Annotated in this window: 50 protein-coding genes and 2 tRNA genes (1 of these 52 only partly in view); 19 read left to right on the top strand and 33 right to left on the bottom strand. The window is 67.9% G+C overall.

All coding sequences use genetic code 11. From position 1 onward, the window contains the following. From urtB to PKE75_RS02720, 8 genes are all read right to left on the bottom strand, one after another. Positions 1–714 carry the 5' portion of an urea ABC transporter permease subunit UrtB gene (gene urtB / locus PKE75_RS02755; RefSeq protein WP_271167161.1) on the bottom strand. 162 nt of this gene lie to the left of the window's left edge, so only the first 714 of its 876 coding nucleotides appear in the window; its start codon is at positions 712–714; its stop codon lies beyond the left edge, outside the window. 142 nt (positions 715–856) lie between these two features. Continuing rightward, positions 857–2,158: a transporter substrate-binding domain-containing protein gene (locus PKE75_RS02750; protein WP_271167160.1), complete on the bottom strand. Its 1,302-nt coding sequence runs from the start codon at positions 2,156–2,158 to the stop codon at positions 857–859. 339 nt (positions 2,159–2,497) lie between these two features. Continuing rightward, entirely contained in the window at positions 2,498–4,819 is a 2,322-nt protein-coding gene (locus PKE75_RS02745; RefSeq protein WP_271167159.1) for a N,N-dimethylformamidase beta subunit family domain-containing protein, read from the bottom strand. Positions 4,820–4,861: 42 nt separating this feature from the next. Beyond that, positions 4,862–6,502: a branched-chain amino acid ABC transporter permease gene (locus PKE75_RS02740; protein ID WP_271167158.1), complete on the bottom strand. Its 1,641-nt coding sequence runs from the start codon at positions 6,500–6,502 to the stop codon at positions 4,862–4,864. A 3-nt stretch (positions 6,503–6,505) separates the two neighbouring features. Beyond that, a complete protein-coding gene (locus PKE75_RS02735) occupies positions 6,506–7,390 on the bottom strand; it encodes a branched-chain amino acid ABC transporter permease (protein WP_271167157.1) in 885 nt (294 codons plus the stop codon). Position 7,391: 1 nt separating this feature from the next. Beyond that, a complete protein-coding gene (locus PKE75_RS02730; RefSeq protein WP_271167156.1) occupies positions 7,392–8,141 on the bottom strand; it encodes an ABC transporter ATP-binding protein in 750 nt (249 codons plus the stop codon). Next, complete coding sequence (locus tag PKE75_RS02725) at positions 8,138–8,899, bottom strand: ABC transporter ATP-binding protein (protein WP_271167155.1); 762 nt, start codon at positions 8,897–8,899, stop codon at positions 8,138–8,140. The genes PKE75_RS02730 and PKE75_RS02725 overlap by 4 nt, the downstream gene beginning before the upstream one ends. Continuing rightward, a complete protein-coding gene (locus tag PKE75_RS02720) occupies positions 8,899–10,185 on the bottom strand; it encodes an ABC transporter substrate-binding protein (protein WP_271167154.1) in 1,287 nt (428 codons plus the stop codon). The genes PKE75_RS02725 and PKE75_RS02720 overlap by 1 nt, the downstream gene beginning before the upstream one ends. A gap of 416 nt (positions 10,186–10,601) precedes the next feature. Between PKE75_RS02720 and PKE75_RS02715 the strand changes: the two genes are divergently transcribed. The 5 genes from PKE75_RS02715 (at position 10,602) to PKE75_RS02695 (ending at position 17,390) form a co-directional block, all read left to right on the top strand. Continuing rightward, the gene (locus PKE75_RS02715) at positions 10,602–11,273 is read left to right on the top strand and encodes a response regulator (protein WP_271167153.1); all 672 of its coding nucleotides are present in this window, start codon (positions 10,602–10,604) and stop codon (positions 11,271–11,273) included. Continuing rightward, on the top strand, positions 11,266–12,810 hold the full coding sequence (locus PKE75_RS02710) for a hybrid sensor histidine kinase/response regulator (protein WP_271167152.1): 1,545 nt from the start codon (positions 11,266–11,268) through the stop codon (positions 12,808–12,810). The genes PKE75_RS02715 and PKE75_RS02710 overlap by 8 nt, the downstream gene beginning before the upstream one ends. Positions 12,811–12,833: 23 nt before the next feature. Further along, positions 12,834–14,090, top strand: coding sequence for an ABC transporter substrate-binding protein (locus tag PKE75_RS02705; RefSeq protein ID WP_271167151.1), 1,257 nt, complete (start codon positions 12,834–12,836; stop codon positions 14,088–14,090). A gap of 178 nt (positions 14,091–14,268) precedes the next feature. Beyond that, a complete protein-coding gene (locus PKE75_RS02700) occupies positions 14,269–15,108 on the top strand; it encodes a CbbQ/NirQ/NorQ/GpvN family protein (RefSeq protein WP_271167150.1) in 840 nt (279 codons plus the stop codon). Beyond that, positions 15,105–17,390 (top strand): nitric oxide reductase activation protein NorD, encoded by a 2,286-nt coding sequence (locus PKE75_RS02695; protein ID WP_271167149.1) that lies wholly within the window; start codon positions 15,105–15,107, stop codon positions 17,388–17,390. The genes PKE75_RS02700 and PKE75_RS02695 overlap by 4 nt, the downstream gene beginning before the upstream one ends. 10 nt (positions 17,391–17,400) lie before the next feature. Here the strand turns inward: PKE75_RS02695 and PKE75_RS02690 are convergent, their stop codons facing one another. The 9 genes from PKE75_RS02690 to PKE75_RS02650 form a co-directional block, all read right to left on the bottom strand. Continuing rightward, the gene (locus PKE75_RS02690) at positions 17,401–18,258 is read right to left on the bottom strand and encodes an urease accessory protein UreD (RefSeq protein WP_271167148.1); all 858 of its coding nucleotides are present in this window, start codon (positions 18,256–18,258) and stop codon (positions 17,401–17,403) included. Continuing rightward, positions 18,255–18,905: an urease accessory protein UreG gene (gene ureG / locus PKE75_RS02685; protein WP_271167147.1), complete on the bottom strand. Its 651-nt coding sequence runs from the start codon at positions 18,903–18,905 to the stop codon at positions 18,255–18,257. Before ureG ends, PKE75_RS02690 begins: the two co-directional genes overlap by 4 nt. Before the next feature lie 6 nt (positions 18,906–18,911). Continuing rightward, on the bottom strand, positions 18,912–20,624 hold the full coding sequence (ureC, locus tag PKE75_RS02680) for an urease subunit alpha (RefSeq protein ID WP_271167146.1): 1,713 nt from the start codon (positions 20,622–20,624) through the stop codon (positions 18,912–18,914). Between the two features lie 7 nt (positions 20,625–20,631). Next, positions 20,632–21,327, bottom strand: coding sequence for an urease subunit gamma (locus PKE75_RS02675; RefSeq protein ID WP_271167145.1), 696 nt, complete (start codon positions 21,325–21,327; stop codon positions 20,632–20,634). A 15-nt stretch (positions 21,328–21,342) separates the two neighbouring features. Next, positions 21,343–22,008, bottom strand: coding sequence for an urease accessory protein UreF (locus tag PKE75_RS02670; RefSeq protein WP_271167144.1), 666 nt, complete (start codon positions 22,006–22,008; stop codon positions 21,343–21,345). After that, positions 22,005–22,469, bottom strand: a complete 465-nt coding sequence (ureE, locus tag PKE75_RS02665) for an urease accessory protein UreE (protein ID WP_271167143.1) — start codon at positions 22,467–22,469, stop codon at positions 22,005–22,007. The genes PKE75_RS02670 and ureE overlap by 4 nt, the downstream gene beginning before the upstream one ends. 80 nt (positions 22,470–22,549) lie before the next feature. Next, a complete protein-coding gene (locus tag PKE75_RS02660; RefSeq protein WP_271167142.1) occupies positions 22,550–23,587 on the bottom strand; it encodes an aliphatic amidase in 1,038 nt (345 codons plus the stop codon). Positions 23,588–23,911: 324 nt separating this feature from the next. Continuing rightward, positions 23,912–24,520: an ANTAR domain-containing response regulator gene (locus PKE75_RS02655; protein ID WP_271167141.1), complete on the bottom strand. Its 609-nt coding sequence runs from the start codon at positions 24,518–24,520 to the stop codon at positions 23,912–23,914. A 6-nt stretch (positions 24,521–24,526) separates the two neighbouring features. Continuing rightward, the gene (locus PKE75_RS02650; protein WP_271167140.1) at positions 24,527–25,693 is read right to left on the bottom strand and encodes a transporter substrate-binding domain-containing protein; all 1,167 of its coding nucleotides are present in this window, start codon (positions 25,691–25,693) and stop codon (positions 24,527–24,529) included. 226 nt (positions 25,694–25,919) lie between these two features. Between PKE75_RS02650 and PKE75_RS02645 the strand changes: the two genes are divergently transcribed. From PKE75_RS02645 to PKE75_RS02625, 5 genes are all read left to right on the top strand, one after another. Next, positions 25,920–25,996 (top strand) — tRNA-Pro (locus PKE75_RS02645). A gap of 27 nt (positions 25,997–26,023) precedes the next feature. Beyond that, entirely contained in the window at positions 26,024–26,329 is a 306-nt protein-coding gene (locus PKE75_RS02640; RefSeq protein ID WP_271167139.1) for an ETC complex I subunit, read from the top strand. Between the two features lie 11 nt (positions 26,330–26,340). Beyond that, positions 26,341–26,417 (top strand) — tRNA-Arg (locus PKE75_RS02635). Between the two features lie 114 nt (positions 26,418–26,531). Next, complete coding sequence (locus PKE75_RS02630) at positions 26,532–26,831, top strand: BrnA antitoxin family protein (RefSeq protein WP_271167138.1); 300 nt, start codon at positions 26,532–26,534, stop codon at positions 26,829–26,831. Between the two features lie 21 nt (positions 26,832–26,852). Continuing rightward, positions 26,853–27,095: a hypothetical protein gene (locus tag PKE75_RS02625; RefSeq protein WP_271167137.1), complete on the top strand. Its 243-nt coding sequence runs from the start codon at positions 26,853–26,855 to the stop codon at positions 27,093–27,095. Positions 27,096–27,098: 3 nt separating this feature from the next. Here PKE75_RS02625 and PKE75_RS02620 read toward each other — a convergent pair whose 3' ends face one another. The 4 genes from PKE75_RS02620 to PKE75_RS02605 form a co-directional block, all read right to left on the bottom strand. Further along, positions 27,099–27,506 carry a DUF2177 family protein gene (locus PKE75_RS02620; RefSeq protein ID WP_271167136.1) on the bottom strand — a complete coding sequence of 136 codons (408 nt, stop codon included), beginning with the start codon at positions 27,504–27,506 and terminating at the stop codon, positions 27,099–27,101. Positions 27,507–27,514: 8 nt separating this feature from the next. Beyond that, positions 27,515–27,967 (bottom strand): DUF192 domain-containing protein, encoded by a 453-nt coding sequence (locus tag PKE75_RS02615; protein ID WP_271167135.1) that lies wholly within the window; start codon positions 27,965–27,967, stop codon positions 27,515–27,517. Between the two features lie 32 nt (positions 27,968–27,999). Further along, complete coding sequence (locus tag PKE75_RS02610; RefSeq protein WP_271167134.1) at positions 28,000–28,593, bottom strand: cold-shock protein; 594 nt, start codon at positions 28,591–28,593, stop codon at positions 28,000–28,002. Positions 28,594–28,744: 151 nt separating this feature from the next. Then, a complete protein-coding gene (locus PKE75_RS02605) occupies positions 28,745–29,497 on the bottom strand; it encodes an SIR2 family NAD-dependent protein deacylase (RefSeq protein WP_271167133.1) in 753 nt (250 codons plus the stop codon). A gap of 35 nt (positions 29,498–29,532) precedes the next feature. Here PKE75_RS02605 and PKE75_RS02600 point away from each other — a divergent pair, with 35 nt between their 5' ends. Next, positions 29,533–29,952: a VOC family protein gene (locus PKE75_RS02600; RefSeq protein WP_271167132.1), complete on the top strand. Its 420-nt coding sequence runs from the start codon at positions 29,533–29,535 to the stop codon at positions 29,950–29,952. A 138-nt stretch (positions 29,953–30,090) separates the two neighbouring features. Here the strand turns inward: PKE75_RS02600 and PKE75_RS02595 are convergent, their stop codons facing one another. Continuing rightward, a complete protein-coding gene (locus PKE75_RS02595) occupies positions 30,091–31,128 on the bottom strand; it encodes a phytanoyl-CoA dioxygenase family protein (RefSeq protein ID WP_271167131.1) in 1,038 nt (345 codons plus the stop codon). Between the two features lie 614 nt (positions 31,129–31,742). Between PKE75_RS02595 and PKE75_RS02590 the strand changes: the two genes are divergently transcribed. Then, positions 31,743–32,603: a crotonase/enoyl-CoA hydratase family protein gene (locus PKE75_RS02590; protein WP_428979097.1), complete on the top strand. Its 861-nt coding sequence runs from the start codon at positions 31,743–31,745 to the stop codon at positions 32,601–32,603. Here PKE75_RS02590 and PKE75_RS02585 read toward each other — a convergent pair. After that, positions 32,600–35,161, bottom strand: coding sequence for a hybrid sensor histidine kinase/response regulator (locus PKE75_RS02585; protein ID WP_271167129.1), 2,562 nt, complete (start codon positions 35,159–35,161; stop codon positions 32,600–32,602). The two genes, PKE75_RS02590 and PKE75_RS02585, sit on opposite strands and share 4 nt — an antisense overlap. Further along, positions 35,158–37,305 (bottom strand): EAL domain-containing protein, encoded by a 2,148-nt coding sequence (locus PKE75_RS02580; RefSeq protein WP_271167128.1) that lies wholly within the window; start codon positions 37,303–37,305, stop codon positions 35,158–35,160. Before PKE75_RS02580 ends, PKE75_RS02585 begins: the two co-directional genes overlap by 4 nt. A gap of 190 nt (positions 37,306–37,495) precedes the next feature. On the opposite strand from PKE75_RS02580, the gene PKE75_RS02575 reads away from it, so the two are divergent. After that, positions 37,496–38,755 (top strand): TIGR03862 family flavoprotein, encoded by a 1,260-nt coding sequence (locus PKE75_RS02575; RefSeq protein WP_271167127.1) that lies wholly within the window; start codon positions 37,496–37,498, stop codon positions 38,753–38,755. Between the two features lie 6 nt (positions 38,756–38,761). Here PKE75_RS02575 and glmU read toward each other — a convergent pair whose 3' ends face one another. Continuing rightward, on the bottom strand, positions 38,762–40,120 hold the full coding sequence (gene glmU / locus PKE75_RS02570) for a bifunctional UDP-N-acetylglucosamine diphosphorylase/glucosamine-1-phosphate N-acetyltransferase GlmU (protein WP_271167126.1): 1,359 nt from the start codon (positions 40,118–40,120) through the stop codon (positions 38,762–38,764). A gap of 168 nt (positions 40,121–40,288) precedes the next feature. On the opposite strand from glmU, the gene PKE75_RS02565 reads away from it, so the two are divergent. The 3 genes from PKE75_RS02565 to mdoH all read left to right on the top strand — a co-directional run bounded on the left by PKE75_RS02565 (position 40,289) and on the right by mdoH (position 44,749). Further along, on the top strand, positions 40,289–40,891 hold the full coding sequence (locus PKE75_RS02565; protein ID WP_271167125.1) for an SPOR domain-containing protein: 603 nt from the start codon (positions 40,289–40,291) through the stop codon (positions 40,889–40,891). 139 nt (positions 40,892–41,030) lie between these two features. After that, entirely contained in the window at positions 41,031–42,587 is a 1,557-nt protein-coding gene (locus PKE75_RS02560) for an OpgD/OpgG family glucan biosynthesis protein (protein ID WP_271167124.1), read from the top strand. Next, a complete protein-coding gene (gene mdoH, locus PKE75_RS02555) occupies positions 42,575–44,749 on the top strand; it encodes a glucans biosynthesis glucosyltransferase MdoH (protein ID WP_271167123.1) in 2,175 nt (724 codons plus the stop codon). The genes PKE75_RS02560 and mdoH overlap by 13 nt, the downstream gene beginning before the upstream one ends. Positions 44,750–44,921: 172 nt before the next feature. On the opposite strand, the gene PKE75_RS02550 is transcribed toward mdoH, so the two are convergent. Beyond that, positions 44,922–46,193, bottom strand: a complete 1,272-nt coding sequence (locus tag PKE75_RS02550; RefSeq protein WP_271167122.1) for a molybdopterin molybdotransferase MoeA — start codon at positions 46,191–46,193, stop codon at positions 44,922–44,924. After that, positions 46,190–47,026, bottom strand: coding sequence for a tetratricopeptide repeat protein (locus PKE75_RS02545; protein WP_271167121.1), 837 nt, complete (start codon positions 47,024–47,026; stop codon positions 46,190–46,192). Before PKE75_RS02545 ends, PKE75_RS02550 begins: the two co-directional genes overlap by 4 nt. A 145-nt stretch (positions 47,027–47,171) precedes the next feature. Between PKE75_RS02545 and PKE75_RS02540 the strand changes: the two genes are divergently transcribed. Both PKE75_RS02540 and PKE75_RS02535 read left to right on the top strand, forming a co-directional pair. Then, on the top strand, positions 47,172–47,489 hold the full coding sequence (locus PKE75_RS02540) for a sulfurtransferase TusA family protein (RefSeq protein WP_309298795.1): 318 nt from the start codon (positions 47,172–47,174) through the stop codon (positions 47,487–47,489). A 127-nt stretch (positions 47,490–47,616) separates the two neighbouring features. After that, a complete protein-coding gene (locus tag PKE75_RS02535; RefSeq protein ID WP_271167120.1) occupies positions 47,617–47,859 on the top strand; it encodes a hypothetical protein in 243 nt (80 codons plus the stop codon). Positions 47,860–47,863: 4 nt separating this feature from the next. Here PKE75_RS02535 and PKE75_RS02530 read toward each other — a convergent pair whose 3' ends face one another. Continuing rightward, positions 47,864–48,217 carry a gamma-butyrobetaine hydroxylase family protein gene (locus tag PKE75_RS02530; protein WP_271167119.1) on the bottom strand — a complete coding sequence of 118 codons (354 nt, stop codon included), beginning with the start codon at positions 48,215–48,217 and terminating at the stop codon, positions 47,864–47,866. Between the two features lie 146 nt (positions 48,218–48,363). Here PKE75_RS02530 and moaA point away from each other — a divergent pair, with 146 nt between their 5' ends. Further along, positions 48,364–49,386: a GTP 3',8-cyclase MoaA gene (moaA, locus tag PKE75_RS02525; RefSeq protein ID WP_271167118.1), complete on the top strand. Its 1,023-nt coding sequence runs from the start codon at positions 48,364–48,366 to the stop codon at positions 49,384–49,386. Between the two features lie 19 nt (positions 49,387–49,405). Here the strand turns inward: moaA and otsA are convergent, their stop codons facing one another. The 5 genes from otsA to PKE75_RS02500 all read right to left on the bottom strand — a co-directional run bounded on the left by otsA (position 49,406) and on the right by PKE75_RS02500 (position 56,346). Continuing rightward, complete coding sequence (gene otsA, locus PKE75_RS02520) at positions 49,406–50,827, bottom strand: alpha,alpha-trehalose-phosphate synthase (UDP-forming) (protein WP_271167117.1); 1,422 nt, start codon at positions 50,825–50,827, stop codon at positions 49,406–49,408. Positions 50,828–51,013: 186 nt separating this feature from the next. Continuing rightward, on the bottom strand, positions 51,014–53,131 hold the full coding sequence (gene ligA / locus PKE75_RS02515; RefSeq protein ID WP_271167116.1) for an NAD-dependent DNA ligase LigA: 2,118 nt from the start codon (positions 53,129–53,131) through the stop codon (positions 51,014–51,016). Next, positions 53,128–54,798 carry a DNA repair protein RecN gene (recN, locus tag PKE75_RS02510; RefSeq protein WP_271167115.1) on the bottom strand — a complete coding sequence of 557 codons (1,671 nt, stop codon included), beginning with the start codon at positions 54,796–54,798 and terminating at the stop codon, positions 53,128–53,130. Before recN ends, ligA begins: the two co-directional genes overlap by 4 nt. 155 nt (positions 54,799–54,953) lie before the next feature. Continuing rightward, positions 54,954–55,814 (bottom strand): outer membrane protein assembly factor BamD, encoded by an 861-nt coding sequence (locus PKE75_RS02505; RefSeq protein ID WP_271167114.1) that lies wholly within the window; start codon positions 55,812–55,814, stop codon positions 54,954–54,956. A gap of 205 nt (positions 55,815–56,019) precedes the next feature. Beyond that, positions 56,020–56,346 (bottom strand): DUF6968 family protein, encoded by a 327-nt coding sequence (locus PKE75_RS02500; RefSeq protein ID WP_428979093.1) that lies wholly within the window; start codon positions 56,344–56,346, stop codon positions 56,020–56,022. Between the last annotated feature and the right edge of the window lie 92 nt (positions 56,347–56,438).

The following is a 56,438-nucleotide window of genomic DNA, read 5'->3' as shown; positions in this document are numbered from 1 at the left end:
GAGCGATCCGCCGCCGACCACGACCATCAGGAACGCCTGGACGACATAGCTTGCTCCCATGGTGGGGAGCACGATCGCGAGCACCCCGAACAGCGAGCCCGCGACGCCGGCGAGGCCCGCGCCGAGCGCGAAGGTCAGCATGTAGATCCGGCCCGAATTGATGCCGAAGGAGGCCGCCATCTCCTTGTTCTGCATCACGGCGCGAACCTGGACGCCGAAGCGGGTCTTGTAGAACAGCAGCCACAATCCGAAGACGAGCAGCGCCGTAACGCCCAGGATGACGACGCGGAACGTCGAGATCGAGGCGAAGCCAAGCGAGATGTTGCTCGAAAACGCCGCGGGCGCCGCAATGTATTTCGGGTCGCTGCCGAATATCAGCCGAACGCCCTGCATCAGGACCAACGAGACGCCATAGGTCGCGAGCAGCGTGTCCAGCGGTCTGTTGTAGAGATAACGGATCAGCCCCCTTTCCAGCACCAACCCGACAAACGCCACGATGAAGAACGAGGCCGGGATGCACAGCAGGTAAGGCAGGCCGAGATAAAACTGCAGCATGTAGGAGCTGTAGGCGCCAAGCATGATCAGCTCGCCATGCGCCATGTTGATCACGCCGGCCGTGCCGTAGATGATCGTGAGGCCGAGGGCTGCGATCAGCCAGATGCTGGCGATGCTGACGCCAAGAATAAGCGCGTTGAGTAGCGAGCCGAGATCCATCGTTTTTCGTCCATCGCCGCTTGTTCGCGGGGTACGCCATATCTGCGGAACCGTGGCCGGCCGACCTGATCCGGCCGGACGGCGACGATTCCGCATTGCAATAAACGGGCCTGCGGCGCCGAAGCGCCGCAGGGAGGCGGCGTCAGATGACGTTCTTGCGGACCTTGCCGTCGGGGCCTTTCAGGCCGTCCTTGGTGCAGGTGCCGGCGTCCGGATAGATCGAGTACGGGTCCGGAGCGACCTGCTTGTCGGCGGCCTTGACGATCTTGAAGGTGCCGTCCGCCTGGCACTGGCCGATCTTCGGCTTCAGCCAGGTGTTGAAGTTGTTCTCGTCGATCCAGATCAGACCTTCCGGCGAGACGGCGTCCTCGATGCGGATGCCGCCGGAGTTGTCGCGGATCGAGCGCGGCGTGACGTTCTCGACGCCGACCGCCGCTGCGGCCTTCTCGAGTCCGGCCTTGAACACATAGGCGGAGAGATAGGTCTCCTCCATGTTGTAGTGGGTCGTGCCGTTCTTGCCATACTTGCTCTTGAGGAAGCCCTCGACGAACTTCTGGTTCGTCGGGTTATCGAGCGTCTGGAAATACGGCGCGGACAGGAAGTGGCCGGCGCCGAAGTCGGCGCCCATGGCGCGGGTCTCGATCTCGCCCGTGGTGAGCGAGGCGATCGGCATCGAGTCGACCTTGAAGCCTTCCTGCTTGAACTGCTTGTGGAAGGCGATGTCGGACGCGCCGACCACCGTCGAGAAGATGAAGTCCGGCTTGGCGTCACGGATCTTGCCGAGAACCGGTCCGAACTCCGAGCTGCCGAGCGGGATGTACTCTTCGCCGAGCAGCTCGCCGCCGGCCTTCTCGAGCCAGACCTTGGCGTTCTTGTTCGACTCCTTCGGCCACACGTAGTTCGAGCCGACGAAGAAGACCTTCTTGCCGAACTTCTCCACCATGAAGGGGATCAGGTCCTGCGAATGCTGGTTGGCGAGCGGGCCGGTGCAGATCGTGTTCTGCGTGCACTCCGCGCCTTCGTAACAGGTCGGATAGTACAGCAGATGGTCGCGCTGCATGACGGTCGGCAGGATCGCCTTGCGGCTCGCCGAAGTATAGCAGCCGAACAGCGCGATGACCTTCTCGCGAAGGATGAGCTCCTTGGTCTTCTCGGAATAGACGTTGAAGTCCGACTTCGCGTCGACAATCACGGGCTCGACGGGGACGCCGTTGACGCCGCCGTTCTTGTTGATCTCGTCGAAAGCATACTGCAGGACGAGGGTCGAATCTTCCTCCGGCACGGCGAGGGCGCCGGTCAGCGAGAACAGCAGGCCGACCTTGATCGGCTCGCCCTTCTTAAGGGTCGCGGCATGCGCCTCGCTGGGAAGCCAAAGGTGCGGCGCAGCGATAGCGACGGAGGCCGCCGCCGTGGTCTTGAGCAAGTTCCGGCGTGTAAACTGCATGCTGACGGCTCCTGAAAGACAAAACCATGGGGCTCGCCTAGATTATAAATCTAGTCGATAAAACTTGGGCGCCATTGCCGGTGTAGCTAGATGCTATGTTGCGACGCCAAAGGACGTCAAGAATTTTCGTGGCAGGCAGAAAACTTTCTCCCCGATGGGAGAGAATTGCCGCTTCGCCACGCAAATGCCGACTAATTACTCATCTTTGTGCCGCCGAATTGAGCGGCTCGCTGGATTCCAGCGCTTGCGATCAGCGTCGCGGCGCGCGGCGCGATAGGCGGTTCGGCGCAGGCGGCCGATGGCCGTCGGGGAGGCGCGCAGCCGTCGGGACGGACGGCCTCACTTCCACTGCTTCTCTTCGTTGACCCAGTAGGAGCCGGGCAGCGCGCCGGGCTTTATGAAGGCGTCGACGAGATTGCCGAGCAGTCTGGAGATGTTGTTGTCGAAGCCGTTCGCCGGCAGCGCCTGGCCGAAGGCGATCGAGCCCGTGCTGAACACCGCGCCGTCGTTCGGAGCGGTGAAATAGACGAGGTCGGCGCGCAGCCGGTAGTCCTGCGAACCCGCGAGGCCGGGATAGGGATAGAGAATCTCCTCGATCGACAGCATGTAGTTGTCGCTGTGGCCGCCGGACGAGGCGATGATCCGCGCGTGGGGGGGCGTGCCGTAGCGCAGGTCGTAGCGATCGAGCTCGAGTCCGGCCGCGCCGCCATAGGCCAGCCCGAAGTCGCCGATGATCTCTCCCTCGATGCCGTTCATCATCCACGACACGGTGCGGTGGTAGCTGTCGGGCATGCGCCGGTAGGGCCGGCTGGTCTCGAAGCCCTCGCCGATGAAGCCGACGCCGACGGTCTTCTGCGGCGGCCGGCCGAGGTTCTTCCAGAGGCCGCTTTTCTGGCCGGTGGTCGCGAGATAGTGCTCGCCCGGCCGCGCGGCCCAGGCCCGCATCCCGGAGTCGAGCTTGCGGACTTCCATCGTCCAGGGCTCGTCGTCGCGGAACGCCACGTTCCAGTAAAGTCCGTTGCCGCCCATGTAGATGAAACGGCCGCCGCCCGCGATGTAGTCCTCGGTCGCGTCCAGCATCCGCTCGGAGAAGTATTCGGGGTGGGTTCCCGTCAGGACGCAGGCGTAAGGCTTGACCGCGTCGACGCCTTCGAGGTGCAGGTCTTCGTCCGTCAGCACGTCGTAGTCGTAGTTCTTGTGCTCGAGCCAGGCGAGGATCGAGAGATCCGCCGGAAACGCCCATGTCACGCCCATGCTGGACATGCGATGCTTCGGACGCATGTTCAGGATCGGCCGGCGGTAGGAGCTGTAGCAAACGCCGGCGCCGTCCGCCCAGCAGTCGTAGGTCGAGAGGCCGAACTCCCAGTTCTTGTACATCTCGATGTCGACTTCGGAGACGATCGGCGGCTGGCCGGTCATCGGCTGGATGATCTCGGCGTCGAAGCTCAGATGCTCGTTGGCGTAGGCGAGATAGCTCGCCGTCGGAAACAGGAGGGCGACCTTGCCCTTCGGCGTCTTCGGCCGGACGAAGAACACGACATATTCCTCGGCGAGCCCGACCCCGGGCCCCGCCCGAAGGCGGATCGCGTAGCAGCCGCTGCGCAGCGTGTCCGGAAGCCGCACGCTGCGGGTCTTCCGCCAGTGCGATTCGATCACCGCGTCGTAGTGGAACTCGACGCCGCCATACTCCTCGGGGGCGAGACGGAAGCAGTCGTTACGGCCGCTCCAGTTCCATCCGGTCTGGGCGCGCACCGGCCTGTTGAAGCCGCGCGCGTTCAGCCGGTAGGGCCCGACGTCGATCACGTCGTCCCCGATCCCGCGATCGGTGTAGCCGGCGGCGGTGTCCCAATAGGCCACGAGGCCGTCCGGAGCGGGGGGCTTGCCGCTCTTGATCTCCGCAAGCTCATCCCACGACAGCGCGCGGCCATAGACGCCCGGCCGGTCGATCTTCCCGCAGAAGGTTTCGGAGACGAAGTGGCCGCGGGTTTCATGGAAGTCGCGCGAGCCCGCCATCAGGAACGGCGTGTCCGGCAGATGCCTTGGCGTGAACCGGAAGGTCTCGGCGACATGCGAGCGATAGTCGATAGGGCAGACCCGGCCGAGCAGGCTGTTGTAGCGGTTCGCGACGCTCTCCTGGTGGATCGTCCCTCGCTTCGTCACGGGGTCGTAGGTCGCGGCGACGAAATACCAGTGCTGCGCGAGGATCGGCGGTTCGGCCTGAACGTAGTCGACTTCGTCGCCCTGCCCCGTCCAGAACTCGAAATGCCCGCGCTGGTTGATCCCGAGCGCGTAGCCGAGGTCCCGGACATTGTCCCAACGCGACAGGATGCACTGGCGCAGGCCGGCTTCGGGCAAGCCGACGTAAACGAAGGCGAACAACGTGATCGCGCCTTCAAGGGCGAGCCGCCCCTCGGGATCGGCGACCTCCAGGAACGACCCGACCTGGGTGTACTGCTTCCGGACCGCCCATGGCCCGTCCGCCTCGCAAGGCACCTCCTCCTCGATGAAGCCCGGCCCGTCCGGATGAGCGTCGCCGTGGATCAGGCGGACGAGCTTCGCGTCGGCCTCGGCGACGCCGTCGGCGGAGACGTGGATGTCGATCGTTTCGCCGGGTTTGATCGAGATCTTGTCGGCGTATCCGAAGATTTTTATCTGGGCCATGCCACGCTCCGACGAATGCCGCGCTCCCGCTCAGGCGTCCGTTTACGATTCAAGAAGGTCCTGGATCCGCCGCATGAAGACGCCGTGATACGCTTCGTTCTGCGAGGCGTAGATCTTGTCTTCGACGATGCGCGGGGCCACGCCGCGCTGCCCCGACATCGCGACGATGCGGTAGGCCTTGAACGGCTCGACCACCGTGATGGCGTACTTGTCGCCCTGCGGCGCACGGCGGAAATACAGCAGGAGACGCTCCAGCGGCTCGCTATGCTGGCCGAGCGGTTGCTTGCGATGCTCCTCGATGATCTCCTGCGTGACCAGCGTCTTCAGGAAGTCGCGCTGCATCTTGTCGTAGCGCCGCCAGTACAGCAGATCTTTGTTCTTCGTCTCGGTGGCTTCTTCGGGCAGCATCTCGCCCCCTTTCTCCGATCGCATGGACCGACGCTCGCTCTTCTTCTTGTCCCGCCAGCTGCGGAACTGCGCTTTCACGCCGAACAGGCCGCCTTTCAGGAACAGCACGACGCCCAGCATGATCGCGCCGATCAGCACGAGCCTCAGCGGGCCCGTGGAGATCATGACCTTGTCCAGGAAGATGACGATCGCGGTGCCGACGACCGCGCCCTCGGCGCGGCCGATGCCGCCGATGACCAGCATGGCGAGACCGAGCAGCACCGTGTCGAAGCCGAAGATCGAGAACGACACGCCGCGGTAGTGGGCGGCGTAGAAGCCGCCGATGAACCCGAGGCCGACCGAGGAGATCACGAACACCCAGACGCGGGCGCGGCGATAGTCGACGCCGGTCGCCTCGGCGAAGGCCTCGCGCTTCTCCGGCGCCATCTTCAGGATCCGCCCGAGCCTGCGCCCGTCGACGATGCGGTACAGCGCGAGCGCGAGCAGCAGCACGACGAAGCAGGCGTAATAGGCGAGCAGCGACTGGTCGAACGAACTCCAGTCCTGCGGGATGTAGGTGTCGGCGCCGTAGAGGCCGCCGGTCGAGGAGCCGAACTGCTTGGATTGCAGGGTGTAGACGCGGCAGAGCTCGTTCAGCCCGATCGTCAGCAGGGCGTAATAGAATCCATCGAGCCTGATCGCGGGGATCGCGATGATCACGCCGAACACCAGCCCGATCACGGCGCCGGCGAAGGGCAGCAGCCACCATGGCAACCCGAGATTGATGGAAAGCCAGGAGACCCCGAAGGCCGCCGCGCCGACCACGGCGTAGCTCGCCAGCGAATAGATCCCGGCCGTGCCGAGGATCAGCATCCAGCACAGATTGATCGCGGCGTAGATCGAGAAGGTCGCGCCGGCCGCGAGCAGCGTGTTCTGGTACGCCCCCGGCATCACCAGGGGCCCGAGCATGAAGGCGAACAGCCCGAGCGCCCACCAGATCGGGCGCTTGTCGACGATCGTCTTCTCGCGCCGAAGCGTCTTGGGATTGTATTCGCCGCGGATCTCGAGCACGCGGCGGCGTGTCGGCCAGTAGCGCAGGCGGCTCCAGAGCGCGCCGCCATGGCCCGGCCATTTGTAGTAATAGCGCAGCCGGCCGACCGGCAGCATCGGCGTCTTGGACTGGCGCGTCTTCGTCCAGACCTCTTGCGGGTCGCGGTGCGGATTGGCGGGGATCGCCTCCTCGGCGCCTTCGACGTCCCAGAGATAGAGCGGGTTGCGCCACGTGCTGTCCGACATGGCTCAGGCCTCCCGCGCGCGGTCGAGGATGCCGGCGATGCCGCGGGGGCGGATGAGCAGGATGACGATGATCAGCGCGAACTGGGTGATCAGCACGTACTGGCCGCCCAGCAGACGGCTCGTCAGCGCCTCGTTGAGGCCGAGCACCATCGCCGCGATGACGGCGCCGCGCACGCTGCCGAGGCCGCCGCAGAGCGCGATGCTGACGCCCTTGATCATCGGCGCGAGACCGCCGAAGGGCGAGATGTAATAGGTCTGCGACAGCAGCACAGCGGCGAGGCCCGCGAGCCCTCCGGTGATCGACATCACGTAGAAGCCGGTCTTGCGCACGCCGATGCCGACGATCGCGGCCGCGTGCGGGTTCATCATCATGGCCCGGATCTCCAGGCCGCGCCGGCTCGACCGCATCCAGAGCAGCACCGCGGTCACCACCATGATCGAGACCGCGACGTTGCCGATCTTGTCGGACGTCAGCACCACGCCGCCGAGGTTGATCTTCCAGAAGCCGAAGATCTCCGGGAGGTTCTTCGAGCGCGGTCCGAACGCCCAGAGCAGCGTCTGCGTCCCGATCAGGCTGATCGCGAGCGTCGCGATCAGCCCCCGCACGGTGAAGTTCGGCTTGTCATGGATCGGGATGAAGGCGAGCGCGCAGACCAGGACGCCGCCGACCGCGCCGGTGAGCACGCCGGCGCAGAGCACCAGCACCCCGTTGGTCGAGACGTACTGCGCGGCGAGCCACGCGCCGTATCCCGACAGCGCGAAGATGAAACCGTAGGCGAGGTTGATCAGGCCGACGCTCGACCAGGTTATGGAGAGCCCGATCGCCAGTGTGCCGTAGATGCAGGCCAGCACGATGGCGTTGGTCGCGATGAAGCCGATGTCCGTCATGTCAGATCTCCCGGCGCGTCTGGAAGCCCATCGCGACCGACGCCTCGCCCTTGAGCTTGCCGACATGCATGCCGATGATCCGCTCGACGCGGCCTTCGAGCAGGGCGACGTTCTGCTCGGCGATCACCATCGCGGAGTCGCCGAGCTCGACGCTCATCAGCGCCTCCATCACGCTCTTGCCGATCTTCGGAGCGAGACCGAGCGACGGCTCGTCGACGAGGAACAGGGAGGCGTCGGCCATCAGACCGCGTCCGATCGAGACCATGCGGCGCTCGCCGCCGGACAGGCGGCCGACAGGCGTCTTCAGCAGCTTGACGAGCGGCGGAAAGATCGCGAGCACGCGGTCCTTGCGCGGCTTGCGCTCCTTCCAGGCGCGCGGCGTGAAGGCGCCGGAGTCGAGATGCTCCTCCACCGTCAGGCCATGGAAGATCTCGTCGCCTTGCGGGATCAGCGCGAGCCCGCGCCGCACGACGAGGTGGGTGTAGCGTCCCGGCCCCTGGCTTCGCGTGCCGCCCACCTCCGCGCCGTTCAGCCGGATCGAACCGCGCTGCCAGCCGGTGAGGCCGGCGATCGCATAGAACAGCGTCGACTTGCCATGACCGTTCAGCCCGACCAGACCGACGCGCTCGCCGGAATAGACGGTGAGGTCGAGGTCGTGGATGACGCGCATCGGGCCATAGCCGGCGGAGAGCCCCTGCACCTTGAGGATCTCGCGCTTCTCGGGGCGCGGCGCGGCGGAGGCCGCGGTCATGCCGCGGCCTCATCGTCCATGGTCTCGAAATAGGCGGCGTGGACCTTGGGATCCCGCAGAATATCGGTCAGAGACCCGCTGGCGATGACCTCGCCGGCGTCCATCACCATCACCCGGTCCGCGATCGTCTCCAGCAGTTCGATCCGGTGCTCGACGATGACGACCGCGACGTTCATCTCCTTGGAGAGCATGCGGATCAGGTGGTCGATCTCGTCGACCTCCGAGTTGATGAGGCCGGCCGCAGGCTCGTCCATCAGCAGGATCGGCGGCCGGCGCATCAGCAAACAGGCGAGCAGGAGCTTGCGCCGGTTCATCGTTTCGAGCCGCGAGGTCGGCTCGTCATGGTCGACGTTGAGGTGAACGAGCTCGGCGCCGTACTCGGCGTCGAAACGCGTGAGATAGGGACGATACGCCTGCCGGGCCGCCTTGAAGGTCTGACCGACCGTGAGTTCGTCCGGCACCACCGGCGTCTGGTAAGTGCGGCCCACCCCCATGCGTGCGCGGACGTGCAACGGCAGACGGGTGACGTCCTCGCCCCTGAACAGAACGCGGCCGCTCTTCGGCTGAATGCGTCCGGACAGAACCTCGAACAGGCTGGTCTTTCCGGCGCCGTTCGGCCCGATGATCCCGAGGACCTCGCCGGGCCGGACCTCGAGGCTGATGCCGTGAAGGATCGAGCGGCCGCCGAGCTCAAGTCGGATGTCTTCGCAGGCGAACAGCGGCGGGTCGTCTGACCGCGCCGCCCCTCCGCCCGCCATCAGCTCCACCAGGGCGCGGGCTTGAGGGCGGACTCCTTGATCTCGTATGGGTAGATGATCTTGTGCTCGACGTCCTGGACCTGGACGTAAAGCTGGCTCACGCCCTTCTCGAGTTCGGTGGCCGTGATCTCGTAGCCGTTGTCAGGGAAGTGAGCCGATTCCTGATATTCGTTGTTCATGTTCATGTAGCCGCAGACGCCCCTGTAGGGGTTGGCGCGGATCCAGTCGCACACCGCCTTGAAGTTCTGCGGGTCGCCGGTCGCCTCCCAGGCCGCCTTCAGGTAGTGGGCGATGTCATAGCCATTGCCCGTGTAGACGAGCCCCATGACGCCGGGGAAGCGCTGCTTGTACTTGGCGCGGAAGGCGTTGCCTTTTTCATCCGCATAGACGCCGAGCACCGTCGACCAGCAGAAGCCGTTGGCGGCCTCGCCCGCGAGCGTCAGAAACTCCGGCTGCGATGGGCCGTACTGTAGATAGACCAGCGAGTCCGGCACGGGATCGGCCTGAAACTGCTTGCAGAAGGCTGCGTATTCGGCGGCCACCCAGTGGTCGATCATGATCGCGCCGGCGTCGACCTCCTTGAGCTCCTGGATGACCGGACCCCAGTCCTGAACCGGGAACTGGATGTCGGTGACCTTCGCAACCTCGAACGAACTCTTCTTGAGGGCCTCCTGAGCGGCGCGCGAGATCGTCTGGCAGTAGGCGACCTGCTCCTGGACGATGTGAACCTTGCGGTTCTTCGGCTTCCAGGTTCCGGTCTTCTCCATCGCGTCGAGCCAGATCGGATAGGTGTAGCCGTAGTGAACTTCCGAGGGATCAGTCTGGAAGACGTGGCTGTACTTGACCGGATCCTTCTTGAACGCCTCGGTCGCGGCGCGCTGGGTGTTGCCCTGCAGATAGGGACACTTGTACTTGGCGGAGACGTCCATCGCCGGGATCGGCACGAACACGAAGGCGTTCGAGATCGCATGCACCTTGGCGTCGATGCAGGCCGCGATCGCCTGCTGGCAGCTTTCGGGCGACAGCTTGTCGACGTCGGTGACGAACAGCTTCAAGGGCCGGCCGAGGATGCCGCCCGCGGCGTTGATCTCCTCCATCGCCAGCGTGGTGCCGTTGAGATGATCGAGATCGTCCGCGACGCCCGCCGCGGCGGTCTGCGAGGTCGGCACGCCGAGCACGATCGGCTCGGCGGCCCATGCGCGCGACACGAAGGGGCTGGGAAAGGCGGCGGCGACGCCGCCAGCGGCGGCGGCCTGCACGAGCGTGCGGCGTGTGAGCTTGGTCATGCAGCCGTCCCCCTGTCGTTCGCGCCGCCCCCGGTCGCCACTGTCTGGCGGGGCGTCGGGCCTACTGCCCGCCCGATGTGTCTAGATGATTCATCTAGTACGTATGAAAGGCTAAGGGGCCGCCTGACGGCCGGTCAAGAGGCAGGACGCTTGCCGAGAAACTTTATTTCTCGCTGATAACCTCGACCTCTCCCCCGCCGGCTAAGCCTGGGACGGCGCGCTTCCCCGAGCGCTATGACGTTATCGCTAGACAATTTAGCCATTCGTCTAAAGAGCGGTTGGTCCGCAGAGCAAGCGGCTTGGAAACCGGCGAGGGGCATGAGACAACTTCGTCAATCCCCAGGCGGATCGCCGCGGCCTGAGGCGAGCTAAACGAGAAAAAGCGGCGATCGGGCGAAACGTCGGGTTCAGCTCAGATGAAAGTATTGATCGCCGACGACCATTGGGTGGTTCGGGAGTCGCTCAAGCAGGTGATGCGACGACTTCGACAGACGCTCGAGGCCTATGAAGCGGAAACCTTCGAGGAAGCGGCGACGATCCTGACACAGCACGACGACTTCGATCTCATGCTCGTGGACCTCGTGATGCCGGGCTTCGAGGAGTTCGCGGGCCTCCGGCGGCTTCGCGCGCAGTTTCCTGATGTTCCGGTCGTCGTGGTGTCCGTCCACGAGGACGTCGAGCACGTGCTCCGGTCGGTCGAGCAGGGCGTTATCGGCTACATCCCCAAATCGGCCGGCGGCCTGGAGATCGAACGCGCGTTGGAGCGGGTGCTGGCGGGCGAGGTCTCGTTCCCGCGCCGGATCATCGAGCGGTCGGCCTCGAGCGGCGAACCGAGGCCGGCGCCCTCCCCGCCGATCCAGATGGAGCGCGACGTCGACGCCCTGACCGTCCGCGAGCGGGACGTGCTGTCCCTGCTCGGCCGCGGCTATTCGATAAAACGGATCGCTGAGGAGCTCGAGCTCAGCACCCAGACGATCCGGGTCCATCTCGGCAACATCATGAAGAAGCTGAACCTGAGGGATCGCTCGGCGGCGATCCACTACGCCATCAGTTCGTTCGGCGGCGTCGCGACTGTCGGGCGTGGCTGACGACGCATTCGCCGCCGACGAGCGGGAGACGCTCGAAGCCATCCGCGCGGGGCTCGACGCCGTCACGACGGGGATCGTGCTCTGGGCGAAGGACCGCACCCTCTCCTACTTCAATCTCCGCTTCCGGCGGACGTTCGAGTTTCCGATCAGAATCGGAATGCCGTTCGAGGAGTTCGTATCGGTTCTGGCGAATTCGCGCGAATGCCTGCAGCCCTGCGCCATCGGCGAATGGGAGCGGACCGAAGCCGAGCAGTTCGGTCTCGAGAAGGACTGCGACTACGTCTTCGCCGACGGACACGTCGTCAACATGTCCCAGCGTCCGGTCGAAGGCGGCGGCATGGTCGTGACCTTGACCGACGTCACGACCATCAAGCGCAACGAGCGCGCGCTGCGCGAGGCGAAGGAGGCGGCGGAGGCGACCGACGAGGCCAAGTCGCGTTTCCTGCGCGCGGCCAACCACGACCTGCGTCAGCCTCTCGCATCGCTCAAGATACTGATCTACAACTGCATTCACGAAGAGGATCCCGAACACCGCGGCGACATGCTGCACGCGATGGATATCGCGGCGGCGGTCATGGAAGATCTTCTCGGCGCCCTCCTGCAGATCGGACAGCTCGACGCCGGCCGCATCCAGCCGCGGATCTCCACGTTCCAGTTGCGGCAGCTCTTCGAGCGCCTCGACATCCAGTTCCGGCATCAGGCGGAGGAAAAGGGTCTACGGCTCAGATTCGTGGAGACGCGAAGCACGATCACCACCGACAGAGCGCTTCTGGAGCGGATACTGAGCAATTTCGTCGCAAACGCGGTCCGGTTCACGGAAGTCGGCGGCATCGTCGTCGGTTGCAGGAGAGACGGAAGGTCGCTTCGCATCGAAGTCGCCGACACCGGAAAGGGCGTGAGAGAGCCTGAGCGCGCCGTCATCTTCGACGAATTCTACCGATCGCCCGACTCGCGGCGCGGGGCCGGCGGCGGGCTCGGACTCGGGCTCAACATCGTGAAGCGTCTCGCCCAGCTCCTGGAGCATCCGATCGGTCTGACGTCGCGCGAAGACCGCGGCTCGATCTTCTCGATCTCCGTTCCGTTCGGGAACGTCTGGCACAGCGACGTCGGGGAGGCCGAGATCACCGAAACGGTCGCGGGCGAATTCGTCGGCACCCCGGTCCTTCTCGTCGAAGACGACGACATCCTGCGGCGGACGATGCGGAGCCTGCTCGAACGCTGGGGCATCGAGGTGTTCGACGCGGCGAACGAGGCCGAAGCTCTGCGCCTCATCGAAGGCGGCGCCGCGCCGCGCCTCATCATCGCCGACTACAATCTCAAGGCTCGCACCGGCGTCGACGTCGTGTCCGCCGTCCGCGAACGCGCCGGCCGTAAGATTCCTGCGATGATCGTCACCGCCGACGCCGAGCCGAAGGTTCTCGAGGGCATTCGCGCCGCCGACATTCCCGTGCTGGTGAAGCCGGTCAGTCCGCCACGGCTGCGGGTCTTCATGCATAATCTGCTGTTCGAGCCCTCGCTCGTCGGCGGCGGCCAGTAAGCGCCAGATCGGGAATCCGCGACGTGTCTCCCACAGCCGCTCCCATACCCATCGGCAGCATGGTTCCGCTCACCGGTCCTTCGGCTGCGGACGGCGCCGAATTCCGCAAGGGCGTCATCCTCGCGATCGAGGAGATCAACGTCCGCGGCGGGCTGCTCGGTCGTCGCCTGGAGCCGGTGTTCGCCGACACCTGCCGCCAGACCGCGGAGGAAGTCGTCGCGGCTGCGCGCTGGCTCATCGAGAAGCACGACGTCCACGCCATCATCAACGGCTACAATATCGGGCCGCAGAACTCGGAATACGAACCGATAGCTGACGCCGGCATCCTCTACGTCCACGCCAATACGCTGCTTCAGCACCACGATACGGTGATGAATGACCCTGACCGCTATTTCGGCTGCTTCATGACGGACCCGGCCGACTACTGGTATGGGCCGGGCTTCATCAAGTTCATCTCATGGCTGCGCGACACCGGCCAATGGACGCCCGAGTCCGACCGGATCGCGATCGTCTCGGGATCGAAGCCCTACAGCATCGTCATCGCGCACGCGATGGCCGCCGCGGCGGCGGGCTTCGGCTGGCGCGTCTGCTTCGGACCGCGGATCGTGCAGACGCCGACCAGTCAATGGCGCGACGTGCTCGACGAGGTCCGCGCCACCGATCCCGCGGTCATCGCGAACACCCACTTCTATTCGGGCGACCTCGCCCACTTCCAACTCCAGTTCATGGAGAAGCCGACCAACAGCATCGTCTACCTGCAATATGGCGCGATGCATCAGTCGTTCAGCGACATCGCCCAGAAGAAGGGCGTCGGCGTCATCGTCAGCACCGTGATCGGACTGCTGCGCGACGACATCGGCAAGCGGTTCGCCGCCCGCTACCTCGCCCGGTTCGGCGAGGGCTCGACGCCGCAGATCGGGTGCCAGTCCTACAGCGCCATGCACCACTACGCGCTCGCGGCGTCGCTCGCCGGCGGCTCGGGCGGCCCCGGCTCGTTCGAGCAGAACCGGAAGGTAGCTCAGGCGCTGAAAGGCTCGATCTACCGCAGCGTGAACGGCATCGTGCGCTACCATCCGGAATGGCAGGCGGCCGTGCCCTATCCGGACGTGACGCACGATCCGTCGCTCGGCCTGCCGCATCTGTTCTTCCAGATCCAGGCCGAGCGGAAGCCGCTCGCCCTGATCGCACCGGATCCGTTCAACACCGAGCGCTTCGTCAAGCCGCCATGGATGGACAGGCGCGCTCCGACGGTCGTCGAAAGCGGGCGCCGGCGAAGCTGACGCACCGACGGGCTTGCGGGCGGCCGAAAACCGAGCCCTAATGATCGCGCGACGCGCGCGTCGCTGGTTCCGGCCGACAGGATGGTCGCCGGACGCTTCCGGCAGTGACGCCGGGCGGGAGGCTTGTCCGGCCTCGCCGCGCGTCTGCCCCTTCAGCACAGCAGAACCGGAGACCGCGATGGCCCTTTCACCGGCCGCAGGCCGCCTGTCCGCCCACGAGATAGCCGACGAGCCGTACTACCGCGCCGTCGGCGACGAGGTCGAGATTTTCGCGGCGTCCTACGCTTGCCGCCTGCCGGTCATGCTCAAGGGCCCGACCGGCTGCGGCAAGACGCGCTTCGTCGAGCACATGGCCTGGCGGCTCGGCCGTCCGCTCGTGACCGTCGCGGCGCATGAGGACCTGACCGCGGCCGACCTCGCCGGCCGCTTCCTGCTCGCCCCAGAGGGCACCGTCTGGCACGACGGCCCCCTCACCACCGCCGTCCGGGAAGGCGCGATCTGCTATCTCGACGAGATCGTCGAAGCCCGCCAGGACACAACCGTCGTCATTCATCCGCTGACCGACGCCCGGCGCGCCCTGCCGCTCGAGAAGAAGGGAGAGCTGGTCGCGGCGCACCCCGACTTCCAGCTCACCATCTCCTACAACCCGGGCTATCAGAGCGCCGTCAAGGATCTCAAGGAGTCGACCAAGCAGCGCTTCGTGGCGATCGAGTTCGACTATCCAGAGCCGAGCGTTGAGGCCGAGATCGTCGCGCGCGAGGCGGGCGCCGAGCCGGAGCTTGCGCGCAGCCTCGTCGAGGTCGGCTTGCGCTCGCGCAACCTGCGAGGCCGCGGCCTCGCCGAAGGCGCATCGACGCGGATGCTGATCCACGCCGCCAAGCTGGTGGGCGGCGGCGCGGCGCTGGACGCCGCCATTCGCGCGGCGATCGTGCTGCCGATCACCGATGAGCCTGACATGCGCGAGGCGCTGGGAGCCGCAATCGCCGCGACCTTGCCGCAGGCGCTGCGTCTGCAATGACGGTCGAGGCGCCTGCTCGCGCCGTTCGCCTCGTCGGGCCGCGCGCGGAGCTCGCCGGCCTCGTCGGCGGCCGGGCCGACGTCGGGCCGGCCTTCCTGCGCGCCATCGGTCGCCTCGACGCGCGCTGGAGCGACGAGGAGATCGAGGCTTGGGCGGGTGGAGCGCTCGCGCTTGCGCACGCCAATCTCGGCGGCCGGTGCCTGGACACGTTCTTCCGCCTCGCCGGCAGGCTTCCTCACCAGTCGGCGGCGGCGTTGGCGGGCGATGCGCGCGGCGCAGCGGAAATCGGCCGCCGCGCCGGGGCCAAGGCTGCGCTCGCCGCGTTGGAGGCGGTCCCCGCCGCGGCGCTGCGGCTGCCAGGCCATCGCGATCGCGCCTGCTGGTGGGCGGGACTTGCAAGGCTCGCCCGCGAGGCGCCCGACTGCGTGGTGCTGATCGCTGGCCAGACCGTCGCCGCGCTCGCCGCCGCCGACGGGGCGGCCTTCGAGAGCTTCGTGGCGGCGGGGCTGAAGGCTGGCGGGCGCAGCCGCGAACGGTTGCGGGCGTTCTTCTCGCTTGAAGACCCCGCGGCGCGCCGCATGCTCGAGCGTGCGGGAGGCGCCGTCGGCTTTCAGGATCTGGAGCGACCGCTGCGGCTGTTCGGGCTCGCATTGTGGGGAAGCCCGCCGCGCCTCATAGCGCTCGATGGCGTGGGGGCCGCACCTGCCTCGCAGCGGGTCTCGATTGTCGGCGGCCTGATCCGAATGCCGCACGTCTACCGTGGCGCGCCTGCGCGGGAGACGCCCGCGCTCTACCGCGCGGCGCTCGCGCACGCGATGGCGCACCGCGCGTTCAGCGGCGACCCGCGCGCCGTGGGCCGGCTCAGGCCGCTCCAGATCGCGATGACCGGGCTCGTCGAGGACGCGCGGGTCGAGGCGCTCGCCATGCGGCGTTTCCCCGGCCTTCGATCGCTTTGGGCGCCATGGCACGTCGCGCGGCCGGGCGACGCGATGACCGCCGCCATGCTGATGGCGCGGCTTTCGCGCGCATTGTTCGACCCCGACTATGACGATCCGGACGGCTTCGTGGCGAAGGGCCGCGACCTGTTCTCCCGAGCCGCCGACCGGCTGGAAGACCTGACGCTGTCACGCGCCATCGGCGGGCTGCTCGGCCACGACCTCGGCCAGATGCGGCTGCGGTTCGACGCCAAGAGCTATGCCGTCGAGCCGCTCTATCGCGACGACAACATGGCGCTGTGGGATTTCGACGAGCCGCCGGACGCGACGGCCGAGGAGATCGAGCAGGCGGTCGAGGCCGCGCGCCCGACGCCGAAGGACAGCGACGACGGCCGCAGCGAGGGCGAGCCGCAGGAGCAGCGGTCCGGGCGCGCCCGCGAGGCCGCGCCGGACGACCGCGGCGTCGCGATCGCGAGCTATCCCGAATGGGACCGTGCGGCCGGCGTCGAGCGGCAGGGCTGGACGACGGTCCGAGACGCGCCTGCGGCGGTCGGCGACCCGCGCGCGCTCGACGAGGCCCTCGACCGGCTGGGCGGATTCCGCGAGCGCATCGCCCGGCTGGTGCGCGGGGCGCGGGTCGGCCGCGCGCCGCGACTGAAGCGCCAGCCGGAAGGATTCGACCTCGATCTCGACGCCGCCATCGACGCCGCCATCGCGCTCAGGACCGGCGAACTGCCCGACGAACGCATCTACCGGGCGTCCGGCGTCCGAGCCCGCGACGTCGCAACGGTCGTGCTGGTCGACGTGTCGGAATCGACGCGTGAGCGCGTGGGGGCGTCCTCCGTTCTGGACATCGAAAAGCTCGCGGTGGCGGCTCTGGCGTCGGCGATGGACGCGCTGGGCGACGCCTTTGCGGTGCGGGCCTTCGCGTCCTGCGGACGCGAAGACGTGCGTCTGATCCGGGTGAAGGATTTCGGCGACCGGCTGGACGCCGCCGCGATGGGGCGTCTCGCGGGTCTCTCGTCCGGCCTCTCGACGCGGCTCGGCGCGGCGCTGCGCCATGCCGGCGCGGAACTCGGGCCGATCCGCTCCCAGCGCAAACTGGTGCTCGCGCTCACCGACGGCGAGCCCTCGGACATCGACGTCGCCGATCCTCTCGACCTTGTGGAGGACGCCCGCCGGGCGACGCTCTCGCTGCGCGCGCAAGGCGTCGACGTGTTCGGGGTCACGCTCGGCGCCGCTGGGTCGTACGGCGTTTTCGGCCGCGCCAACACGATGCCCGCGCGCCGGCTCGAAGATCTGCCGGACCGGCTCTCCGAGCTGTATTTCCGGCTGGCCAGGCTCTAGCCGGCGCCTGTCACTTCCGGCGACGCGCGGGCGTGAAGCCGAGCATCGCCTCGACGGCGATCGCGAAGATCGCCTCGACCCCCGCCGTTATACGCCCGCCGTTCGCCGCGACCATCCGCACGCCGAGCCCCGCGCCGTTCGGCAAGGGGCTGGAGGCCGCGTGGCATCCGAGCGCGTCGAGAGCGTCCTCGATCGCAGCGGGATCCGGGAGGCGTTCCGCCACGCCCAGCAACAGGGCTGAACCGTAGGCTCCGCGCTCCGGGCCCAGCAGCCCGGACGCCGCCGACAGCTCCTCGCCCGTGATGGACGAGCGATCGGCGAGCAGAAGCCGGCCGGCCGGATCGTGGACGGTCGTCTCCGTGACCAGCGAGCCGAAGGGTCGGCCCTCGCCGGTGAAATCGTGCCATGCGACGCCGTCGATGAGGATCGCGAGCGCGCCGTCCGCGATCTCGATGGCGGTTTCGACGGTCAGCGCCGCGCCGGGGAACAGGATCAGCGGGTCGAGCGTGAGCGCAGCGAAGGCGTCCGGCCCGACCACGATCCGCGTCGACTGCCGGGCGCGTTCGGCGCCGGTGTCGTGCACCACGGTCGCCGCCTGGCTGGTGACGTGCGCGGCCGCCCCGGCGCGGACCTCAAGGCTGAGGTCGAGCCTGTCGCCCCGATAGATCCCGCCCGATGCGGACTGAAGATAGAGCGTCGCGAGGTCGGACCTCGCGGCGTCGAGCGCGAACGGCCGCGTGACGTGGAAGGGATAGGGCGCGATCTGGCGCATGAGCGCCGAGCGCCCGCCGCCTCGCCCGAAGACCAGCTCGGCGCGGCGCGACCGCCCGACCACGCCCGGCCCCTCCGCATAGTCCGCTGGCTTCATTCGCTGAACAGCACCGCCCGGCCGATCATGTCGGCGACGGCCTCCACTCCCTCGCCGCTCCGGGCGTTGGTGGCGATGACCGGGCGATCGCCGCGCACCGCTATCGCCTCGCCCAGCATCGCCTCGAGGTCGACGCCGACATGCGGGGCGAGATCGGTCTTGTTAACGACCAGCAGATCGCATTTCAGTACGCCCGGCCCCCTTTTGCGGGGGATGTCGTCGCCGCCCGCGACGTCGATGACGAACATCCACCAGTCGACGAGGTCGAGCGAGAAGGTCGAGGCTAGGTTGTCGCCGCCGGATTCGAACACGACGAGTTCGAGGCCGGGGAAGCGGGCTTCGAGGTCGTCGCCCGCCGCCATGTTGAGCGTCGGATCTTCTCGGATGACGGTGTGCGGACAGGCGCCGGCCTCGACCGCGGACACCCGCTCGGGCTCGATCAGGCCGGAGCGGCGCAACCGCTCGGCGTCCTCCTTGGTGACGAGATCGTTCGTCACCACCGCGAGGTCGACGCCGCGGCCGCGCAGAACCGGGATCAGCCGCTCGATCAGCGCCGTCTTGCCGGAGCCGACCGGTCCGCCGACCCCGATCCGGGCCGCGGAAGCGGTCTGGCGGCGAACGTCGGCGCCGGGCGCGAATTCAAGCATCTCCGGTCACCTCAGCATGTAGCGTTGGGCGAGCGGCAGCACCGTCGAGGGCTCGCAGGTCGCCAGTTCCCCGTCGACGAAGACGTCGAAGGTCTGGGGGTCGACGCGAATGTTCGGGCAGGCGTCGTTGTGCAGCATGTCGGCCTTGGTCAGCGAGCGGACTCCGCCGGCGGCCAGCAGACGCTTCGATATCCCGAGCTCCTCCCGCAGTCCGCGGGCGATCGCGAGCGGGTGGACGAAGCAGGCCGAAAGCGCCGGCGCGGCCTTCCCGTAGGCCCCCCATTGCGGGCGCAGCAGCACGGGCTCGCAGGTCATCAGGGATGCGGCGCTGTCGCCCATCGCGCCCCAGGCGATGAAGCCGCCCTTGACCACCAGCTCCGGCTTGATCCCGAAGAACGCCGGACGCCAGATCACGATGTCGGCCATCTTGCCGTCCTCGAGCGAGCCGACATGCTCGGCGATGCCGAACGTGCGGGCGGCGTTGACGGTGTATTTCGCAATGTAGCGCTTGATGCGCTCGTTGTCGCCGAAGCCCGCCTTCTCCTCCGGCAGCAGGCCGCGCTGGTCCTTCATCTTGGAGGCGAGCTGCCACGTCCGGCAGACCACCTCATGGATGCGGCCCATGCCCTGGCTGTCGGAGCCGAGCATCGAGATCGCGCCGATGTCGTGCAGCACGTCCTCGGCGGCGATGGTCTGGGCGCGGATCCGGCTTTCCGCGAACGCCACATCCTCCGGGATCGCCGGGTTGAGATGATGGCAGGTCATCGTCATGTCGAGGTGTTCGTCGAACGTATTGACCGTGTAGGGATTGGTCGGGTTCGTCGACGACGGAAGGCAGTTCGCGAGGCCTGCGACGCGGATGATGTCCGGCGCGTGGCCGCCGCCGGCGCCCTCGGTGTGATACATGTGGATCGTCCGGCCGCCGATCGCGGCGACCGTGTCCTCAAGGAATCCGCTCTCGTTCAGCGTGTCGGTGTGCAGCTGCACCTGATAGTCGAGCTCGTCCGCCGAGCGCAGGCAGGCGTCGATCGTCGCCGGCATCGCGCCCCAGTCCTCGTGGATCTTGAGGCCGAGGCATCCGGTCTCGAGCTGCTCCCTGAGGGAGCCCGGGATGTGGCTGTTGCCGCGGCCGAGAAAGCCGAAATTCATCGGCCAGGCCTCGGACGCCTGCAGCATCTTGCCGGTGTTGAACGGTCCCCCGGAATCGATCCCGACCGTGATCGGCCCGAGCGACCCGCCAAGCATGGTGGTGACGCCGCTTGCGATCGCGTGATCGACCAGGCCTGCGCTGTCGAAATGGACATGCACGTCGATGGCGCCCGCCGTCGCGATCAGGCCTTCGCAGTCACGCACCGTGGTCCCGGCGCCGACGATGAGGCGCGGGTCGACGCCGTCCATGATCGCGGGATTGCCGGCCTTGCCGATCCCGACGATCAGTCCGTCCTTTATGCCGATGTCGCCCTTCACGACTCCGAGCACCGCGTCGATCACGGTGGCGTTGCAGAGCAGGAAGTCGAGCGCGCCGTCGGCGTTGGTGACGCCAGCGGCCAGCCCCAGCCCGTCGCGCAGCGTCTTGCCGCCGCCGTGCAGACACTCGTCGCCGTAGACGGCGTAATCCTTCTCCACCACCGCGACGAGCGAGGTGTCCCCGAGCCGGACGCCATCGCCGACGGTCGGACCATAATGGGCGGCATAGTCTTTGCGGGCGATCTTGACCATTGTTCCCTCAGGCGCCGCGGAAGCCGGCCGCACGGGCCTTGGCGAGGGCGGCGTCCTTCGCCGCCTCGGTCGTTGTGTCGCCGTCCGACAGGCCGTTGAGGCCGCCGACGAACCGTGCGCCCCCGAAGGCGACCAGCGTCACGTCCTTGCCCTGCCCCGGCTCGAAGCGGACCGCCGTGCCGGCAGGAATGTCGAGCCGCATGCCGAAAGCGGCCGCCCGGTCGAACTCCATCGCCCTGTTCACCTCGAAGAAGTGGAAGTGGGAGCCGATCTGGATCGGCCGGTCCCCGGTGTTGACGGCTGTGAGCGAGACGCGGGCGCGGCCCTCGTTCAGTTCGATCTCGCCCTCGAGCGGCAGGGATTCGCCGGGCTGGACGGGATCGGGCGCCGAGTTCTCGGCAGGACGGATCGGCTCGTGGACCGTGACGAGCTTGGTGCCGTCCGGGAACATGCATTCGACCTGGAGGATCTGGACCATCGCCGGCACGCCCGGCATCACGTCGTCTCCGTTCAGCACGGTCGCGCCGAAGCCGATCAGGTCCGCGACCGATCGGCCCTCGCGCGCGCCTTCCAGGATCTCGTCGGTGATCAGCGCGATCGCCTCCGGATGGTTCAGCTTGAGCCCCTTCGCCCGCCGTTTCCGAGCGAGCTCGGCGGCGGTGTAGATCGTCAGGCGTTCGAGTTCGGTCGGCGTCAACAGCATGCGGATTCCTCGCGTTCAGTTCGCAAACAGGCGAAGGTCGCCACGCGCGTGTCGGGTCGCCGCGATGTCCAGCCGAAAGCTGAAGCTTTCGATCCGGCCGGGCAAAGGCGTCGCGGCCAATTCGGCGACCACCGGCAGCAACTTGCGGACCGTCGACTGCGCCGCGATCGCGCCGATCACCCCGAGCCGCACTGCGGCGGTCATGAAACCGGAGACCGCCATGTAGCCGGACGCAAGCACGGCGCCTGAGCGATCGAGCCCTGCCCCGCTCCACACCACCGCTTGCGTCGTGGCGAGATGGCCGAGCGCGCGGCCCGCGCGGACCCGCGCCTGCCAATCCCGAGCCCCGGGCGTGCCGATCCTGGCGTGCGCCGCCAGCAGGCCTGCGCCGTTGCGGCGTGAGCCGAGACGGAACGGCTCCGCCAGCATGGTGGCCTCAACCTCCCGGTCGATCTCGGCGACGGCATCGAGGTCGTTCGCCGCTTCGAAGGCCCGCGCGAGGGCGACGCGGTCGGCCGTCGCCCAGCGGCGGCGCAGCGCGGCCTCGACGACCGCTTCGAGCTCGTCTGAGGAAAGCCGGTCTCCCGCCGCCGCCAGACCCTCGAGCCCGTTCGAGAATGCGAAGCCGCCGCTCGGAAACGCCGCGTCCGCCTGCCAGATCGCCAGCAGCTGGCTGATCACGCGGCGATGTCCCCCGTGACGATCGAGCCCTTGATCGAGCGGCCCGAGAAAAGCGTGTCCAGCCGGGCGTAGTAGGCGTCGGCCGGGCCTTCGAGCGCGACCAGCAGGCATTCGCTTTCGAAACGCACGCGCCAGTGCAGATTGCCGGCGTGATAGCCGAGCTCGATCGCCTCCGCGATCGATCGAGGCTGCAGCCGGAGCCAGCGCTCGACCTCCGCCCGCACCACGATGGCGCGATTGTCGTCGGCCAGCAGCACCGCGCCATCGAACAGCTTCTGGTCGCGCGGCAGCGCGATGGCGAGGTCCTCGCCCTTCGGCGTGGTGATGCGCAGCCGTCGGCGGGCCATGTCGGCGTTCGGGATCGTCACTTCATCAACCGCGCCGTGATGCTCGAGATGGTGAATGCGCTCCCGCCACGCCGGGTCGGCGCGATCCCCGGCGATACGATCGATATGCAGCATGTCAGGCCGGTCCTCTGCCCTGAAACGGAAGGCGCCGCCCAGGCGGGCGGCGCCGAAGCGCCCGCCTGGGCGGGCGAAGGTCAGCGATGGACGGTCGTCGCGTCCGGCAGCCCCTCGATCGGACACTCGTCGACGCCGACGGTCGGTCGCGTCATCGCCTCGACCATCTCGCGCGTGCCCTCTGGATCCGCGATCCAGCGCTTGTAGAAGTCGTACGGGCAGCTCGCCTCGCCCTTGTCGCCATCGCCGGAGTTGATCATGCCGGTGTAGCCGCGGTGGACCAGCTTGAACAGGTGGTTGTTCGACTGGCCCGTGCGGCGGTGGTCGCGGATCAGCGAAACCGAGAGCTGCGAGTAGTTGATCCCGTATTCTTCCGTTCCGCATTCGCCGAGCGTGCGGCCGTCGAAGCCAACGATGGCGGAGTGGCCGAAGTAGGAGTAGACGCCGTCGAAGCCGGTGGCGTTGGCGACCGCGACATAGGTGTTGTTGGCCCAGGCCATCGCCTTCGCCATGATGATCTGCTGTTCCTTGGCCGGATACATGTAGCCCTGGCAGCGCACGATGAGCTCGGCGCCGCGCATCGCGCAGTCGCGCCAGATCTCGGGATAGTTGCCGTCGTCGCAGATGATCAGGCTGATCTTCATGCCCTTCGGCCCGTCGGACACGTAGGTGCAGTCGCCGGGATACCAGCCCTCGATCGGCACCCAGGGCATGATCTTGCGGTACTTCTGCACGATCTCGCCCTGGTCGTTCATCAGGATCAGGGTGTTGTAGGGCGCCTTGTTGGGGTGCTCCTCGTGGCGTTCGCCGGTCAGCGAGAACACGCCCCACGTCTTCGCCTTGCGGCACGCCTCGGCGAAGATCTCGGTCTCCTCGCCCGGTATCACCGAGGCGGTCTCGTACATCTCCTTGGAGTCGTACATGATGCCGTGCGTCGAATACTCCGGGAAGATCACGAGATCCATTCCCGGCAGACCGGACTTCATGCCCACCACCATGTCGGCGATCTTCTGCGCGTTGGCGAGCACTTCAGCCTTGGTGTGAAGCCGCGGCATCTTGTAGTTCACGACGGCGACGCCGACGGTGTCGTTGCTCGAGCCGATGTCTCCGTGGATCATTCAGGTCTCTCCTAATGTTCGCAGGGCGGTCGCGGGGGACAGAACGGACGCTTCGGGTCGCGGACGGCGATACTGCTGCGGCGCAGTCCGGGCGTTCTCAAGAATTATGGCCGACCGGCCCGTGGCGTCTGTCGCGCGGCGGATGTCCGGACGTGTTCGACTGTGGACGCGGACGACAGCGCTGTCGTTAGCGTCAGAAAAAACAAAAAAGCCCGCCAAATCCTGCAAGAGGACTTGTCGGGCTACATCGCCGCGCCGGATCAACATCATTGATGATCTGGCAAAGTCACCGACCGCTACGCCGCAGCCAAGCAACGCAGCGAGCTAAGCATCATCCGGTCGAAAGTTCAATAGCTCGTTCGCGCGGATGATGGCCGTCGCCATCTCCTCCATCGAGACGCGCTTGGCCATCGCCTGGCGGCGGATCGAGCTGTAGGCCTCCTCCTCCGAGATGCCCTGTCCCGCGATCAGGATCGACTTGGCTTTCTGGATCTGCTGGATGCTTGTGAGCTTGCGCTCAAGCTTGCGGATTCGTTTGTCCTGGTCCTTGCGTTCGGACCAGAGCGTCCGGGCGAGCGCGATCTGCGTCAGCAGTCCGAACGGCTTGACCGGCCGCTCGACCACGGCGAAGGCGCCGCTTTCCAGCACGATCGCGAGCGTCGAGGGGTTCTCGTAGCCCACGATCGCGATCAGCGTCGGCGACGCGTCGGACCGCGACTTGAAAAGCTTGCGCAGCGCGTCGCGGTCCTCCTGCTCGATTGCGAGCAGGACGAGGTCAACGTTTTCGGCGAAGACCTCCGGCGCGGGCCATGTCGTCTCGACGAAGCAGCCGATGCGCTTCAGATGATCGACGAGCTCCTGGCCTTCCGCGTCGTTGGCGTGGATCACCTGGACTCTGAGTCCCTTGATGTCCCGAAGGATCTGAATGGCCATCCCTGGTCAAAGCCCCGTGCGGGTCTCTGGAGCCGGGTCCACGAAGTCGGCTGACCAGTCGTCCAGTCTCTGAGAGACGCAATAGGGGTCGGGCTTCACCCGCACGCCGGGATTCCAGACGATCTGGAACCTGCCTTCGGAGTCGAGGCGGGCGACCCGCGGCCAGAGATAGGTGTGGTGATTGTCGGCGTCGATCCGCACCCGCCCCTGGGGGGCGTCGAACTCGATCTCCTTGACCTCGGCCAGCACGCGCCTTGGATCGTCGGTGCCGGCCCGCTCCAACGCCGCCGCGGCGAGGTGGGTCTGGAAATAGGCGGCCTCGGCGGCCGAAGGGATCGGCGCATCGGCGCCGAAGCGCAGCCTGTAGGCCGAAACGAATTTGCGGGCGGCGGGCGTCCCGAGGGTCGCGAAGAAGGTCGCAGCGGAGATGTGCCCCTCGGCGACGCCGGCAGGCATCTCGACGACGTCCGCTTCCGAGGTGGTCAGGCTCGCGATAGGCATCGTCGCGGGAGAGAAACCCGCCTCGGCGTAGGCCGCATAGAACGGGGCCGTCGCCTGGCCGACGATGGTCGAGAACACGACGTCGGGCCGCAGATCGCCGATCCGCTTGATCGTGCGCTTCAGGTCGCCTGCGTCCGCGTTGAGCGGGAGATAGATCTCGTCCACGACCTTGCCGCGCGATTGCACGACGAAATCGCTCATGATGCGATTTGTCTCGTAGGGGTAGATGTAGTTCGACCCCACGAAGAGGAATCTCTGACCGTGCTTCTCCAGCAGGTACTTTGCGAGCTGGAAAGCGTTCTGGTTGGGCGCCGCGCCGGTATAGATCGTCTGCTGCGAAAACTCGAAGCCTTCGTAGAAGGTCGGATAGAATAGAGCGCCGCGAAAGCCGTCGATGACGGGCAGCACCGCCTTCCTGACGCTCGACATGTAGCAGCCGAACAGCAGCCTGACGCCGTCAGACATCGTCAGGCGCTCGGCGAGCGCCCGGGACTGGCGCGGGTCGGACGCGCCGTCGCAGACGATCGGCCTTATCTCGCGGCCGAGGACGCCGCCGGCCGCGTTGATCTCGTCGACGGCGAGCAACGTGGCGTTCAGCTGCGTCCGCTCGATGTTCGCCGTCACCCCCGTCGTCGAGAACAGGACGCCTATGCGCCAAGGCTCTGTCGTCACATTCGGCTCCGGACTCGCGTGACCTCTTCGACCGCTCCCCGAACGGCGAGGCCCGTAGATAGCCGGAAAGCGGCGGGCGCCAAAGTCCTCCTGCCGCTGCCGGGCTGTGGAGGCGTCGCATGCGGGAGGCCGGGAGGCGCAGGCGCCGATCAGGGGAAGCCCACTTCGCCGATGACGGTTGCCGAACCGCCGGCGATCCAGCATAACCCGAAGCGTCGGTTGGTCTCGGGGCGTAGCTCAGCCTGGTAGAGCACCTGCTTTGGGAGCAGGGGGTCGCATGTTCGAATCGTGTCGCCCCGACCAGCGTCCCCGAACGCGAGAGAGACGCCCATGACGGCGCGCATCTTCAAGCCCGCCCGCACCGCGATGCAGTCCGGCGTCGCCAAGACGAAGCGGTGGATTCTTGAGCATGAGCTCGCCGAGCCTCGGCGTGTCGAGCCATTGATGGGCTGGACCTCGTCGGCCGACATGCGCCAGCAGGTCCGGCTGTTCTTCGACACCAAGGAGGAGGCGATCGCCTACGCGACGCGCGAGGGGCTCGCCTACCGCGTCGAGGAGCCGAAGAAAGCCGCGCCGCGGGTGATGGCCTACGCCGACAATTTCCGCTCGAACATTCCCGAACCCTGGACGCACTGAGCGTCCGCCGCGGCCCCGTAGCTCAGCCGGATAGAGCACCAGCCTTCTAAGCTGATGGTCGGTGGTTCGAATCCACCCGGGGTCGCCAGAATTCCCTAACAGCTTGAGCCCGCGAGCGATCACACGGCGGGCGCTCGTTCCGGACGACAGGGCGGCGGCGACTGCTCTATCATCGGTCCGCGCTCTCAGGAGATTCCCGGCCATGTCCCGCCGCCCAACCGATCATCGCGCCGCGGCGGAAGCCGCGTTCCGGCCGAAGCAGCCGGCTCCCCCCGCGCCGTCGCCCCAGGCGCGCCCCGGGATTCCGGGCGCCCGCGAACTCGTGTCGCTGAGACTCGACAAGGACGTGCTCGAAATCTTCCAGGGCGACGGCCCCGGCTGGCAGGATCGCATCAACGCCGCCTTGCGGGAGTCCGTCAGCGGCCAGCTCGCCATCGCCTCCGGAGGGGGGTCGATCCCGGTGGACCGGCTGAGCAGCGAGAACGACGATGGCGCAGGCTGAACCCCGGGAGACCGCAAACTCATGACCGCGACGCCCGTCGACCCCAAAGCCCCCGCCGGATGGCGCCTGACGCTGCCGCTCGCGAACCTCAAAGGCGACGAGCGCGCCAAGAGCGGTTCGTGGGCGGCGGCGATCCCCGACCGTGCGGCCGCGCGCAAGGCGATTCCCTACGGCGCCTCGGTGCCGAGCGCGCCATTGCAGCCGCTGACCGCCGCGGATCTCGAGCGACTCGGCGTGCCGAGCGGCGGCGTGAAGCAGATCTGAGGCTCAGGCCGCCGTCAGAGCCTTCGCGATGAGGAACCCCGCCGTCGCCGAGACCGCCGTCAGCAGGGCGCCCCACGCCATGTCGACGACGCTGAGCGCCGCCGGCCAATCGCGGAGGGTCGCGAGATTCGTGAGGTCGTAGGTCGCGTAGGCGATCAGGCCGAAAAACAGCCCCGTGAGCAGCGCGGTGCTCCACGCGCCGGTCGCGAACGCCGGGCCGATCGCGAAATAGACGACGCCGAGGACGTAGAGGGCGTAGAAAGCGACCGCTGCCGCGATGTTCGGCTGCGGGGCCATCAGCCCGCCAAGTTGAGCGCGATAAAAGCCTCGAGCCACGAAGCCGAGCCACAGGAAATCGCCGGCGAGAAAAACCGCGGCGGCGGCGAAATAGGCGACTATCCAGCGCGTCATGTCAGGCTTTACGCGCCGACCTTCGGGTGGATCACCCTGTCTCCCGGTTTGAGCCCGATGCGCTTCGCGGTGCCCGCCAGCAATTCGACGACGTATTTCACCGGCCCGCCGGATGAGATGATGCGCGTCGACAGCGGCTCGGCGTTCTCCTCGATCCGCGTGACCTTTCCGTCCGCCCCGACGAAGGCCATGTCGAGCGCGACATAGGTGTTCTCCATCCACATCGCGACGTCGTCGACCTTGCCGAAATCGAACAGCATGCCGTGGTCGGGCGCGAGCGAGCGGCGATACATCAGCCCGACCTCGCGCTCCTCCGGGGTGGTCGCGACCTCGACCATGAAGTCATGCGCGCCGGTCGCGGTCTCGAAGGTCAGCTTCTCCGCCGGCGCTGCGAAAGCCGGGGCTGCGAAGAGGAGCGCCACGAGAGCGAGCGCGATCGGGTAACGCCTGAAAATCGTCATGGACTATCAGGTGACGCGCGCGGGATGCGGCGTCAATGCGACGCCGGAGCGCCGCCCGGACCGTCGGGCCGGACTTCGGCCGCCATCAGACCCTTGGGTCCCGGCCCGTAGCGCACGAACACCTTCTGTCCGGGCTTCAGCTCCATGATGCCGAAGCGGCGCAACGTCTCCATGTGCACGAAAATATCGGGCGACCCGTCCCCGCGCGTCAGGAAGCCGAAGCCCCGCAGCCGGTTGAACCACTTCACCTCGACGAGCTCCATCGCGCTCGTCGCCGTCACCGAGACGTGGGTGCGCGGCGGCGGCAGCTCGCCCGGATGCCGTGCGGTGCTGTCGTCGATCGAGAGCACGCGGAACGCCTGGGCGCCCTTCGAGCGCAGCTGCGCCTCGCAGACGATGCGGGCGCCTTCGTTCGCGGTCTGAAAGCCGTCGCGGCGCATGCAGGTGACGTGAAGCAGAACGTCGGGGCCGCCATTGTCGGGCACGACAAAGCCGTAGCCCTTGGCCACGTCAAACCATTTGATGGTCCCCGAGACCTCGTACAGGTCTACGGCCCCGGCCTCCGACAGAGCGTCGGGCCGATCGTCTGCGTCAGGAGACTCGCTCCTGGCCCTGTCAGCACACATACGAATCGCCCGCCCGGATACACCACCAAACGAGAGTCGTGGCCTCGACTCGTTCGCCCAGACGATAGCACCCGATCCCCGCGGGGGAAGCGAAAAATGGCCCAATCAAGGCGCTCGGCCGTCTTTAGGGCGAAGATCGGGTTAAGCCGCGTCAGGCGAACGGCGCGAGCAGCGCGACCAGATCTGTCCGAAGCACGAGATCGGCGATAGGGTCGAGGTCGGTCGGCTCGCGGTTCGCTATGACCAGCGCGGCGCCCGCCTGCTTGGCCGAAACCGGAAGCGCCGCAGCGGGATAGACCACGAGCGAAGAGCCCAGCACGAGGAACACGTCCGCCTCGCGCGCCGCGTCCTGCGCGCGCCGCATCGCCTCCGCCGGCATCGGCTGGCCGAAGGAGATCGTGGCGCTTTTGACGAACCCGCCGCAGATGCGACACGCTGGAGGTTCGCCCGTCGCCTCGAAGCCGGGCCGGATTTCGGCGAGCTCATGACGCGCGCCGCAGTCGAGGCAGGTCGCGTAGGTTCCGTTGCCGTGAAGCTCGATCAGCTTCTCTCCGGTCACGCCGGACGCCTGGTGAAGCCCATCGATATTCTGCGTGACGACAGTCGCGATCCCGCCCTGCTCCACCAGACGCGCGACGGCGCGATGGGCGGCGTTCGGCGCCGCGCCGTTCGTCGCGTCGTCGATCGCGAACTTTCGGCGCCACGCCTCTCGCCGCGACTCGGCGGAGGACAGAAACGAGTCGAAGTCGATCGGCCGATGCCGGGTCCAGAGCCCACCCGGGCTCCTGAAGTCCGGAATGCCGGATCCCGTCGACAAGCCTGCTCCGGTGAAGGCGACGCCCCGGCGCATGCTGCGAAGCAGCGTCCCGAGGCGCTCGATCTTGCGCTGGTCGTCCCGCTCCATAGCTACCTCAGCGGCGCCCCGTCCGGAGATCGACGATGAAATACCTCCACACCATGGTCCGCGTGAGCGACATCGACGCCTCGCTCGATTTCTATTGCGCCAAGCTCGGGCTGGAAGAGGTGCGGCGCACCGAAAGCGAGCAGGGTCGCTTCACGCTGATCTTTCTCGCAGCGCCCGGGCAACGCGACGCGCAGATCGAACTGACCTACAACTGGGACCCGGAGGTCTATGGCGAGGGCCGCAATTTCGGCCACCTCGCCTATGAGGTCGAGGATATCTATGCGCTCTGCGAGGCGTTGATGGCCGCCGGCGTCACCATCAACCGCCCTCCCCGCGACGGCCGCATGGCCTTCGTCCGCTCCCCCGACAACGTCTCGATCGAGCTGCTGCAGAAGGGGGAGGCTAAACCGCCGGCCGAGCCTTGGGCGTCGATGGCCAATACCGGCAAATGGTGAGGGTCGGCCTCCCCGCTCCTGCCGCGGTGAGCCGGCAGCTGGCGGCGCCGCGCTTGAGATAGGGCGCCCGTCAGTTCGTCGCTGACCTGCCCGGTCTGCGCGTCTCCTTTTTGGCCCGCGGCCGGGACGCCGGGCTCATCACCGACGCGCCACTGGCGGAGCGGCGGCCGTGACCGTGCCCGCCTTCCGCCACGGGCTGCGGCCGAGGCCGAACCGCTCCAACCGGTCGAGCAGGCCCCAGACCAGCGGCGCCTGCCGGCGACGCAGCGGCTTGAGTGACCAGAGGTCGCCGCCCGCCCAGGGCAGGAACGGGTTGCGGCGCGAATAGGCCCAGATCTCGACGCGCGTCGATGGCCGCACGCTCTTGCCGCGCGCGTGGAAGCCGGACGTGTCTCCCACGATCAGCGTGTTGGCCGGCACCGCGAACTTCTTCGGCTCGGGCAGACGCATGCGCTTCAGGTCTTCCGGCGCGACGCGGAACGAGCCGCGCGAAGACAGCCGGTCAAGCGACGAGGCCTGCACGCTCATCCGCCGCTCCCAGGCGAGCTTGCGGGGCGTCGGCCGGTGCGAGCCGGGGACATAGACGAAGGGGCCGAGATCCTCCTCGACGTCGTGCAGAAACAGCCAGGCCTTCATCGTCGGGTGAAAGCAGTCGGCATGCACCGCCGTCTGCGGATCGGTCGCGGACCGATCGACCTGCGCGAACACCGTCTGCACGTAGACGACGGGCTCCGCGTCGAAGCTCGCGACGTAGCGCGTGAGATTTTGGAACTCAGGCATGTCGAGGACGGCGGCGCAGGCGGGCATCCGCTTCAGATTCTGCGGATCGAGCGCGATGCGACGGGTGACGGCGTCGCCCTGCTTCATCTCGCGCGCCGGCGCGTCGACGCTCTCGAGCTCAGCGGCGAGGTCTTGAAACAGGCCCTCCGGCAGAAAGTCATGCTTGACGATGAAGCCGTCGCGCTCAAAGGCGGCCCGGTCGGACGCCGCGACCCTGTGCGCGAGACTTGCGCGGCGGCGAGCCGCCATGCGATTGGCGAGCCGCACGCGCCAGACGTGGAGACCGCGCCGATTCAGCGCCGCGCTTCCGAGAATGCGGTTGTCGGCGAAAGATTTTGCGCCCGTGAAGATCTGGGCGGCCCACAGCGGAGCGAGCAGCCACCGGAGAAATGCCATCGTAATCGAAGCCCTGCTTTTGCGCTGGAGCGGAGGATCACAGTTCTGGACTGCGGCATACCGTCGCGCCACTTTCGTTGATTATATCATGTCTGTCGCGGTTCCCACCCGTTGCATAGCAGTCCTGAAGCGCATCGCACGGTCAACAGGATCGTCCGTCGGCAAACAACCCAGGGGCCTGCCGCGTTGCGGCAAACCGGACTGCGCCTTCGGGCGCGCCGAAAACTCCCTCGCGGGTCGCCAATATCCTTGTCCGACGCGCTCAGATCCTGACGCTGTTCTTCAGAATTCAACAAATCCCAAGTTGGAACAGCATTTCTACGACGCTTTCGACATCTCGCGGTTGAGTAGGACTCGCGCCGCCACACGTCAGTACTAGCGTTCGCCGCCGCCTGGATTTGAAATGGGTAAATAAAACGTTAATATCCAGTTGAGGGGGGCGGTATACGCCTCTGGGTTGTGTGCATCTGGAGTGCGCAATGTCGGCGACGATCGATCTGCGCGGACGTCCCTCATTCCCGCTCGGGTTCGCTCGCCGAAAGTTTCGTTTGGGATCGGGGAGCGCCCAAGCGGGAGTTCGCGGGGCCCCGCATCATGCGCCCCGCGGAGCGGCGATCCTAAGCGATCTGTCCTGCACGGAGGTCGACCTCGAGTATGACGCCGGGCTTCGTACGGCCTGGTGCTGGATGAATCCCGCCGACGCGCCGAGCTTTACGCCCGGCCTTTTGCGGGACCTCAAGAGTTACACGGACGCCATCCACGAAAGTTTCCGGACCGCGGACGCCGACGAGCCGGCGCCGCTCACCCATTCCGTGCTGTGCTCCCGCCTGCCGGGCGTCTTCAATCTGGGCGGAGATCTCGACCGGTTCGCGCACTGGATCCGCGAGCGGGACCGCGAGGCGCTGCGAACCTACGCCTACGCCTGCATCGACGTCCTGCACGACAACGCGATCGGGTTCGGCCACTCGGTGCTGACCATCGCGCTGGTGCAGGGCGACGCGCTCGGCGGCGGGTTCGAGACGGCGCTGTCCTGCCAGATGATCGTGGCGGAGCGGGGCGTGAAGTTCGGCCTGCCCGAAATCCTCTTCAACCTGTTCCCCGGGATGGGAGCGCTCAGCCTGCTCGCGCGCCGGATCGGGCTCGGCCAGGCCGAGAAGCTCGTCATGAGCGGCCAGATCTTCACCGCCGAGGAGCTGCACGCCATGGGCGTCGTCCAGGTGCTGGCCGAGCCGGGCGACGGCGTCGCAGAGACCCATCGTCTGATCGCGCGGAACATGAGGCGCCGGAACGGTCTCTCCGCCATCTACAAGGCGAGCCAGCGGGTGTGGCCGCTGCCTTATGAGGAACTGCGGGACATCGTCGACATCTGGGTCGACGCGGCGCTCGCGGTCGATCCCGCGGACCTGCGAAAGATGGAGCGCCTGAGCTCGGCGCAGGACAAGCGCATGAGCGTCAAGGTCGCCGCGGAGGCTTAGGCGCCGCGGCTCTCCTCGCGCTCGGGGAAGTGGTGGCGCAGGATCTTGCAGGCGCGGTTGAACTCGGCCTCCAACTGCCGGACGTGGTCTATGCCGTTGGTGGCGAGATCGCGGGCGTCGATGTTCCTGTAGGCCAGGCAGAGCTCGTACATCCCGCGCACGCCGATATTTGCGGCGCCGCTCCTCAGAGCGTGAGCCTGCTCGCGGAAGGTCGCGGCCTCGCCGCTCTCGGCCGCCTCGTGCAGGGTTCGCAGGGACGCCGCGGCGTCGTCGATGAAGGCGTCGACAAGATCGCGCAGGAACTCGCGCCCCCCAAGCTCCTCGAGCTCGCTCAGCGCGCCGCGATCGACCACCGTGCGGCGGGCGGAGCGGAAGTTCGGATGGTTCGCGATGTTCGAGACGATCTCGTCGTCGGCCGCCTGCTGCTGCGCCGTCGCGCGCTCCGCCTCCTCCAGCGCGGAGCCGGTCGCGACGCCCGTGAGTTCATAGATCGTGGCGAGCAGATGCGCGGGTTCGATCGGCTTGGTCAGGCAGGCGTCCATGCCAGCCGCAAGGCAGCGGTCCCGCACGGTGGGGGTCGCGTCCGCGGTGAGCGCGACGATCGGCGTCCTCTTCTTCCCGATCGAGGCGAAGCGATAGAGCTTGGCGCATTCGATCCCGTCGAGCACCGGCATGTTGACGTCCATCAGGACGATGTCGAAGGTCCGCTCGGTCAGAGCGTCGAGCGCGAATTCGCCGTTCTCGGCGATGCGGACATCGTGACCGGCCCGCTCCAGCACCTTGGTGATGACCTTCTGGTTGGTCCGGTTGTCTTCGGCGACGAGAATCGCGAGGCGATGCGTCGTTTGCGCGGCGATGGGCGTCGCCTGGGCTGCGATGCGTCCCGCCGAGCCGACGCTTGCGATCCGCACCATTGCGGCGAGCGCCTCCGCATTGGGCGCGGCGGCGGCTGACGCGCAGAGCAGGCGAAGCTCCACATCCGGAAGGCCCAAGGGCATGCGCGGGCTGACGAGCACGACTTCGATACGCTCCTCACGGTCGGCGGCGCGGATCGCGCGGGCGAGCGCCTCCCCGTCGAGACTTGTCTCCTCGCCGTCGATCACCACGACGCATCGTCCCTGATACGCCTCGGCGCGCAGCAGACGCAGCGCGGAGCGGATGTCGACTGCGGCCGACGCGGCGACCCCCGCGGAGGCGAGCGAGCGGACCAACGCCTCGGCGCGCTCCTCGGTCGCGGCGAGCGCGACGGTCGCCGCCGCCCGCGGCTCCTCCGCGGCGGCGTCCAGATCGAGTTCGAGATCGAGCTCGAACCAGAACACGCTGCCGACCCCCGGCTCGCTCTCCACGTCGATGCGGCCGCCCTGCAGCTCGATCAGTTGTCGGCAGATCGCGAGGCCGAGGCCGGTGCCGCCATGGCTGTTGATGATCGTTTCGTCCGCCTGGGTGAAGCTCTCGAAGATCCGCGCGCGCGCCTCGGGCGCCACGCCGATGCCGGTGTCGGAGACCTCGAAGCGCAACCGCGGGCGCTCCTCCGGGCCGCTGATCATGTCGACGCTCGCGACCACTCCCCCGGTCGCCGTGAACTTCACGGCGTTGCTCATAAGGTTGACGAGCACGTCGCGGATCTTTCGGGCGTCGCCGCGCAGCCGGTAAGGCGTCCGCGGCGTCACGTGCAGGCCGAGCCGGAGGCCCTTGGCGTGCGCCTGGGTGGCCAGCATGCCGCGCGCCGAGGCGAGCATGTCGTGCAGGTCGAAAGCGCCGATGTTGGTCGGCATGAGGCCCGCCTCGAGGCGGCTGAAGTTCAGCAGGTCGTCGATCAGGCCGAGCAGCGCCCGTCCGGCGTCGCCTGCGGTGCGGGCCATGTCGCGCTGCTCGTCGCCGAGCTCCGTCTCCTCGAGCAGGCCCGTCATGCCGATCACGGCGTTGAGCGGGGTCCTCAGCTCGTGGCTCACGCTTGCGAGGAACTGGCTCTTGGCGCGGCTGGCCTCCTCGGCGACGTCCTTGGCGTCCTGCAGCTTCTTGATCAGCGTTCCAGCATAGAGCGGCAGCACGACAAGCCCGGAGAGCAGGCCCAGCGACAGACGCAGGTTGTCGCTCCAGAATGGCGTCGTGGCGATCATGACCGCGAAACCGATCACTCCCGCCGCGGTGCCGAAGCGCAGCGCGGAGAGGCCGAAGCGGAAGCCGTTGCCGAAGATGACCCAGAGATAGAGCGGATAGAGGATCGCAGTCGTCGCGTCGCCGAGATGCATCCCGTAGGACAAAACCTCGAGATCGACGACGATGCCGATGCGCTGGCGGATCACCGAGGTTCCGGGGCGCAACAGCATGTGAACGAAAAAAAGCGCCGCTGAGCCGGCGAACAGGCTCGCGAGCTGGACGACCGACGGGTTGGAGCCCGCGAGCGAGACATAGCCGAGCACCAGCATCGCGATGACGAAGCGGTTCAGGACGATCTCGTGCTCGCGGTCCGGCCGGCCGGCGAGACGGGCCCGGATCGAAGACTTGGCGCGATCAAGGGTCCGCAGCGCGGTCTTCGCGGCGCCCGAGGACGTCATGCGCTGCGGACCAGCAGCGTCTCCCGGCGCACCAGGTCGACGAAGTCCGCGGCCGGCATCGGGCGTCCGAAGTAGTAGCCCTGCACCTCGTCGCAGCCCTCGGCGCGAAGATGGGCCACCTGCGCCGCGGTCTCGACGCCCTCGGCGATGACGTCGAGGTCGAGGCTGTGCCCGAGGCTGACGATGGCGCGCACGATCGCCGCGTCGTTCACGTCGTTGCGCAGGTTGTCGATGAAGCTGCGGTCGATCTTCAGCCGGTCGACGGGGAAGTTCTTGACGTAGGCGAGCGACGAATAGCCCGTCCCGAAATCGTCGATCGAGAAGGTCACGCCTCGCCGCTGCAGCGATTTGAGCTGCGACACCACGAGGTCAGTGTCCTGCAGCAGGATCGTCTCGGTCAGCTCGAGCTCAAGGCGCTTCGGATCGAGCCCGGATTCGTCGAGCGCGGCGCACACCACCTTCTCGACGTCGACCTTGCGGAACTGGACGCCGGAGAGGTTCACCGCGATCCGCAGCGCCGGCAGGCCGGCGGCCGGCCATGAGGCGGCCTGCGAACAGGCCTCGCGCAGCACCCACTCGTTGATCGGAACGATGAGGCCGTTCTCTTCGGCTGGCGGCAGGAAGTCGGCGGGGCTGATCAGATCGCCGCTCTCGCGCCGCCAGCGAATCAGGGCCTCGGCGCCGACGATGCGGCCGGTCGAGAGCGCCACCTGCGGCTGGTAGTGCAGTTCGAACTCCTGCCGGAGAAGCGCGCGGCGAAGGTCGCTCTCCAGCACCGTGATCGCGCGCGCGGTCGTGTCCATGTCGGCGACGAAGGCGCGGTAGCCGTCGCGCCCGTCGGCCTTGGCGCGGTACATCGCGAGATCGGCGTTCTTCAGCAGATCGTCGACATCGAAGCCGTTGTCGGGGAACAGCGCGATGCCGATGCTGGCCGACGTCGAGACCTCCTTGCCTTCGAAGAGGAACGGAACGGCGAGCGCCTCACGTACGCGGCCCGCGAGCTCGGCGGTGTCCTCGACGGCCATGACATTGGTCTGGAGGATAGCGAACTCGTCGCCGCCAAGCCGGGCGACGGTGTCGGTCTCGCGCACCGTGGCCCGCAACCGGTCGGCGACCGCCTTCAGCAGCCGATCGCCGACGTGGTGGCCGAGCACGTCGTTGATGCCCTTGAAGCGGTCGAGGTCGAACAGGTGAACCGCGAATTTGCAATCGTTGCGGCGAGCGTTTGCGATCTCGTGGCGGACCCGTTCGTTCAGCAGGGCGCGGTTGGCGAGATCGGTCAGCGCGTCGTGATGGGCGAGATGCCTCAGATGCCGCTCGGCGCGCTTGCGATCGGAGATGTCGAGCGAGGTCGTGAGCACTGCGACGATCTCGCCCGTGGCGTCACGCAGCGGCGCCTTGGTGGTGAGGAAATAGCGCCGCTCGCCGCCGCGGGTGACCATCTCCTCCTCGAAGCTCGGCATCGGCGCGCCGCTCTCGCAGATCAGGCGATCCAACGCGGCGCTGCGGCCGCCATGTTCGGGGCCGAAGATGTCCACGGCCGTGCGGCCGAGCAGCACGGAAGGCTCCAGCCCCTTCATCGCAGCCTGGTAGGCGTTGACGAAAATGCACCGGCCCGAACGATCCGACGCGCTGATCATGGCGGGAACGGTGTCGATCACCTGCGCAAGGCGTTCCGAGGAATCCCGCAGCGCCTGCTCCCGGGAGCGTTCGCTCGAACGAAGCTCGTTCTCCAGCGAGACCGCGCGGCTCGCGATCACGAGCTGCTGGCGGCGCATCTTCAGTAGATTGCGGGCGCGGGTGAGGAATTCGTGGTGGTCGACCGGGCTCTGCAGGAAGTCCGTGGCGCCGGCCTCGAGCGCGCTCAGACGAAAGCTGCGTTCCTCGTAAACCGTCAGCACGACGACGGGCACGTCCTCGCAGCCCTTGAGCGCGCGGAAGCGGCGCGTGAACTCCGCTCCGTCGAGGTCCGGCATCTTGAAGTCGGTGACCACCAGGTCGGGCGTGTTATCGGCGAGCCAGGCGAGCGCCTCGATCGGATTGCCGAAAGTCCGCACCACGACGTTCGGCTCGATCGACGCAGCGAGCTTCCCGAAAATATTCCGGTTGGTGATCCGGTCGTCGAGGATGCAGATCAGCGCCATGTCGTTCCGGACACCTCGTGGCCGCGGCCTTAGAAAGCGCGTCGACCTTGCCGTCAGCAGCCGCGGAGCGGACATCGGACCCGGTCGATCCAACATCCCCGTTTAGCAAGCGCGGCTTAAGGAATAGAGAATCGCCACGGTGACACTTGGTCCTATGCCGGCTGGAACTACGAAAATAGAAAGGGCGCATGTGCTTCATTCGTTGGACGGGGACGATCTTCGTCCGGACGTCGCGCCCGAGGTCGCCGTCGTCGGGGCGGGTCCCGCGGGATTGATGGCCGCCGAACGGCTGGCGGCCTCCGGCTGCGCGGTCACGGTCTTCGAGGCGATGCCCTCGGTTGCGCGCAAGTTCCTGCTCGCCGGGCGAGGCGGGCTGAACCTCACCCATTCCGAACCCGCCGAGCGCATGCTCGGGCGTTACGGCGAGGCCGCGGCCGCGCTTCGCGCCGCGCTCGACGCCTTCTCTGCGCAGGCGCTCACGCGCTGGTGCGAGGGGCTCGGCGTCGAGACCTTCGTCGGCACGAGCGGACGGGTGTTCCCGAAGAGCCTGAAGACCTCGCCGCTGCTGCGCGCCTGGCTCGGGCGGCTCGGAGAGCAAGGCGTCGAGATCGAAACCAGGCGACGCTGGACCGGCTTCGCCGACGATGGCGGCCTCGTGTTCGACACGCCCGACGGGCCGCTGCGCGTCCGACCGGCCGCCACCGTGATCGCGCTCGGCGGCGCAAGCTGGCCCCGTCTTGGATCGGACGCCGGCTGGGTCGAGCCGCTCGGCGAACTCGGAGTCGATATCGCGCCGCTGCGGCCCGCGAATTGCGGATTCCTCGCGCGGTGGTCCGAACATTTCGTCGAGCGCTTCGCCGGCGAGCCGATCAAGCGCGCGGCGTTGAGCTTCGAGGGCGAGACGGCCCGCGGCGAGGCGATGGTCACCCGCGCCGGGATCGAGGGCGGGCTCATCTACGCGCTCTCGCGCCGGCTGCGCGAGGCGATCGACCGCGACGGCGAGGCGACCCCGCTGCTCGACCTGCGGCCGGATCTGAGCCTCGACGCGCTCTCGACGAAGCTCGCCGCGGCGCGCGGCAGCCGCTCGCTCTCCACTCATCTCCGCAAGGCGGCGTATCTCTCGCCGGTCGCGATTGCGCTGCTCCGGGAGCTTGGTCCGCGCGAGGCGGTGCCGGAGGCGCTGGCGCGCGCCATCAAGGCGCTTCCCTTGCGTCTGACGGGCGTCCAGGGGCTCGACCGGGCGATCTCGACGGCCGGCGGCGTGCGCTTCGCCGAGCTCGACGAGCGCTTCATGTTGAAGCGGCGGCCGGGGGTGTTCCTCGCCGGCGAGATGCTGGACTGGGAGGCGCCGACCGGCGGCTACCTGCTTCAGGCGACGTTCGCGACAGCGGTCGCAGCGGCCCAAGGCGCGGCGGCCTGGGCCGGGGCCGCCGTCATGGCGCGCCCTTGAGTCCCGTCAGTCGCGGGCCTTCGCGGCCTTCAGGGCGGCCTTGAGCCTCGCGGCGCGACCGGGCTTGGTGACCTGGCGGGCGCGCGCGATGGCGAGGCCGTCGGCCGGCACGTCGTCGGTCACCACGCTGCCTGTGCCGACATAGGCCCCCTCCCCGATCGTCACCGGCGCGACGAGCGAGGAGTTGGTGCCGATGAAGACACCGGCCCCGATCGTGGTGCGGTGCTTGGCGAAGCCGTCATAGTTGCAGGTGATCGTGCCCGCTCCGAGATTGGCGCGCGGGCCGACGCTGGCGTCGCCGACATAGGCGAGGTGGTTGACCTTTGCGCCCTCGCCGACTTCGGCGTTCTTGATCTCGACGAAATTTCCGACGCGCGCGCCTGCCGCGAGCTGCGTCCCCGGCCTCAGCCGGGCGAAGGGGCCGACCGAGACGCCCGGGCCGACATAGGCGCCGTCTAGGTGGCTGAAGGCGTGGATCACGGCGCCTTCAGCCACCACCACCCCGGGACCGAACACGACGTTGGGCTCCACCGTGACGTCGGGCCCGAGAACGGTGTCGTGGGAGAAAAACACGGTCTCCGGCGCGATCAGCGTGGCGCCCTCGTCCATCGCGGCCGCGCGCAGGCGGCGCTGGAAGGCGGCCTCGACCGCCGCGAGCTGCGCGCGGGTGTTGACGCCCTGCACCTCGGCCTCGGGCGCCGCCTCGGCGGCGACCGCGAGCCCGCTCATCACGGCGACCTCGACGATGTCGGTGAGGTAGAATTCACGCTTGGCGTTGTCGTCTCCGATCCTGTCGAGCAGGTCGAGCGCGTGCGCGCCGGAGATCGCGATGATGCCCGCGTTGGAGAGCTTGATCGCGCGCTCCTCGTCGCTGGCGTCCTTCTCTTCGCGGATCGCCACGAGGCTCTCGCCCCGCGAGATCAGCCTGCCGTAGCCGGTCGGGTCTTCCGCCTCGAAGCCGAGCACCACGACCGACGCCCCGTGGGCGAGCGGGGCGCGGAGACGTTCAAGGGTCTCGGTCCGCACAAGCGGGGTGTCGCCATAGACCACCAGCACGTCGTCGAAGCCCTGCCGCAGCGCTTCCCGTGCGGCGAGCACGGCGTGCGCCGTTCCGCGGCGCTGCTCCTGCACGAACACGCTGGCGCCCGGCGCGACCTTGGCGGCCTCCGCGGCCACGTCCTCGCGATCGGGACCCACGACCACCGCGAGCGCATCTGCGCCAGCCGCCCGCGCGGTCGCGAGCACATGGGCGAGAAGGCTTCTGCCGGCGGCCTGATGCAGCACCTTCGGCGTCGTCGAGCGCATCCGCGTCCCCTCGCCGGCGGCGAGCACGACGGTGAGGCAGCTGCGAGCGGATGCGGACATGTCGGACTCTGGCGATAAGGACGAAGAGCAGCGGAGGGGACCGAAGCGGCGGGAAGACAGTGGCGGCTCGAGCCGCCGGCCGCAACCCGTCGGGCGCGCCTCGACACGCTGTGAAAGCCGCGACTCAAGCTATCCTCTCTTTGATTCTCCCGGCGCGCAGGAGCGGGCTTGAACCATCGCAGCATCGACGACCGTCCGGCCGCCGTCACCCATCTTTCGCCGGTCGCTCCCACCGTGATCTGGGGCGCGCTGATGACCGTCGCGCTCGCCGCCGCCGCGGCGACCGCCTGGAGCGCCCGGGGCGAAATCCGCGAGCGGATGGTCGCCTCGGATCAGGGTCTGCAGCTCAAGCGCGAGATGGCGGCGCTGGCGGCCGAGCGGGCCGAGCTCGCCGAGCGCCTCGGCAGGCTTGAGCGCGGCCTCGGCGAACTCAAGCTCGCCGCCCGCGCGTCCACCCGGGGCGACGTCACCGGCTCCATAGGTCATACGCCGGAGACCCGGACCGGAGCCTTCGCCGTCTCGCTCGGACCGGACGTTTCGATGGACGCCGTCCGGCGTCGGTGGAGCGCGCTCGTCGCGCGCTATCCGCAGGCGCTCGCGCGGCTCACTGGCCGCGCCGTCAAGTCGGACGACGACGGCGGGGTGTATGATCTGGTCGCTGGCCCCTTCACCACACGGGCCGAGGCCGACGGCGCATGCGCGACGCTTGCAGATCAGGGCTTCGCCTGCGATACGACGGTCTTCGCCGGCGAGCCGCTGGCGCGGCCCTAAGGTCCCGTCATCGGGGGGTTCTGGCCGGTCGCCCCGCTCGCGCTCTGGACTTGCCGTGGGAGCGCAACATCATCGGTTCGTCACGATCCTCCGTTTTCCATCGCGGGCCAGCGCGGCCCGCGGCATGCGTGCTGCGTCCATGAACCGTCGAGAGTTCGTCACGGGAGCCGTCGCGGTTCCGCTGCTCGCTTCAGCCGCTCAGGCTCAGGCTCCAGCCGATCCGGCGTCCGCCCCCGCTCCGTCGCCCGCTCCTCCTCCCGACCTTTACGCCGACGGCGCGCCGTTCAGCCGGGAGGCGCTTGAGGAGCATGCCCGACTGCTGTCGACCCGCGCCTACGAGGCGCCGGCGTCGACCCTGCCAAACAGTTTCGCCGAATTGCCGCGCGACGTGTTCAGCACGATCAGGATGATCCCCGATCGGGCGCTGTGGCTGAACGACAACCGCGGCTTCGCCCTGAACGTGCTGCCGGGCGGCTTCATCTACCGCTCGCCCATGCGCATCGCGACCGTCGAGGACGACCGGGTGCGGATGCTGCCCGAAGACAGCTCATGGTTCGATTTCGGTCGCGCCCCCAAGCCCCCGGCTGACAAACCTTTTCCGTTTTCAGGGTTCACCGCCCGCTCGGCCCTCGACAAGCCCGACGAGTTCCGGGAGTTCGCGACTTTCCAGGGCGCGACGATCTACCGGGCGCTCGCCCGCGGCCAGATCTTCGGCACCTCGTCGCGCGGCCTCGCGGTCGACACCGGCGAGCCGGACGGCGAGGAGTTCCCGCTGTTCCGCGCCTTCTGGATCGAGCGTCCGGCGGCGGGGTCCGGCAATCTCGTCGTCCATGCGCTGCTGGACAGCCGGCGGCTGACCGGGGCGTACCGCTTCACGCTGAGACCGGGCGAGATAACGGTCGTCGACGTCGAGCTGACGCTGTTCCCGCGCGAGACGCTCAATCATGTCGGCGTCGGGCCGATGACCTCGATGTTCCTGTTCGGGCCGAACGATCGCGCGGGCGTCGACGACATCCGCGGTCAGGTGCACCGCGCGGACGGCTTGCAGATCTGGAACGGGGCCGGGGAGTGGATCTGGCGTCCGCTCAGCAATCCGAGCGACCTGCAGATCAGCGTGTTCACCGACGAGAATCCGAAGGGCTTCGGCCTGCTGCAGCGCGAGCGCTCGTTCGCCGCCTACAACGACCTCGGCCGCCGCTATGACCGCATGCCGAGCGCCTGGATCGAGCCGATAGGAGACTGGGGCAAAGGCCAGCTCCAGCTGCTCGAGATCCCGACCGACACCGACATCAACGAGAACATCGTCGCCTACTGGCGGCCCAAGGAGCCGCTCGCGGCCGGGCAGCGGCTGTCGATGGCTTACCGTATGAATTGGTGCTGGACGCCGCCGGACCGCTCGACCGGAGCGATCGTGGCCGCGACCGTCACCGGAGCGGCAGGCGGCAGGCGTCGGCGTTTCGTGGTCGATTTCGCAGGCGACGCCGTGGCCGATCCCGCCCGCCAGATCCGGGCGAACGTCACGACGTCGGTCGGCCAGATCCGTGAACCGGTCGGCCGCCCGAACCCCGAACTCAAGGGCTATCGCGTCACTTTCGACCTCGACCCGGGCGACGAGGAGCTTTGCGAGCTGCGCATGGCGCTCGAGGCGGACGGAGGTCCCATCAGCGAAACGTGGCTGTATCGATGGACCCCGTGACCGAACAGACAGCCGCGCTTCCCGGCGTGAACACGCCCGACGCGATGCCGCCCGAACGGCCGATCGCGATGCCGCAGCAGCCTCTGAAGAGTTGGTCGCGCTCCGACGAACGCAAGCCGCTGCGCCCGGAGGCGTGGACGACGCCTTGGGCCAGCCGTATCCTGGTCTGGACCGGCGCGATCGTCGCGACCGGCTTCGGCGCGCGCGAGATGTACCGCGTGGTCGAGGTCGGCGGCGTCACCGCGCTCGAATGGGCGCTGCTCGCGCTGTTCGTCGTCAACTTCGCATGGATCGCGCTCGCCTTCGCGAGCGGCGTCATCGGCTTCTTCGCGCTCGTCGGCCGTCCCGCCCTAGTGCAGCCGGCCCTGCCGGACAGGCTCACCACGCGGACCGCGCTCGTCATGCCGATCTACAACGAGCAGCCGAGCCGGGTGTTCGGAGCCGTGCAGGCCGCCTACGAAGATGTGCAGAAGCTCGGATTCGGCGCGCATTTCGACTGCTTCCTGCTCTCCGACACCACCGATCCGGACGTCTGGATCGCCGAGGAGCGCGCCTTTCTAGAGCTGCGTCAGTCGCTCGGACCTGACGCTCGGATCTACTACCGCCACCGCGCCAAGAACCACCGCCGCAAGGCCGGCAACATCGAGGATTTCGTAAAGCGCTGGGGAGGCGGCTACGACCACATGCTGGTCCTGGACGCCGACAGCCTGATGACCGGCCACGCCGTGATCGCGCTCGCAGCCGCCATGGAGGCCGACCCCGACGCCGGGATCATCCAGACGCTGCCGCTCGTCATCAACCGCAACACGCTGTTCGCGCGGCTCCAGCAGTTCGCGAGCCGCGTCTATGGCCCGGTGATCGCCTCCGGCATCGCCGTTTGGTACGGACGCGACGGCAATTACTGGGGCCATAACGCGATCATCCGCACCGAGGCGTTCGCGGAAGGAGCTGGCCTACCCGACCTTCCCGGCAAGCCCCCTTTCGGCGGGCTGATCCTCAGCCACGACTTCGTCGAGGCCGCCCTCATCCGGCGCAAGGGTTGGGCGGTCTACATGCTGCCGCGGATCGAGGGCTCCTACGAGGAGAGCCCGCCCTCTCTGATCGACGTCGGCCAGCGCGACCGGCGGTGGTGCCAGGGCAACCTGCAGCACAGCGGCCTGCTCGGAACCCGCGGCCTGCATCCGCTTAGCCGCCACCACTTCCTCAACGGCATCTTCTCCTACCTCGCCTCGCCGTTCTGGATGTTCATGCTCCTGTGCGGCATCGCGCTCGCGCTGCAGTCGAAGTTCATCCGGCCGGAATATTTCACCGACGAATTCTCGCTGTTTCCCGCCTGGCCGCGCTTCGACGCCGAGCGGGCGCTCACGCTGTTCGGCGTGACGATGGTGATCCTGATCGCGCCCAAGGTGTTCGGGCTGATCGTCTATCTGCTGCACGGGCCGTCGCGGCGGGCGGGCGGCGGGGCGATACGCATCGTGATCTCGGCGATCCTCGAGATCATCCTGTCCTCGCTGTTCGCGCCGATCATGATGCTCGTCCAGTCGGGCTCGGTGTTCCAGATTCTAGCCGGCGGCGCGACGGGCTGGAACCCGCAGCGCCGCGACGACGGCTCGATCCCGTTCGCCGACATCGTCCGTCGTCACAAATGGCACACCGCCCTCGGGGTCGTGACGCTTGGCGCGGGCGCCGCGATCGCGCCCTCGCTGGTGGCGTGGATGTCTCCGACGATCGCCGGCCTTCTGCTCGCGATACCGCTGTCGTGGCTCTCGGGGCATCTCGGCACGGGACTGGCGCTGAAGCGGCTCGGACTGATGCTGATCCCCGAGGAGACCCATGTTCCGGAGATCGCGACCGCCGCCAAGGCGAACGGTCAGCGGCTCGCCGCAGCCGGCGTCGACGGAGCCGACGCTCTGGTCACGCTCCATGACGATCAGCGCTTCTTCGTCGAGCATGAACGCATGCTGCCGGTGGCCCCGCGCCGGCAGAAGGGGGCCATCGAACCGGACCGTGTCATGGCGGCGGCCAAGCTTTCCGAGGCGGAGACGCTCGGCGATGCGATCGTCTGGCTCAACCAGAAGGAACGGACGGTCGTGCTGCACGATCGCGCGCTCCTCGGGCTGCTCGCCCGCCTGCCGAAGGACGCGCCTTCGCCTGCCGAGTGACGCATCCGCGCCAGGTGGATCGAAAATAATAAATGCGCAAAACGCCGGAACTCGGCCGCAATCGTCCTGTTATGTAGACAATCCTCTCGCGTCGGCGCCGTTTTCGTAAGCCGACGGAGCGCACCGTCCGGCCGCCCGTTCCCCTGCGGGCGGCCTTTTTTTGCCTTTTGGATCAGAGCTCGAGCGCGGCCTCGAACGGCAGGAAGCCGATCGCGTCGCCTGGCTTCACCTCATCCCTTCCGGCGGGAATGACGGCCAGACCGTCCGCCGCAATCAGCGGCGCGAGCCGCGCCGAGCCGCCGCGACCGAGCTTTTCGACCCGCAGGACGCCCCGCTCGTCGACGCCCCGCAGCGCCGCGGGCGCGAATTCGGTGCGGGTCCCCGGACCTTTCTGCGAAAATCCCGCCGCCGCCGGCAGCGGCCGGAACGGCCTCGGCGACAGGCCGGCAAGCCTCTCGAGCGCGACCCGGCCGATCAGCATATGCGCGACCAGGGCCGCGAACGGGTTTCCGGGAAGGCCGATCAGGGCCGCCCTCCCGAGACGGCCCGCGACCACGGGCTTGCCGGGCTTGAGCGCGACCCGCGCCAGTTCGAGCCGCCCGCCGCCTGCGAGCACGGCCGCCGCCAGATGGTCCTCGTCGCCGACCGACGTCGCGCCGCTTGTCACGATCGCGTCGCAGCGCGCGGCCGCGTCCAGAAGCAGGCGCCGCAGAGCCTCGGGGTCGTCGGGCGCGACGCCGAGGTCGACGACCTCATGAGATGGCCTGTCCAGAATGGCGGCCAGCATGGGGCGGTTGGCGTCGTGGATCTTGCCGGGCCTCAGCGCCTCGCCCGCCCGTAACAGCTCGTCGCCGGTCGACAACAGCCCGATCACGACGCGGCGGCGCACGCGCGCCTCGGCGACGCCGGCGGCCGCAAGGATCGCGATATGCCGCGCGTCGAGCCTGACCCCCGCCGGCACGATGACCTCGCCGACGCACACGTCCTCGCCGCGTCGGCGGATGTTGGCGCCGGGCTCAGGCGTGGCGCGGAGCCGGATATGATCGCCGCTCCGTTCCGCCCGTTCCTGCATGACGACCGTGACGGCGCCGGGCGGCAGCGGCGCTCCGGTGAGGATGCGGGCGGCTTCGCCGGGATTGAGCGGCGCGCCCCCGCCAGGCGCTCCGGCGGCCAGCCGGGCGCGCACGACGTGCTCGCGTCCGAGGTCCGCGAGCGCGAAGCCGTCCATCGCGGAATGGTCGAACGGAGGCAGCGGCGTCGGGCTGACCACCGGCCCGGACGAGATGCGGCCCGCGAGCTTCGCCAGACCGACGATCTCCTCGCCGACCGGGTGATCGATCATTGAGGCCGCACGCTCCTGGGCGGCGACGACCGACAGAAGCGCGGGATCGGCGCAGAGGTCGCCGGCCAGAACTGCGTGATCGTGGCGGGCCCCGCCGATCAACCCTCCCGCTCCGGATCGGACGGCTCTTCGGCTCCCTGCTGTTGTCGGGCGACCGCCTCCGCCGCCGCGATCTCCTCGCCGCTGAGAGCGCCGCGAACGGCGTCGAGGAACGTCGCCGCGAGCGGGCTGCCGCCATCGTCTGCGCGCGTCAGCCAGACGAGCGCCGCGCGATCGTCCCGTTCGACGCCTGACCCGAGATGGAGAGCGCCGCCGAGCATGGCCTGGGCGTCGGGCTCGCCGCGCCGCGCCGCCTCGTACCACCAGCGCGCGGCCTCCTCGGGATCACGCTCCATGCCGAGCGCGTCGTGCGCGATGAGGCCGAGCCGGGTCATGCTGGTCGCGACCTCCTGCTCGGCGGCGGCGAGCGCCCAGCGTCGCGATTCGACCGGATCGGCCTCGACGCCCTGCCCCTCCAGCAGCATCCAGCTCAACATGTCCTGCGCCGCGGCGTCGCCGCCCTCCGCCGCCAGCCGGTAGAGCTCGAAGGCCGCGACGTCGTCTTGCGCGGCGCCGCCCTCCCCTTTGAAGCAGAGCGCGGCGAGGTTGCGCTGACCCAAGGCGTCCCCCGCCTCCGCCGCCCGGCGGAACCAGTCGACCGCCTCGTAGAGATCCCGCTCGACGCCGAGCCCGTCCGCGTAGCAGGCGCCGAGATTGCTCTGCGCGCGCGGAACGCCGCCCTCGGCGAGCGGCCGCCACATGGCGACAGCCATCTCGTAGTCGCCCCGCCCGGCTGCTTTTGCAGCCGAGGCCAGCAGCGCCTCGATGTCGCCGTCCTCCTGCTCCTGGTCGGTCTCGGAGCCGCCGCCTCGGAATATGCGGCCGAACCAGCTCATCACGCGCGCTCCAGACGCAAGCGTCGCGCGGCCGCGCATCGCCCAAGGAGCCATGCCGGGATGGGTTCGGGAACGGTCGTTCTCGTCACGGCTTTCTGGCGACCCCGCTGGACGTGGCACGCATCAATAGCGAAGAAGAGGACGATTGAAAGCCGTCAGCGTGCGGCTGATCACGAACGACCCGCCGAACGTCGGCGCAGTCCCGGGAGCGAGGTTCGCGATGGACGGTCCCGAACAGCCGCGTCTGCTCGACCTTCGGGGACTGCGCTGCCCGCTGCCGGCGCTGAAGACGAAGAGGGCTCTGCGGTTCGCCGGGCCCAGTCGGAGACTTTTGGTGCTCTCTGACGACCCGCTCGCCCTCGTCGACATCCCGAACGCCGTGCGGGAGGCGGGCGACGCCGTGCTCTCCGCCGGTCGCGAAGGCGACGCGGCGACTTTTCTCGTGATGAAGCGAAGCCCTTGATCTATCGACGATATGACTATCGTCGTCTTCTGCGCCGCAGCAAGGTTTCGAATGGCGCGTTTTCGGAAATCGCGTTAGCTTTCCAATAGATCGCATCGGCCTCACAAGGTGCGAAGGGAGGATTGCTATGCAGTGGCTGCAGCTGACGACCCCCGGCAAGCACGAGATTTTCGTCAATATGGCGCTTGCGGTGCATATGCGCCGCTATGGCGACAAGACCACGATCGACATGCTGACAAGCTCAATGGACCGCACGCATTGCGTCGGCGTGACCGAGACGCCGGAAGAGATCCTGCAGAAAATGTGCGACTGCGGCTGGGTATCGCGTCAGGCCGGCCAGGACACGGCCTCTCCGCCAGTTCCGCATTAGCGGATCAGCGTTTCAGCCCCTTGGCGGCGAGAGCGTCCTCGTAATCCGAGAACATCTCTTCGCCCTCCTCGCCGAAGCGGCGCAGCGCCGGCCAGGTGTAGATGCCGGTGTCGTGGCCGTCGTCGAACACCAGGCGCACCGCGTAGGAGCCGACCTCCTGCACGTCGCGGATCTTCACGTCGCGCTTCCCCGGAACGGTCGTCTTCTGCTCGGCGGAATGACCCTGCACTTCGGCGCTGGGGCTTTCGACGCGCAGCAGCTCCGCCGCGATCGCGTGGCGCGCACCGTCGCCCCATACGACCGTCAGCGTCCGGCCATCGCCGGACAGCCGCAGTTCGGTCGGCCATTCATCCGCCATCACATACCTCTTCAGGCGTTCGGGCCTTTACGCACGCCCATCGGGCGCCTAGCTTGTGGTCGACGCTCTCTCCCGACGCAAGCGCCTGACGCGCCGTCACCGAAACCGTCGTGAACACGCCGGAACCGCGAGGCTTTCTTCGCTCAATGGCCGTGCCGCCGAACGCCCTGCCAGCCTCCCTCGTAGACCCTTTCCAGAGGGCGATCACCTATCTGCGCGTGTCGGTCACGGATCGGTGCGACTTCCGCTGCGTCTACTGCATGTCTGAGCACATGACGTTCCTGCCGAAGCGGGACCTTCTCTCGCTGGAGGAGCTCGACCGACTGTGCTCCGCCTTCGTGCGTCTCGGCGTGCGCAAGCTCCGCCTGACCGGTGGCGAGCCGCTCGTTCGCAGGGATCTGACGACGCTGATCCGTTCGCTCGGCCGCCATCTCGAGTCCGGGGCACTCGAGGAGCTGACGCTGACCACCAACGGCAGCCAACTCACGAAGCACGCCTGCGACCTCTATGCGGCCGGCGTCCGCCGCATCAACGTCTCGCTCGACACGCTGGACGCGACGAAGTTCAGGGCGGTGACGCGCTGGGGCGATCTCAACCAGGTGCTTCGCGGGATCGACGCCGCGCTTGCGGCCGGCCTCAAGATCAAGATCAACACCGTGGCGTTGCGGGACGTGAACGAGGACGAGATCTCTTCGATCGCGGAATGGGCGCATGGCAAGGGCATGGACCTCTCGCTGATCGAGACCATGCCGCTCGGCGACATCGAAGAGGACCGCACCGACCAGTATCTGCCCCTCAGCCTCGTGCGCGCCCGTCTCTCGCAACGCTACACGCTGACCGACAGCCCTTACCGGACCGGCGGGCCCGCCCGCTATGTCTCGGTCGCGGAGACCGGCGGGCGCATCGGCTTCATCACGCCGATGACCCACAATTTCTGCGAGAGCTGCAACCGCGTGCGCGTCACCTGTACGGGCACGCTGTTCATGTGCCTCGGTCAGGAAGACGCCGCCGACCTGCGCGAGCCGCTTCGCGCGAGCCGCAACGACGACCTGCTGGTCGACGCGATCCGCGAGGCGATCACGCGCAAGCCCAAGGGCCACGACTTCATCATCGACCGTCGAAGCGCCAAGCCCGCCGTGGGCCGCCACATGTCGATGACGGGCGGCTGAACCAGGCGGCGCTCCGGCCTCACCTCACCACGGCGATCTGCGGACGATCGGCCACGGCTGCGTCTTTCTCCTCGAGCGCGTCGAGGAAGCTCTTGCGCCACCAGTTCACGTCGCGCGCCTCGATCCGCTGATACATGCGCTTCCATCGGTCCAGGCGCTCATCGAGCGGCATGTCGAGCGCGCGCGCAAGCGCGCCGGCGGTGCCGTCGACGTCGTAAGGGTTGGTGATCAGCGCCCCGTCGAGCTCGTGCGCCGCGCCTGCGAACCGCGACAGCATCAGGACGCCGGGATCCTCGGGATCCTGGGCTGCGACATATTCCTTGGCGACGAGGTTCATGCCGTCGCGCAGCGGCGTCACGAGGCCGACGCGCGCGAGCCTGTAGAGCCCCGCCAGCGTGTTGCGGCCGATGGTGCGGTTGACGTAGCGGATGGGCGTCCAGTCGAGATCGGCGTGGGCGCCGTTGACGCGGCCGGCGAGCTCCGCGACCTCCCGCTCCATCGCGGCGTATTCCGGAACGTCGCCGCGTGACTTGGGCGTCACCTGAAGCAGCGTGCAGCGGCCACGCCAGCTCTCGTCGAGCGTCAGGAACGTCTCGTAGGCCTGGATGCGTTCGGCGATGCCCTTGGAATAGTCGAGCCGGTCGACGCCGATGATCAGCTCTCGCCCGACCATGCTCTCGCGCATCCGCTTGACGAGCGGATGCCGGCCGGCCAACGCGGCCGTCGCCGCGAAGCTCTTGGTCTCGATGCCGACGGGGAAGTCCGCGACCCTGATCGAGCGGCCGTGCACGACGAAACGTCCCGCCGACACGCGCCGGCCGACGCCTTCGCGGCGGACATAGGTCTCGAAGTTCTCGACGTCGTTCGGTGTCTGGAAGCCGACAACGTCGTAGGCGGCGAGCCCGCGCACGAGGTCGGCGTGATTCGGCAGCACGGTGAGGATGTCGGGCGGCGGGAACGGGATGTGGAGGAAGAAGCCCAGGCGGTTCTTCAGCCCCGAGGCCCTGAGCTCCGCCGCCATCGGGATCAGATGGTAGTCGTGCACCCAGATCGCGTCGTCGGGCTCGATCTTCGGGGCGAGCAGCCGGGCGAACAGTTTGTTGACCCGGTAGTAGCCTCCAAGCGCGACGCGGGTGAACTCGGTCAGGTCCATCCGGTAGTGCAGCAGCGGCCACAGCATCCGGTTGGAGAAGCCGGCGTAATAGTCCTGGAGATCACGTTCGGAGAGATCGACGAGCGCGTAGGTGACGCCGCCGTTTTCGACCATCTCCGGCTCTTCGGGCTCCGGAGCGCTCGGCGGCAGCGTGCGTCCGCTCCAGCCGAACCAGATGCCGCCGCGCTCCTGCATCGCGCCGGCGAGCGCGACCGCGAGGCCGCCCGCTGGAGGGGTGCCGGGCTTCGGAGCGGGGACGCGATTCGAGACGACGACGAGGCGGCCCATCAGCCGGACTCCCCGGTTCGAGCGCCGAGCCGGGTTTTCCGGGGCGCTGGGATCGTATTGATTCTTGTCATCGCTCGACAGACTAACGTCGAATGCGCCGGGATGTTCCGTTTTCTCAGGGGGCGAACCGCAGCGGGGCGCGGTCCGCGCGGCGCGGAAGATCCGCAGGCGGTCGGAACGCCTGCGTCACCCGGAAGCGCCCTCGCCCACCCGCTCCAGCCATTCGTCCTCGGTCAGCGTCTCGATCCCGAGCTCCGCCGCCTTCGCGAGCTTGGAGCCCGCGCCCGGCCCCGCCACCACGATGTCGGTCTTTTTCGAGACCGAACCCGACGTCTTCGCGCCGAGCCGTTCGGCCATCGCCTTGGCTTCCTCGCGCGTCATCCGTTCGAGCGAGCCGGTGAAGACGACGGTGAGGCCGGCGACCGGCGAATCCTGCGCGGCCTCCATCGGCTCGGGAGCGACTTCGGCCAGCAGCGCGTCGATCGGCGCGTCGTTCTTCGGCTCCTGGAAGAAGTCCACGACGGCGCGCGCGACGACCGATCCGACGCCCTCGATGCCGGTCATCTCCTGCCAGTCGTCATTACCCTTGTCCTTCTTGATTTCGGGATCGGGCGGCGTCGCGGCGCGCGAGGCGGCGCGGAGCGCATCGATCGTCCCGTAATGGCGCATCAGGCGCTTGGCGTTGATCTCGCCGACATGGCGGATGCCGAGCCCGTAGAGCAGCCGGTTCACCGTCCGCGTCCTCGCATCCTCGATCGCCGCGAAGAGATTGGCGGCCGAGGTCTCTCCCCAGCCTTCGCGGTTCTTGAGGAAGGTCATCCTGCCGGCCGTCTCCTCCCGCGCCTTCAGCGTGAAGATGTCGGCGGGCTCCCGGATCTCGCCCCACTCGTAGAAGGCCTGGATCTGCTTCTCGCCGAGCCCTTCGATGTCCATGGCGTTTCGCGAGACGAAATGGCGGAGCCGCTCGACCTGCTGCGCGCGGCAGATCAGGCCGCCGGTGCAGCGCCAGACCACCTCGCCTTCGTCACGCGCGGCGTGGCTGTGGCAGACGGGACATTTGTGGGGGAAGACGTAGGGCTCCGCCCCCTCCGGCCGGTGGTCCATCACCACGGCGACGATCTGCGGGATCACGTCGCCGGCGCGCTGCACGATCACCGTGTCGCCGACGCGGATGTCCTTGCGGGCGATCTCGTCCTCGTTGTGTAGCGTGGCGTTCGCCACCACCACGCCGCCGACGGTGACGGGCTTCAGCTTCGCCACCGGGGTGAGCGCGCCGGTGCGGCCGACCTGGATCTCGATCCCCTCGAGCACCGTCGTCGCCTGCTCCGCCGGGAACTTGTGAGCGATCGCCCAGCGGGGACTCCGCGAGACGAAGCCGAGGCGGCGCTGCAGGTCGAGGCGATCGACCTTGTAGACGACGCCGTCGATGTCGTAGCCGAGCTCGGAGCGCTCGGTCTCGATGACGTGGTAGTGCGCGATCAGCTCGTCCGTGGTCGCGAACGCCTGCATCAGCGGATTGATCGGGAAACCCCAGCGGCCGAGTGTTTGCACCATCCCGGTCTGGGTGTCTGACGGGACGGCGCTCGCCTCTCCCCAAGCATAGGCGAAGAACCGGAGCGGCCGGTCCTGGGTGACCTTCGGGTCGAGCTGGCGGAGGCTGCCGGCCGCGGCGTTACGAGGATTGGCGAACAGCGGCTTGCCTGCCTCGGCCTGACGTTTGTTGAGCTCGGCGAAGTCGGCGTGGGACATGTAGACCTCGCCGCGCACCTCCAGCACCTCCGGGACGTCCGCGCCCTTCAGGCGCATCGGCACGTCGGCGATCGTCTTCAGGTTCGGCGTCACGTCCTCGCCAACCGCGCCGTCGCCCCGGGTCGCGCCGCGGACGAAGCGGCCGTTCTCGTAGCGGAGCGAAGCCGAGAGACCGTCGATCTTGGGCTCGGCCGAGATCGCCAGCGGCTGTTCCGGCTTCAGGTCGAGGAAGCGGCGCACGCGCGCGGCGAACTCGACGACCTCCGCGTCGGTGAACGCCTTCTCGAGCGAGAGCATCGGAACCGCGTGGCGGACCTTGGCGAATGCCTCCGAGGGCGCGGCGCCGACCTCTTCGGTCGGGCTGTCCGGGGTCCTGAGTTCGGGATACGCGGTCTCCAGCGCTTCGAGCTTGCGACGCAGAGCGTCATAGTCGGCGTCCGAGATCGTCGGCGCGTCCTGCTGATAGTAACGCTTGTCGTGCTCGCGGATTTCCGCCGCGAGCGCCTCATGCTCCTTGGCGGCGTCCTCCAGAGACAGCGGAAGCTCGGCGCTCACGCCGCCCCCTCCAGCAACCTCGCGGCGGCGGCCCGGGCCTCCTCCGTGACCGAGGCGCCGGCCAGCATGCGGGCGATCTCCTCGCGCCGCTCGCCCGAGCCCAGGGACTCGACCCGGGTCGCGACCCTGGTCTCACCGGCGGCCTGCGCCTTGCTGATCAGGAAGTGCCGGGCGGCGCGCGCCGCGACCTGCGGCGCATGGGTGACCGAGAGCACCTGCACCCTGCCCGCGAGCCGCGCCAGCCGCGCCCCGATCGCGTCCGCGACGGCGCCGCCGACGCCGGTGTCGATCTCGTCGAAGACCAGCGTCGGCGCCGAACCGCGGTCGGCGAGCGCCACCTTGAGCGCCAGCATGAAGCGCGACAGTTCGCCGCCCGACGCGATCTTCGCGAGCGGGCCGGCCCGCGTGCCGGGGTTGGTCTGGACCCAGAACTCGACGCGGTCGACGCCGTCCGGCCCGGCGGCGCCTGCGTCGGTTTCGATCTCGGTCATGAAACGCGCGCGCTCGAGCTTGAGGTCGGGCAGCTCCGCCATGACGCTGGCGTCGAGCGTGGCGGCGACCGCGCGGCGCGCCGCGCTGAGCCTCAGAGCGGCGACGTCGTAGGTCTGGGCCGCCTCGGCGGCCTCCTGTGCGAGAACGCCGAGCTTGACCTCGCCCGCGTCGATCTCGGCCAGATCCATGGCGTATTTCCGGGCGAGCGCGGCGAGCTGGTCGGCCGGGACGCCGTATTTGCGCGACGCGGCGCGGAGCGCGAACAGGCGCTCCTCGATCCGCTCGAGCTCGCGGGGATCGAAGGCCGCGGCGTCGAGCGCGGCTTTCAGGTGGCTCGCCCCCTCGTCGAGCGAGACCAGCGCCGCGTCGAGCGCCCTGATCGCGGGTTCGACCAGTTCGGGCGACGCAGCCGCCCGTCGCTCCAACCGACGGATGGCGTTGGCTATTCCGGTCGCGGGCGAGGCGTTGCCCGCGACTGCCTCGTAGGCCTCGTTCAGATCCTCGGCGGCCTTTTCGGCCCGCATCATCGCCTGCCGGGCGGCGGCGAGCGCCTCCTCCTCGCCGTGCTCGACGGCGAGCGTCGAGAGCTCTTCGCTGGCGTGGCGGAGGTAGTCCGCCTCCTTGCGGGCGGCCTCGACGCGGGCCTCGTGATCGCGCAGCGCGCGGGCCGCCGCGCGGCGACGCTCCCAGGCTGAAGAGACGGCGGCCGCGTCTCCCCCCAGTCCGCCATAGGCGTCGAGCAGCGTGCGGTGGGCGGCGGGGTCGACCAGCGCCCGGTCGTCGTGCTGGCCGTGAATCTCGACCAGCGTCGCGCCGAGGCTGCGCAAGGCCTGCACGCTCACCGGCTGGTCGTTGACGAAAGCGCGGGTGCGCCCATCCCGCGCCTGGACGCGCCGGAGGAACAGGTCGCCGTCGTCGGGAATGTCCTGCGCCTTGAGCAGCGCGCGGGCGGGATGGTCGAGGGCGAGGTCGAACACCGCCGTCACCTGCCCCTGCGCCTCGCCCTCACGGACAAGGCCGCCGTCGCCGCGCCCGCCGAGGGCCAGCGACACCGCATCGAGCACGATCGACTTGCCGGCGCCGGTCTCGCCCGTGAGCACGGAGAGGCCGTCGCCGAACTCGAGATCGAGCCGGTCGATCAGAACGATGTTGCGGATCGCGAGTCTTGCGAGCACGGGGCCTCCCGCGCCGGAACTCTTATGGAGCCTTGGTCGTCATGCCCGGCGTAGCCGGGTATCCACGACTTGATCGCAGAGCGCTACGTCGAAGTCGTGGATGCCCGCAAAAACGGGCATGACGGAGTTTTCCCGGCACATCCGATTAAGCGTCGTCAGCCGATGACGCCGTGGAAGGCGCGGCTGATCCAGGAGCCGGTGTTCTCCTGCGGCTTGAGGCCGTTGGAGGTCATCAGCGCGTAGCTCGCCTTGTACCACTCGCTGTCCGGATAGTTGTGGCCGAGAATGGCGGCCGCCGTCTGCGCCTCGTCGACGATGCCGAGCGCCATATAGGCCTCGACGAGCCGGTGCAGCGCCTCCTCGACGTGGCGGGTCTTCTGGTACTGGCTGACGACGACGCGGAACCGGTTGATCGCGCCGGTGTAGTCGCGCCGCTGGAGATAGAACCGTCCGACCTGCATCTCCTTGCCGGCGAGCTGGTCGCGCGCGACCGCCACGCGACGGCGCGCGGTGTCGGCGTATTCGCTGGTCGGCCAGCGGCGGATCAACTCCTCGAAGGCGTCGACGGACTTGCGGGTGCGCTCCTGGTCGCGGCTGACGTCCGGAACCTGATTGTAATAGGACATCGCCACGAGATATTGCGCATAGGCCGCGTCCGGGCTCGTCGGATGCTGCTGGACGTAGCGGTTTCCGCTGCTGATCGCGTCTTCGTATTTGCCGCTGCGATAGCTGGCGTAGGTCGTCATCAAAATCGATTTGCGACCCCAGTCGGTATAGGGGTGCTGACGGTCGACCTCGGCGAACTTCTTGTTGGCGGCGGCGTAATCGCCGCCGTCCAGGCCGCTGAGGCCCTCATTGTAAAGCTTGTCGGCCGGCTCGTCGGGCGCGACGTCGTCCTTCTTGTCGCTGAACATCGAGCACCCGGCGATCGGCAGCGCCGCGGATAGCGCAAGCGCGAGGCGGAACGCGCGGCGTGCTCCCGCGGGAGCCGATCGAGAGGGCGTACGCACCACCATCGGGGAGCCTCATAATCCGATTCAACAGACGTCGGACCAGCTCGCGCCGACCCACGGCGCGAAGATGCAGACGCCGACGCGGATGTCTATAGCCGAAAGCCCGGTTGGGCGCCACGCGGACGGCGGACGCGTTCACAAGCGCAAGCCCCGAGCGCCACAACCCAGATGTCCGCCGTCCTCGCGTGTGACCAGCAATCAGATGGGCTCAACCGTCGAAGCGCTTGTCGTCCCCGACCAGAATATCCCTGTCGTTGCGCGGCACGGGAAACCCATATCCCGCTACGACCGTCGACCATGCGAGCTCGCCCGAGGCGTGGTGCTCGCTCATATAGATTTCATGGCCGATTTTCTGCAGCGTCAGATAAATCGCCTGCATCGAGTCTACGCCAAAACCTGAACTTGCGCGCATTTCATCAGGCCATTCAATTTCATAACTGCAGCTCCAATGCCCGTCCTGAAATACAGGAAGAAAAATCCGCACATTGACATCCACACTATTCGAAAGTTTGAGAATTCTATGGCCAATTATCATATTATCCTCAATAGTTTAACGACGGAATTGTATGGCCTCTTTCACAAGCGACGAGCCTCACCATAGCCTGAGCATAACACGAACTGAGACCG

Source organism: Hansschlegelia plantiphila (assembly GCF_027922265.1).
Taxonomy (GTDB): Bacteria; Pseudomonadota; Alphaproteobacteria; order Rhizobiales; family Methylopilaceae; genus Methylopila; species Methylopila plantiphila.
This window is presented reverse-complemented; position numbering and strand designations above follow the sequence as displayed.

Bases quoted from the DNA above. Each gene is read 5' to 3' on its own strand.
- PKE75_RS02750 (WP_271167160.1), bottom strand. From the start codon at position 2,158: ATGCAGTTTACACGCCGGAACTTGCTCAAGACCACGGCGGCGGCCTCC.
- PKE75_RS02745 (WP_271167159.1), bottom strand. From the start codon at position 4,819: ATGGCCCAGATAAAAATCTTCGGATACGCCGACAAGATCTCGATCAAA.
- PKE75_RS02740 (WP_271167158.1), bottom strand. From the start codon at position 6,502: ATGTCGGACAGCACGTGGCGCAACCCGCTCTATCTCTGGGACGTCGAA.
- PKE75_RS02735 (WP_271167157.1), bottom strand. From the start codon at position 7,390: ATGACGGACATCGGCTTCATCGCGACCAACGCCATCGTGCTGGCCTGC.
- PKE75_RS02730 (WP_271167156.1), bottom strand. From the start codon at position 8,141: ATGACCGCGGCCTCCGCCGCGCCGCGCCCCGAGAAGCGCGAGATCCTC.
- PKE75_RS02725 (WP_271167155.1), bottom strand. From the start codon at position 8,899: ATGGCGGGCGGAGGGGCGGCGCGGTCAGACGACCCGCCGCTGTTCGCC.
- PKE75_RS02720 (WP_271167154.1), bottom strand. From the start codon at position 10,185: ATGACCAAGCTCACACGCCGCACGCTCGTGCAGGCCGCCGCCGCTGGC.
- PKE75_RS02715 (WP_271167153.1), top strand. From the start codon at position 10,602: ATGAAAGTATTGATCGCCGACGACCATTGGGTGGTTCGGGAGTCGCTC.
- PKE75_RS02700 (WP_271167150.1), top strand. From the start codon at position 14,269: ATGGCCCTTTCACCGGCCGCAGGCCGCCTGTCCGCCCACGAGATAGCC.
- PKE75_RS02695 (WP_271167149.1), top strand. From the start codon at position 15,105: ATGACGGTCGAGGCGCCTGCTCGCGCCGTTCGCCTCGTCGGGCCGCGC.
- PKE75_RS02690 (WP_271167148.1), bottom strand. From the start codon at position 18,258: ATGAAGCCAGCGGACTATGCGGAGGGGCCGGGCGTGGTCGGGCGGTCG.
- ureG (WP_271167147.1), bottom strand. From the start codon at position 18,905: ATGCTTGAATTCGCGCCCGGCGCCGACGTTCGCCGCCAGACCGCTTCC.
- ureC (WP_271167146.1), bottom strand. From the start codon at position 20,624: ATGGTCAAGATCGCCCGCAAAGACTATGCCGCCCATTATGGTCCGACC.
- PKE75_RS02675 (WP_271167145.1), bottom strand. From the start codon at position 21,327: ATGCTGTTGACGCCGACCGAACTCGAACGCCTGACGATCTACACCGCC.
- ureE (WP_271167143.1), bottom strand. From the start codon at position 22,469: ATGCTGCATATCGATCGTATCGCCGGGGATCGCGCCGACCCGGCGTGG.
- PKE75_RS02660 (WP_271167142.1), bottom strand. From the start codon at position 23,587: ATGATCCACGGAGACATCGGCTCGAGCAACGACACCGTCGGCGTCGCC.
- PKE75_RS02655 (WP_271167141.1), bottom strand. From the start codon at position 24,520: ATGGCCATTCAGATCCTTCGGGACATCAAGGGACTCAGAGTCCAGGTG.
- PKE75_RS02640 (WP_271167139.1), top strand. From the start codon at position 26,024: ATGACGGCGCGCATCTTCAAGCCCGCCCGCACCGCGATGCAGTCCGGC.
- PKE75_RS02630 (WP_271167138.1), top strand. From the start codon at position 26,532: ATGTCCCGCCGCCCAACCGATCATCGCGCCGCGGCGGAAGCCGCGTTC.
- PKE75_RS02625 (WP_271167137.1), top strand. From the start codon at position 26,853: ATGACCGCGACGCCCGTCGACCCCAAAGCCCCCGCCGGATGGCGCCTG.
- PKE75_RS02620 (WP_271167136.1), bottom strand. From the start codon at position 27,506: ATGACGCGCTGGATAGTCGCCTATTTCGCCGCCGCCGCGGTTTTTCTC.
- PKE75_RS02615 (WP_271167135.1), bottom strand. From the start codon at position 27,967: ATGACGATTTTCAGGCGTTACCCGATCGCGCTCGCTCTCGTGGCGCTC.
- PKE75_RS02610 (WP_271167134.1), bottom strand. From the start codon at position 28,593: ATGTGTGCTGACAGGGCCAGGAGCGAGTCTCCTGACGCAGACGATCGG.
- PKE75_RS02605 (WP_271167133.1), bottom strand. From the start codon at position 29,497: ATGGAGCGGGACGACCAGCGCAAGATCGAGCGCCTCGGGACGCTGCTT.
- PKE75_RS02600 (WP_271167132.1), top strand. From the start codon at position 29,533: ATGAAATACCTCCACACCATGGTCCGCGTGAGCGACATCGACGCCTCG.
- PKE75_RS02595 (WP_271167131.1), bottom strand. From the start codon at position 31,128: ATGGCATTTCTCCGGTGGCTGCTCGCTCCGCTGTGGGCCGCCCAGATC.
- PKE75_RS02585 (WP_271167129.1), bottom strand. From the start codon at position 35,161: ATGACGTCCTCGGGCGCCGCGAAGACCGCGCTGCGGACCCTTGATCGC.
- PKE75_RS02580 (WP_271167128.1), bottom strand. From the start codon at position 37,305: ATGGCGCTGATCTGCATCCTCGACGACCGGATCACCAACCGGAATATT.
- glmU (WP_271167126.1), bottom strand. From the start codon at position 40,120: ATGTCCGCATCCGCTCGCAGCTGCCTCACCGTCGTGCTCGCCGCCGGC.
- PKE75_RS02560 (WP_271167124.1), top strand. From the start codon at position 41,031: ATGAACCGTCGAGAGTTCGTCACGGGAGCCGTCGCGGTTCCGCTGCTC.
- mdoH (WP_271167123.1), top strand. From the start codon at position 42,575: ATGGACCCCGTGACCGAACAGACAGCCGCGCTTCCCGGCGTGAACACG.
- PKE75_RS02545 (WP_271167121.1), bottom strand. From the start codon at position 47,026: ATGAGCTGGTTCGGCCGCATATTCCGAGGCGGCGGCTCCGAGACCGAC.
- PKE75_RS02535 (WP_271167120.1), top strand. From the start codon at position 47,617: ATGCAGTGGCTGCAGCTGACGACCCCCGGCAAGCACGAGATTTTCGTC.
- PKE75_RS02530 (WP_271167119.1), bottom strand. From the start codon at position 48,217: ATGGCGGATGAATGGCCGACCGAACTGCGGCTGTCCGGCGATGGCCGG.
- moaA (WP_271167118.1), top strand. From the start codon at position 48,364: ATGGCCGTGCCGCCGAACGCCCTGCCAGCCTCCCTCGTAGACCCTTTC.
- otsA (WP_271167117.1), bottom strand. From the start codon at position 50,827: ATGGGCCGCCTCGTCGTCGTCTCGAATCGCGTCCCCGCTCCGAAGCCC.
- PKE75_RS02505 (WP_271167114.1), bottom strand. From the start codon at position 55,814: ATGGTGGTGCGTACGCCCTCTCGATCGGCTCCCGCGGGAGCACGCCGC.
- PKE75_RS02500 (WP_428979093.1), bottom strand. From the start codon at position 56,346: ATGATAATTGGCCATAGAATTCTCAAACTTTCGAATAGTGTGGATGTC.